Annotated in this window: 42 protein-coding genes (2 of these 42 cut by a window edge); 27 read left to right on the forward strand and 15 right to left on the reverse strand. The window is 42.9% G+C overall.

Annotation, left to right across the window (positions count from 1 at the left end):
* From MR764_RS14110 to mltG, 3 genes are all read right to left on the reverse strand, one after another.
* Positions 1 to 1,592 carry the 5' portion of a response regulator gene (locus tag MR764_RS14110; RefSeq protein WP_247980079.1) on the reverse strand. The gene continues 31 nt to the left of window position 1, outside the view, so 1,592 of the gene's 1,623 nt are visible here — the first part of the coding sequence; it begins with the start codon at positions 1,590 to 1,592; its stop codon lies off the left edge, out of view.
* A 19-nt stretch (positions 1,593 to 1,611) separates the two neighbouring features.
* Positions 1,612 to 5,370, reverse strand: a complete 3,759-nt coding sequence (locus tag MR764_RS14115) for a response regulator (RefSeq protein WP_247980080.1) — start codon at positions 5,368 to 5,370, stop codon at positions 1,612 to 1,614.
* A 201-nt stretch (positions 5,371 to 5,571) separates the two neighbouring features.
* Positions 5,572 to 6,633 carry an endolytic transglycosylase MltG gene (gene mltG / locus MR764_RS14120; protein WP_247980081.1) on the reverse strand — a complete coding sequence of 354 codons (1,062 nt, stop codon included), beginning with the start codon at positions 6,631 to 6,633 and terminating at the stop codon, positions 5,572 to 5,574.
* 171 nt (positions 6,634 to 6,804) lie between these two features.
* On the opposite strand from mltG, the gene MR764_RS14125 reads away from it, so the two are divergent.
* Entirely contained in the window at positions 6,805 to 8,010 is a 1,206-nt protein-coding gene (locus tag MR764_RS14125) for an FprA family A-type flavoprotein (protein ID WP_247980082.1), read from the forward strand.
* Positions 8,011 to 8,141: 131 nt separating this feature from the next.
* Here the strand turns inward: MR764_RS14125 and MR764_RS14130 are convergent, their stop codons facing one another.
* Entirely contained in the window at positions 8,142 to 8,951 is an 810-nt protein-coding gene (locus tag MR764_RS14130; RefSeq protein WP_247980083.1) for a glycoside hydrolase family 16 protein, read from the reverse strand.
* A 208-nt stretch (positions 8,952 to 9,159) separates the two neighbouring features.
* Between MR764_RS14130 and MR764_RS14135 the strand changes: the two genes are divergently transcribed.
* A complete protein-coding gene (locus MR764_RS14135) occupies positions 9,160 to 9,915 on the forward strand; it encodes a GDSL-type esterase/lipase family protein (RefSeq protein WP_282189227.1) in 756 nt (251 codons plus the stop codon).
* Here the strand turns inward: MR764_RS14135 and MR764_RS14140 are convergent.
* Positions 9,907 to 11,232, reverse strand: coding sequence for an MATE family efflux transporter (locus MR764_RS14140; protein ID WP_247980085.1), 1,326 nt, complete (start codon positions 11,230 to 11,232; stop codon positions 9,907 to 9,909). The two genes, MR764_RS14135 and MR764_RS14140, sit on opposite strands and share 9 nt — an antisense overlap.
* 260 nt (positions 11,233 to 11,492) lie before the next feature.
* Between MR764_RS14140 and MR764_RS14145 the strand changes: the two genes are divergently transcribed.
* Positions 11,493 to 12,092 (forward strand): superoxide dismutase, encoded by a 600-nt coding sequence (locus tag MR764_RS14145; protein ID WP_247980086.1) that lies wholly within the window; start codon positions 11,493 to 11,495, stop codon positions 12,090 to 12,092.
* 51 nt (positions 12,093 to 12,143) lie between these two features.
* Here the strand turns inward: MR764_RS14145 and MR764_RS14150 are convergent, their stop codons facing one another.
* The gene (locus MR764_RS14150) at positions 12,144 to 12,869 is read right to left on the reverse strand and encodes a hypothetical protein (protein ID WP_247980087.1); all 726 of its coding nucleotides are present in this window, start codon (positions 12,867 to 12,869) and stop codon (positions 12,144 to 12,146) included.
* 258 nt (positions 12,870 to 13,127) lie between these two features.
* On the opposite strand from MR764_RS14150, the gene MR764_RS14155 reads away from it, so the two are divergent.
* Positions 13,128 to 14,465 (forward strand): BamA/TamA family outer membrane protein, encoded by a 1,338-nt coding sequence (locus MR764_RS14155; protein ID WP_247980088.1) that lies wholly within the window; start codon positions 13,128 to 13,130, stop codon positions 14,463 to 14,465.
* A gap of 37 nt (positions 14,466 to 14,502) precedes the next feature.
* On the forward strand, positions 14,503 to 15,711 hold the full coding sequence (locus tag MR764_RS14160) for a serine hydrolase domain-containing protein (RefSeq protein ID WP_247980089.1): 1,209 nt from the start codon (positions 14,503 to 14,505) through the stop codon (positions 15,709 to 15,711).
* A gap of 464 nt (positions 15,712 to 16,175) precedes the next feature.
* Here MR764_RS14160 and MR764_RS14165 read toward each other — a convergent pair whose 3' ends face one another.
* A complete protein-coding gene (locus tag MR764_RS14165; RefSeq protein WP_247980090.1) occupies positions 16,176 to 18,977 on the reverse strand; it encodes a GEVED domain-containing protein in 2,802 nt (933 codons plus the stop codon).
* Positions 18,978 to 19,358: 381 nt separating this feature from the next.
* Between MR764_RS14165 and MR764_RS14170 the strand changes: the two genes are divergently transcribed.
* The 7 genes from MR764_RS14170 (at position 19,359) to MR764_RS14200 (ending at position 28,555) form a co-directional block, all read left to right on the forward strand.
* Positions 19,359 to 22,085 (forward strand): glycoside hydrolase family 78 protein, encoded by a 2,727-nt coding sequence (locus MR764_RS14170; RefSeq protein WP_247980091.1) that lies wholly within the window; start codon positions 19,359 to 19,361, stop codon positions 22,083 to 22,085.
* Positions 22,086 to 22,188: 103 nt separating this feature from the next.
* The gene (locus MR764_RS14175; RefSeq protein WP_247980092.1) at positions 22,189 to 23,532 is read left to right on the forward strand and encodes a Gfo/Idh/MocA family oxidoreductase; all 1,344 of its coding nucleotides are present in this window, start codon (positions 22,189 to 22,191) and stop codon (positions 23,530 to 23,532) included.
* Positions 23,533 to 23,671: 139 nt separating this feature from the next.
* Complete coding sequence (locus tag MR764_RS14180) at positions 23,672 to 24,610, forward strand: FAD:protein FMN transferase (protein ID WP_247980093.1); 939 nt, start codon at positions 23,672 to 23,674, stop codon at positions 24,608 to 24,610.
* Positions 24,603 to 25,535 (forward strand): PmoA family protein, encoded by a 933-nt coding sequence (locus MR764_RS14185; RefSeq protein ID WP_247980094.1) that lies wholly within the window; start codon positions 24,603 to 24,605, stop codon positions 25,533 to 25,535. Before MR764_RS14180 ends, MR764_RS14185 begins: the two co-directional genes overlap by 8 nt.
* A gap of 174 nt (positions 25,536 to 25,709) precedes the next feature.
* Positions 25,710 to 27,023 carry a Gfo/Idh/MocA family oxidoreductase gene (locus MR764_RS14190; protein WP_247980095.1) on the forward strand — a complete coding sequence of 438 codons (1,314 nt, stop codon included), beginning with the start codon at positions 25,710 to 25,712 and terminating at the stop codon, positions 27,021 to 27,023.
* Positions 27,024 to 27,217: 194 nt separating this feature from the next.
* The gene (locus MR764_RS14195) at positions 27,218 to 28,084 is read left to right on the forward strand and encodes an SRPBCC family protein (protein ID WP_247980096.1); all 867 of its coding nucleotides are present in this window, start codon (positions 27,218 to 27,220) and stop codon (positions 28,082 to 28,084) included.
* A gap of 27 nt (positions 28,085 to 28,111) precedes the next feature.
* Positions 28,112 to 28,555: a VOC family protein gene (locus MR764_RS14200; protein WP_247980097.1), complete on the forward strand. Its 444-nt coding sequence runs from the start codon at positions 28,112 to 28,114 to the stop codon at positions 28,553 to 28,555.
* 43 nt (positions 28,556 to 28,598) lie between these two features.
* Here MR764_RS14200 and MR764_RS14205 read toward each other — a convergent pair whose 3' ends face one another.
* On the reverse strand, positions 28,599 to 29,696 hold the full coding sequence (locus tag MR764_RS14205) for an acyltransferase (RefSeq protein WP_247980098.1): 1,098 nt from the start codon (positions 29,694 to 29,696) through the stop codon (positions 28,599 to 28,601).
* A 231-nt stretch (positions 29,697 to 29,927) separates the two neighbouring features.
* On the opposite strand from MR764_RS14205, the gene MR764_RS14210 reads away from it, so the two are divergent.
* Complete coding sequence (locus tag MR764_RS14210) at positions 29,928 to 30,203, forward strand: Lrp/AsnC ligand binding domain-containing protein (RefSeq protein ID WP_247980099.1); 276 nt, start codon at positions 29,928 to 29,930, stop codon at positions 30,201 to 30,203.
* 129 nt (positions 30,204 to 30,332) lie between these two features.
* Here the strand turns inward: MR764_RS14210 and MR764_RS14215 are convergent, their stop codons facing one another.
* A complete protein-coding gene (locus tag MR764_RS14215; RefSeq protein ID WP_247980100.1) occupies positions 30,333 to 31,052 on the reverse strand; it encodes a DUF6261 family protein in 720 nt (239 codons plus the stop codon).
* Between the two features lie 760 nt (positions 31,053 to 31,812).
* Here MR764_RS14215 and MR764_RS14220 point away from each other — a divergent pair.
* The 4 genes from MR764_RS14220 to MR764_RS14235 all read left to right on the forward strand — a co-directional run bounded on the left by MR764_RS14220 (position 31,813) and on the right by MR764_RS14235 (position 34,548).
* Positions 31,813 to 33,129: a hypothetical protein gene (locus MR764_RS14220; RefSeq protein ID WP_247980101.1), complete on the forward strand. Its 1,317-nt coding sequence runs from the start codon at positions 31,813 to 31,815 to the stop codon at positions 33,127 to 33,129.
* Between the two features lie 120 nt (positions 33,130 to 33,249).
* Positions 33,250 to 33,792: a hypothetical protein gene (locus tag MR764_RS14225; RefSeq protein WP_247980102.1), complete on the forward strand. Its 543-nt coding sequence runs from the start codon at positions 33,250 to 33,252 to the stop codon at positions 33,790 to 33,792.
* 32 nt (positions 33,793 to 33,824) lie between these two features.
* Positions 33,825 to 34,004, forward strand: coding sequence for a hypothetical protein (locus MR764_RS14230; RefSeq protein WP_247980103.1), 180 nt, complete (start codon positions 33,825 to 33,827; stop codon positions 34,002 to 34,004).
* 79 nt (positions 34,005 to 34,083) lie between these two features.
* A complete protein-coding gene (locus MR764_RS14235; RefSeq protein ID WP_247980104.1) occupies positions 34,084 to 34,548 on the forward strand; it encodes a hypothetical protein in 465 nt (154 codons plus the stop codon).
* On the opposite strand, the gene MR764_RS14240 is transcribed toward MR764_RS14235, so the two are convergent.
* Entirely contained in the window at positions 34,543 to 35,589 is a 1,047-nt protein-coding gene (locus tag MR764_RS14240) for a M20 family metallo-hydrolase (protein ID WP_247980105.1), read from the reverse strand. The genes MR764_RS14235 and MR764_RS14240 overlap by 6 nt on opposite strands.
* Before the next feature lie 175 nt (positions 35,590 to 35,764).
* Here MR764_RS14240 and MR764_RS14245 point away from each other — a divergent pair, with 175 nt between their 5' ends.
* The 4 genes from MR764_RS14245 to MR764_RS14260 all read left to right on the forward strand — a co-directional run bounded on the left by MR764_RS14245 (position 35,765) and on the right by MR764_RS14260 (position 42,846).
* The gene (locus MR764_RS14245; protein ID WP_247980106.1) at positions 35,765 to 37,003 is read left to right on the forward strand and encodes a M48 family metallopeptidase; all 1,239 of its coding nucleotides are present in this window, start codon (positions 35,765 to 35,767) and stop codon (positions 37,001 to 37,003) included.
* Positions 37,004 to 37,781: 778 nt separating this feature from the next.
* Positions 37,782 to 39,035 carry a competence/damage-inducible protein A gene (locus MR764_RS14250; protein ID WP_247980107.1) on the forward strand — a complete coding sequence of 418 codons (1,254 nt, stop codon included), beginning with the start codon at positions 37,782 to 37,784 and terminating at the stop codon, positions 39,033 to 39,035.
* A gap of 392 nt (positions 39,036 to 39,427) precedes the next feature.
* On the forward strand, positions 39,428 to 41,929 hold the full coding sequence (locus MR764_RS14255) for an AsmA-like C-terminal region-containing protein (protein ID WP_247980108.1): 2,502 nt from the start codon (positions 39,428 to 39,430) through the stop codon (positions 41,927 to 41,929).
* A 113-nt stretch (positions 41,930 to 42,042) separates the two neighbouring features.
* On the forward strand, positions 42,043 to 42,846 hold the full coding sequence (locus MR764_RS14260) for an SDR family oxidoreductase (protein WP_247980109.1): 804 nt from the start codon (positions 42,043 to 42,045) through the stop codon (positions 42,844 to 42,846).
* 38 nt (positions 42,847 to 42,884) lie between these two features.
* Here MR764_RS14260 and MR764_RS14265 read toward each other — a convergent pair whose 3' ends face one another.
* Positions 42,885 to 43,508, reverse strand: a complete 624-nt coding sequence (locus tag MR764_RS14265; RefSeq protein WP_247980110.1) for a LysE family transporter — start codon at positions 43,506 to 43,508, stop codon at positions 42,885 to 42,887.
* A gap of 186 nt (positions 43,509 to 43,694) precedes the next feature.
* On the opposite strand from MR764_RS14265, the gene MR764_RS14270 reads away from it, so the two are divergent.
* Positions 43,695 to 45,917, forward strand: coding sequence for a tetratricopeptide repeat protein (locus MR764_RS14270; RefSeq protein ID WP_247980111.1), 2,223 nt, complete (start codon positions 43,695 to 43,697; stop codon positions 45,915 to 45,917).
* Positions 45,918 to 46,199: 282 nt separating this feature from the next.
* On the opposite strand, the gene MR764_RS14275 is transcribed toward MR764_RS14270, so the two are convergent.
* From MR764_RS14275 to arcC, 3 genes are all read right to left on the reverse strand, one after another.
* Positions 46,200 to 46,790 carry a c-type cytochrome gene (locus MR764_RS14275; RefSeq protein WP_247980112.1) on the reverse strand — a complete coding sequence of 197 codons (591 nt, stop codon included), beginning with the start codon at positions 46,788 to 46,790 and terminating at the stop codon, positions 46,200 to 46,202.
* A gap of 265 nt (positions 46,791 to 47,055) precedes the next feature.
* Entirely contained in the window at positions 47,056 to 48,051 is a 996-nt protein-coding gene (gene argF, locus MR764_RS14280) for an ornithine carbamoyltransferase (protein WP_247980113.1), read from the reverse strand.
* A 29-nt stretch (positions 48,052 to 48,080) separates the two neighbouring features.
* On the reverse strand, positions 48,081 to 49,034 hold the full coding sequence (arcC, locus tag MR764_RS14285) for a carbamate kinase (RefSeq protein ID WP_247980114.1): 954 nt from the start codon (positions 49,032 to 49,034) through the stop codon (positions 48,081 to 48,083).
* A 336-nt stretch (positions 49,035 to 49,370) separates the two neighbouring features.
* Here arcC and MR764_RS14290 point away from each other — a divergent pair, with 336 nt between their 5' ends.
* Both MR764_RS14290 and MR764_RS14295 read left to right on the forward strand, forming a co-directional pair.
* Complete coding sequence (locus tag MR764_RS14290; protein WP_247980115.1) at positions 49,371 to 51,803, forward strand: DNA translocase FtsK; 2,433 nt, start codon at positions 49,371 to 49,373, stop codon at positions 51,801 to 51,803.
* Positions 51,804 to 51,822: 19 nt separating this feature from the next.
* The gene (locus MR764_RS14295) at positions 51,823 to 52,479 is read left to right on the forward strand and encodes an outer membrane lipoprotein carrier protein LolA (RefSeq protein WP_247980116.1); all 657 of its coding nucleotides are present in this window, start codon (positions 51,823 to 51,825) and stop codon (positions 52,477 to 52,479) included.
* Between the two features lie 33 nt (positions 52,480 to 52,512).
* On the opposite strand, the gene MR764_RS14300 is transcribed toward MR764_RS14295, so the two are convergent.
* A complete protein-coding gene (locus MR764_RS14300; protein ID WP_247980117.1) occupies positions 52,513 to 52,695 on the reverse strand; it encodes a hypothetical protein in 183 nt (60 codons plus the stop codon).
* 213 nt (positions 52,696 to 52,908) lie between these two features.
* Between MR764_RS14300 and secA the strand changes: the two genes are divergently transcribed.
* The 3 genes from secA to MR764_RS14315 form a co-directional block, all read left to right on the forward strand.
* The gene (secA, locus tag MR764_RS14305) at positions 52,909 to 56,229 is read left to right on the forward strand and encodes a preprotein translocase subunit SecA (protein ID WP_247980118.1); all 3,321 of its coding nucleotides are present in this window, start codon (positions 52,909 to 52,911) and stop codon (positions 56,227 to 56,229) included.
* A 23-nt stretch (positions 56,230 to 56,252) separates the two neighbouring features.
* Entirely contained in the window at positions 56,253 to 57,065 is an 813-nt protein-coding gene (lgt, locus tag MR764_RS14310) for a prolipoprotein diacylglyceryl transferase (RefSeq protein WP_247980132.1), read from the forward strand.
* A gap of 94 nt (positions 57,066 to 57,159) precedes the next feature.
* A protein-coding gene (locus MR764_RS14315; RefSeq protein WP_247980119.1) for an FKBP-type peptidyl-prolyl cis-trans isomerase crosses the window boundary here: on the forward strand, positions 57,160 to 57,671 show its 5' portion. 70 nt of this gene lie beyond the right edge of the window; only the first 512 of its 582 coding nucleotides appear in the window; it begins with the start codon at positions 57,160 to 57,162; its stop codon lies off the right edge, out of view.

Consider the following 57,671-nt stretch of genomic DNA (forward strand, 5'->3'; position numbering starts at 1 on the left):
TTTACCTTGAATCCTTCCTGCAATATATTTATCAGGTCTTTTTCAGAGAATGGTTTGCTTAAAAAGTTATTCATTCCCGCATCAATACAATTATTTTTATCCTCAGTCAGCGAATTGGCAGTGACAGCCGCAATATAAGTATGCGGAAAATTAACATTTTCCTTTTCATATTCGCGAATCATGGAGGTTGCTTCCAATCCGTCGAGTTCAGGCATTTGCATGTCCATGAAAATAATGTCGTATGGATCGGCGATGTGCATGTCGTAGGCTTCCCGGCCGTTTTGAGCGATATCGCTGTTGTATCCCAATTGTTTCAAAGATAGTTTAAATACCTTTTGATTGATCAGGTTATCTTCTGCTATCAAAATCCGGATATCCTCGGGAAGCTGATACTTTAATTCTTTTTCTCTTTCTTCAACCGTCGATTTTTTGAGCGGGAGTCTAAAATAAAATTCAGAACCCTTTCCTTCGTCGCTGATTACATTTATCTCGCCGTTCATCAGGTTCACAAGGTTTTTTGAGATGGCCAGACCCAAGCCGGTTCCCCCGTATTTTCTTGACATGGATGATTCGGTTTGCCTGAATTCTTTGAAAAGAACTTGCTTGCCTTCTTCTGAAATGCCAATCCCGGTATCAATCACCCTAAACAGGATGCGTGCCGACTGTTCGAATTCGTCGACCAATTCGATGCGAATTTCGACTTTGCCATGAGGCGTGAACTTGATCGCGTTGTTCACCAGGTTCATCAGTATCTGGTTGATGCGTAGAGGGTCGCCACAAAGCACCGAGGGAACATTTTGGTCAATAGTATAACTGAAGTCGATGCCTTTTTCTTCGGCTTTAAACCGCAACAACAGGTATACGTTGTTCACCATTTCTTTTAATTGGAAACTAATATTCTCGAACTGAATCTGTCCGGATTCAATCTTGGAGAAATCGAGAATATCGTTGATGATCAACATTAAATTTTCGCCTGATTTGGCGATAATATTTGTTAGGTCCTGTTGTTCCTCGTTCAAGCCCGATTTTTGCAAAAGCCGCGATATTCCAATTACTCCATTTAAGGGAGTGCGGATCTCGTGTGACATATTGGCCAGGAACATTGACTTTACCCGTGTGGCTTCTTCGGCTTTTTCTTTTGCAATTTTCAGGTTCATATTGGCGACTTCCATTTCCCGAAGCAAATGGTCGAGCCTGACGCGCTGATTGTACAAATCCAGGAAGATTTTTACTTTTCCCCGCAAGACGTCGGGAATAACAGGTTTGGGGATAAAATCTACCGCGCCCGTTTCAATTCCTTTGATGATGTGTAAATCGCTTTGATGAATGGCCGAGACAAAAATAACAGGTACATACCTGGTCTTTTTGCGTTGCCGCATCAATTCCAGGGTTTCGTATCCGTTCATTTCGGGCATCTGCACGTCGAGTATAACCAGCGCAAATTCATTTTTCATGGTAAGCTTTAACGCTTCCATACCCGAAGTGGCCCGTACAATATCGATATCAAAATCGTCAAGAATAGACTCAAGACTTATCAGGTTTTCAAGGAGGTCATCAACAATCAGTATTTGGGGTTTGTTGCTTTCAGTCATTTGTTTTTGATTTTCAATACTAATTTTTATACAGCCAGATCTTCAGCATCGAAAACAATTTTTCTTCGTCTAAAGGTTTGGCCAGATAGTCGTTTGCCCCGTTTTTCAGAGCATTTTCATGGTCTTCTTTCATCGCTTTGGCGGTTAAACAAATGATTGGGATGTTTTTAATCTCCTTGGTTTGGCGAATAATTTGCATGGCTTCATACCCATCCATTACCGGCATCATAACATCCATTAATATAAGATCAAAATCGTGGTTGTGTTTTAATATATCGAGTGCCGACTGTCCGTTGTCGGCTTCCGAAACGATAATTTCGCGTTCTTCCAGCATTTGTCCTAAGGCAAAAACATTTCGGATATCGTCGTCTACCACCAGTACTTTTTTGCCTTTGAAAATTAAGTCATCACTGGCCAGCGTGGTTTTCGATTTTATTTCGGGGATATTTTTGGATACCTGGTGTAAAAACAAGGTCACTTCGTCCATCAGGCGTTCGTCCGATTTTATCCCTTTCAGAATAATGGTATTGGTGTAGCTTTCAAGTTCTTTAATTTCCTGTTTGCTCATTTCCTTGCCCGTGTATACAATCACTTTTGGGATGGGAATGTGGTTTGATTTCAGCTTCTCCAACAGGTCTTTTCCTGAATAGTCGGGCAATCCGAGGTCGAGGATAATGCAATCGAAAGCGTCGTTACTCAACAATTGAAAGGCTTGTTCAGCCAACCCGGCTTCAACAATGGTTAAGTCGAAATCAAACAATAAGGTTTTGATCAGTTCCCGGGTTTGAAGGTTATCTTCGATGATTAACATCTTCTTTAATGAACTGTCAAAATGTTTTTCGAGCGATTTTAGTGCATCAGCAAATTCTATCGTTTCGAGCGTTTTTAATTCAGACTGTTCTTTTTCCAAATCATGCTCGATAGGACTTATGACATGAACCGGTAATTTGCCCAGTAATTTGTGGTTCTTTAATTTCAGATAATCCTGACGGTTACCGGTAGCCAGTTCAACAGCAAGCATAATGGCTTTGGGCCTGTATTTTTCGGCCAGGATCAGTCCGTCGCGGATGGTTGAAGCAACAATAACCTTGTATCTCTTCTCGCGGGCCTGCTGCATTAATTTTTGTGCCTGTTCTTTTGATGGATGAATAACCAAAACAGTTTGTCCGTCTCCGGTTTCGTTTCGGTCGTCGTCCAGGAAAGGAACTAAAGTTGGTTCTCCGGCGTCTGAAACAGTTTGTTTTTTATGAATTTTTATTTCAGTCTTAGGTTCTTTTGGGGCTGCTTCTGCGGTTAATGTTGGTTGGGATTTATCAACGGGCATAAAAATGTAGAACGTAGAACCCCGGTTAACGCGGCTTTCCAATTGAATCTCGCCCCCCAGCATTTTTATCAATTCACGTGAAATGGAAAGACCGAGACCGGTTCCTCCGAATTTTCGCGAGATGCTTCCATCTGCCTGCTGGAAGGCTTCAAAAATGAGCTCCAGCTTTTCTTCCGGTATACCAACGCCGGTATCCGATATTCTGATACAGCATGAATTTGCACGCGTCAGTTCCGCAGACCTGAATTTTGTTTGATCAGGTGTTGGGATGAAAGCAACTTCTACCTTTCCAGTATTGGTGAACTTTAGGGCATTCGATACCAGGTTTTTGATGATCTGCATTAACCGATAACGGTCGGTAAGCAGTTGGTGTGGGAAAGCAGCATCGATGTTTACGTCAAAAGCAAGCCCCTTATCTTCGGCCATTGCATTAAAACTCATCGATATTTCATCTTTCAAATCAGTCGTCAGAACTTGCATGAGTTCAATGTTCATTTTCCCTGATTCAATCTTTGACAGATCCAGAATTTCATTGATTAAATGAAGCAAATCGGAGCCGCTCTTGTAAATGATTTTTGCCGATCGAACCTGATCCTCGGTCAAATTTCCCTTTTTATTGCTGCTCAATAAATTTGATAAAATCAATAAACTATTAAGCGGTGTTCGCAGCTCATGCGACATATTCGCCAGAAATTCAGACTTGTACTGGCTGGCCTGCTGTAGTTCTTTGGCTTTATTTTCAAGTAGCTCGTGCGTTTCAATAAGTTCACGGTTTTTTACGCTAATGTCTTCCTTTTGCACTTCCAGTTGACGGGTTCGTTCTTCCAGTTCCTCGTTGGCCACACGTAATTCTTCTTGCTGCACCTGTAATTTCTTCTCATTTTCGGTGAGCACTTTGGCGTGTTCGGTTAATTCTTCGTTAGCCACCCGAAGTTCTTCCTGTTGTACTTGTAGCTCACTGGCCTGGTTCTGTGTTTCCTTCAGAAGTTCGTTTGTTTTTATCCGGCTTGCTGCCGAGTTGAGTTTAATGGCAATAATTTCAGAAACCGGATGAAGCAGTTCCAACTCGATTGAGGTGTATTCGTATAACGACGATAATTCAATTACCCCAAACAATGAATCATTAAAAATTAACGGGACGATCACGGTTTGTCGCGGCTTGTAATTGCCGGTTGCCGAAAAGGTGGAATACAAATCGTCAGGAATGTCAGCAAGAATTTTCATTTGTTTCGAATCGGCGACCTGGCCAACGATTCCTTCGTTCAGCTTTATTGTTTTGTTTGTTTTATTCTCTTCAATTCCCAGGTAATTCAGTAGTTCCAGACGTTGATTGTCTCTGTTGAAGTAATAAAAAGCAGCCAGTTGAGAATGCAATGTTTCGCTTAGAAAATGGATGGATTGCTGGGCTATTTCCTGGAGCGTATCGTTACTGTTGAGTTTTTCATTAATGATGTTGATGCCGGTTCGGTACCAGGTATCCTGCGTAATCTTTTCGTGAGATTCTTTTAGCTTTATTACCATCTGATTCAGTGCAATGGATAACTCATCTTCATCAGAAAGAGGAGTGATCTGATTGCTGTAATCGCCGCCGGCTACTTTCTTGGTATATTCGATTACTTCGCGAAAACCGCTTTGTAGTTGGCGGAACGACCGGGCCAGTTCCCCAATCTCGTTTTTAGAATCAATGGTAAGATCCGTCTTAAGTTTGCCTTTTGCGATAAGCGCAAATTGTTTAACCATTTCGTTAATCGGTACTCTTATCGATTGGGAAATATAAAAGGAAATAATTCCAACACTGAATACCAGTACTAAAACGATCAGGATGATGCCGAGATACAACAACCTGTTGACAAAACCGATTAAATCATTAATTGAACGGGCAAAATCAGTATGAAAAATCTGCATCTGATCCAGGTCCTTTTCTAAAAATGAATCAATGGCATTGTTGTCGTTTTGATGATTGACTATTTTATCGTGAATGCTTTTCCCCAATTTGTACCCTTCCATTGCAATTAATTGTGCCTGTTGTAACTCCCTGGGGTTGAATAATCGCATTAATTTGAGCCTGCCTGCCATCAAATCAGCATTTGAACGCTTATAATCATAAGCTTCCTGGTAGTAATAGTACAGGGTATCACTAAACTCTTTTTTCGAAAGTTTTGCTAACTGATCGAGGTTGCCAAAGGTGTACGACATTGCATTGGCTTGCCCAATTTTAGTCAAGGCTCGTTTACGCAATGCTTCATCCCTAAACATTTCATAACGATAGTAGTCTTCAATGCCTTTCTGAAAAGTAAGATTGTGAACTCTTTCGGCATTAATAACCAGACTTAGTGTTTTGCCGGTGTTGTAAAAATAGTTTGAGGTGATGCCAAGGAGGATTAAACTTAGAAACGGAAAAATACTTAAAATCCGAAGTTTGAGTCGGATCTTAAGATCACTAAATTTATACATGGGCTTGTAATTGATTTTCGGCCAAAAGTAATTAATGATTCTATATCAGAACGCATGTAATATGCGTTAGTTATAAATAATTTATTGTTGACAGGTCAAATCAAGTTTGAAGAGATACTTAATGCCAGCCGGAATAAAAATTCAGTTTTGAAGGAGTTTTTTGACAGGCCGTACAATGGTGAATCAGAAATATTTGCCGGGTTATTTGTAAATCCTGTTTTTATCGAGTGCCGCACGGTATTTGGCCGCATTTCGGTTATGTTGCGCCAATGTTTTGGCAAAATTGTGGTAGCCCGAAAAATCTTCTTTGGCACACATAAAAACAAAGTCGTGTTTTTCGTAATTCAAAACGGCATCAATCGCGCTCACCGAGGGGAAGCAGATTGGTCCCGGAGGTAATCCCGTATTTTTATAGGTATTGTACGGAGAATCAATCTCGAGGTGTTTGTTGATGATTCGGCGAAGCGAAAAGTCGCCAACGGCATATTTTATCGTAGGATCGGCCTGGAGCGGAATATTTCGATGCAGGCGGTTAACGTACAATCCTGCCACGCGTTGCAGTTCGTCCGATTTTGCGGTTTCTGATTCAACAATCGATGCAAGAATGGAAACCTGCACCGGCGATAATTCCATGGCTTCCGCCTTGCTTTTTCTGTCCTGGTTCCAGAAACGCTCGTACTCGCGGTACATGCGGGTGCCAAATTCCTCGGCATTGGTGGTCCAGTATATTTGGTAAGTATTCGGGATAAACATCGTACGGTACGTTTCCGCGTCAAATCCTCGTTCCTTAATCTCCTGTTCGTTCGAAAAAAGTTGCAGAATGGCCAACGAATCGGCCCAAATGTATTTGCTTACTTTTCCGGCCAGGTCTTCTTTAATCCGGACGTTGTTAAACGTTAGGTTTACCGGATCCTGACTGCCGCTTCTGAGTTTGTTGACCAAAGCATTGGTACTCATGTTTGTTTTCAACAGGTAGCGCCCCGGTTTTACATTCGAAGGATAATCTTTTTTGTCAGAAACCCACTTAAAAGCTTTGATGTTGTATAAAACCGAAGCTTTTTCCAATTCGTTGTAAACCGAATCAAAATCGTCATTCTCCTGAATCAGTAAAACGTAGTCGGTCTTAACGTTGGCATCAAAAGTATAATGGTAGAGTTTGTAGGCACGTGCCCCCACAAATACAAATGCTACGGCAAAGAAAATAATAATATACTTTCCGATTTTGGGGAATGCCATTGCTCTGCTCTTTTGTTCGATCGTCATAAATGTTGAATGTTTTCGGTTCAAAGATAAAATTTAATTCAGACGTGAATAGTATCGTAATGCTAACATACACTTAACTGTTTTTCTAAATAACGGTTCCGGTAGATTTTTTAATCGTCGATCAGCTTAAATTCATTAATTTTGGCCGAAAATTCTGAAAAACTGAAAATTATGTTACAAGTTAATCTTGCCGAGGATATTTATTACCTGGGTTTTAACGACCGTAGAACCCATCTTTTTGAAAACATTTGGCCCATTCCATACGGGGTTTCTTATAACAGTTATTTGATTGTTGATGAGAAAATTGCACTGGTTGATACCGTTGAACGTGCCTTTATTGATGATTACCTCGATTCGATTGAAGAAATTATTGGTGAACGCAATGTCGATTATCTGATCATCAATCACATGGAACCTGATCATTCGGGTGCTTTGAAAGCGATTGTTCACCGTTACCCGGAAATTACACTGGTGGGAAACAAGAAGACTTTTGACTATGTGGAAAGTTATTACCTGAAGCCGAATCATACGCTGATCGTTCATGATGATTCGGTACTCGATCTGGGAAAACACAAACTTCAGTTTCAGACCATTCCGATGGTTCACTGGCCCGAAACCATGGTAACTTACGAAGAAACCAACAAAATTTTGTTTTCGGGCGATGCCTTTGGTAGTTACGGCACTCTCGACGGCGGTATTTTCGACGACGAGATTAACCTCGAGTTTTACGAAGTGGAAGTAATGCGCTATTTCACCAATATTGTTGGAAAATACTGTGCTCACACGCAACGTGCGATTAAAAAACTGGCGCCGCTCGATATTAAAATGATTGCTGCCACCCACGGTCCGATCTGGCGCAGCGACCTGAACTGGATTTTGACCCGTTACAACAAGTGGAGTTCTTATGACCTCGACTGCGGGGTAGTGATCGTTTACGGTTCTATGTACGGAAATACAAAGAAAATGGCTGAAACCATCGCCCGTCAGTTGGCTGTCCGCGGTATCAAAAACATCCGTGTTTACGATGCTTCAAAAACACACTCGTCATACATTATCAACGACATATTTAAATACAAAGGTTTTATTGTTGGTAGCGCTGCATACAACAACGCGATGTTCCCGAACGTGGAAACGCTGTTGACAACGGTTGAACACATGGCTCCGAAAAATCATTACCTCGGAATTTTTGGAAACTATTCGTGGAACGGCGGTGGTGTGAAAAACCTGAAAACTTTTGCCGAGAACATTAAGTGGGATTTGGTGTACGATCCGATTGAAGAAAAAGGGAACATGAAGCCTAATACCAGCGAAGAACTGATCAAACTTGCCAATGCCATGGCGGATAAGTTGCTGGAACCAACGCAGGAGGAAAAATAGAAAGTCATTCGGTTAATGGCTGAAACGATATTGAAAGAGCTGTCCGTTTGGGCAGCTTTTTTTTTGAGTAACAATGATTCAATTTTCTATAATCGAGTGTCTTTATTTAGCTGGTCTGTTTTTTCGTAGCCTCACTTTTTGTAGACTTTTACATAATCAACCAGGAAAGTATCCGGGGCGCAGGCATTTTTTATTCCCTCAAGAGTTGACGGGATTTCCATGCTCAGAATCATGTATTGGTCGATGTGCGACAGACCTTCACTCAGTTCGTGAAATTTCAGCCCGTCGATGTAAAACGCATATTTTTCTGGAGTCCACTCAAGGGCAAAAGTATGAAAGCCTTCCGACAGCCCCGATAAGGTGCTGTTCCTCGCTCCCGAACTTTTCTGATTGGGGCCGTAAGCCCAGTGTATACAATGGGTGAGATGGTCGTCTCCCAATTCTTTGAAATATTCAAAAATATCGATTTCGGCACCAAAAGTTGCGGGATCTTCTCCCTGCGATATCAGCGGCGACTGCATCCAAAAAGCCGCCCACGGGCCGATGCCTTTTTGCAAACGGGCCCGGCACTCGAAATAACCGTAAGTGGTATTAAATGTCTCATAAGTACCTACTGCGCTACCCATAATACTGTCTTTTCTGATGTCGTACATCAGGTGCAGATACCCGTCTTTTACTTTTACCATCGATGGATCGTTGTAGCCAATACGACGTGGCCCGCTTCCTCTTATTTTCCATTTTGTTTCGTCCAGTTCCGAACCATTAAACTGATCTTCCCAAAATAAAGTATATCCTTCTTTTTCAGGATTAAAAACTTGCTGCGAAAGCGCGGAGTTGGACGGAGCTGCTTTTTCTTCTGCTTTTTTTACGGAAACCTGGCAGGCAGACAGTGCAACTGACGACAGTGCAAGAACTGTTAGTAAGCGGGCTACTTCTTTCATTATCATAATCTTATTTATTAGGTTGATTGCTCGTGGATAACTGCCTCAAACTTTCGTTCTAAATTAAAAGATTATAAGGTGTCTCAAAAACAAATTCAGGTTATAAATTCTAATTTGGTTGTGTTTGGAAGATCATTTTATGTTCAGTCTGATTAATGCCCGGAATTTTCTACTTTTATCGATCGAAAAATTATAAACTTTAACCAATATGAATCTGTCACGAAGAAATTTTCTGATGAAATCGACAGCAGGAGCAGCTGCCTTAGCTAGTATTCCCGGTATTGTATCTGCAGCAATCCCCGGAGAGAAGAAATCCAACCTGGTTAGTAAAGATGATGTTGTTTTATTTCAGGGAGATTCGATCACCGATGCAGGTCGCGAAAAAACAAAAGAGTTACCCAATAACAGCGGTTCTTTCGGAAGTGGTTACGCCTTTTTGGCCGCTTCGTTTTTATTAAACGCTTTGCCCGAAAACAATCTGACCATTTATAACCGGGGAATTAGCGGTAACAAAGTTTATCAGCTGGCTGACCGTTGGGATAAAGATTGCCTCAATTTAAAACCTGATGTATTAAGCATATTGATCGGTGTGAATGACTACTGGCATACACGCAATGGTAATTATGACGGAACGATAGAAGTGTACGAAAATGACTATCGAAAATTGCTGGAGCGGACAAAAGCGGCATTGCCGGGTGTGAAACTGGTGTTGTGCGAGCCCTTTTATGTGCTGGAAACATCTGCCGTTGATGAAACGTGGATAGAACCGATGAAACAATACCAGGCTGCGGCAAAACGTGTTTCTGACGCCTTTGATACCCTTTGGGTTCCTTTTCAGAAAGTTTTTGATGAAGCCATTAAACATGCTCCCGGAACCTACTGGACCGGCGATGGAGTGCATCCTTCGATGGCAGGTGCACAGCTAATGGCTGAAGCCTGGTTGAAAGCTGTCGGTTTAAAGTAGTCGATTCAAGATCGCTTTTTTGTATAAAATGGTTTGAATTAAACCACGGAAAAGCATAAACAGCAGCATTCCGAGCCATAATGCGTGGTTTCCCCATAAAGGAGCCAAAAAGTAATACACCGGCGCAAATACCGCAAAGGTTGAAAGAAGCAAAGTATTACGCATGGCACGGGATGCTGTTGCTCCAATATAAATTCCGTCCCAGATAAAAGAAGCAAAGCTGGCGATCGGAACTAACACTATCCAGGGGAGAAAAGGTCGGGCGCTTTCAATAACTTCTGTCTGTGAGGTTAAAATTCGCAAAATCAGACGTACCCCGGGCAGGTACAACAGCGTAAATCCTACGGCAAGTATGGCTCCCCAATAAAAAAGAAGCCGAACCACTTTTTTAAGTTCCGGTAATTTCTTTGCCCCAATGTATTTCCCGGTAAGTGCTTCACCGGCAAAGGCAAATCCATCAATAAAAAAGGAAAAGAACAGCAACAGCTGAATCAACAGCGAATTTACCGCCAGAATGGTGTTGTCTATGCTTGCCGATTTCGAGGTGAAAAAAGTGAATACTGCAATTATGCAGAAAGTACGGATGAAAATGTCGGTATTCACCCTGAAAAAGTTACCCAGCACTTTTAGGTTCATTATTCCTTTTCTTGAAACCAAAACCATAAGGTGGCGATAGTTTTTGAAAAAGAAGATCGCGGCAATCAGCAGTCCTGTGTACTGCGAAATGGCGGTTCCCAGTGCTACCCCGTTGGAATTCATGTGCAGCACAAACACAAAAAAGGCGCTGAGCAAAATATTTACGACATTCACCGAAATCGCTACGATCATGGGGATGCGTGCATTTTGCATCCCCAGAAACCAACCGTTAAAAACAAACAAGCTCAAAGCTGCGGGGGCTCCCCAAACGCGAATTCCGAAATACGATTTTGCCAGGCTTTCAACCTCAGGACTTCCGCCTATAATTTTAAAACTGGCCCAGGCAATAGGGGATTGAAGCGTTAGAATGAAAACACTGACGAATGCAACCAGCAAAAGCGCACGGGCGAGGATGGTTATGGTTTCCGTTGTATTTTTTTCGCCATAAGCCTGGGCGGTAAATCCGGTGGTGCTCATGCGTAAAAAACTAAATCCCCAGTAAATAAAGTTGAAAATCACACCGCCAAGGGCAATGGCGCCAATATATATTTCCGAATCGAGATGGCCCATCAATGCCAGATCGACCAGCCCCAGTAAAGGAACAGTAATGTTACTGACGATATTGGGAATGGCAAGCCTGAGAATTTTCTGGTTCATCCGGTGTTCTGTAATAAGCTGCAAAAGTAGAGGTTTTCGTTTGTAATTCTTGTTCTGGGAGGTGTTTGTTACGATTTAACTTAACAAACAAGATGGAATTTACGCATGGCTATAACTAACATAACGTTAAAAATCAGGAGGTTTGAGAAATTTATTTGTTGAGTCTATGAACAATAAAAGATTTCGATGTGTTTTATTTGGTGTTGTGTTTGGAATAATTCTAAATAGCCTTTACTTTTGTAAGCGAGAATTAAATATGTTTTAATCTTTTAAGAAAATACGACATGGCATTTGAATTAGGAAAATTAGGATACAGTTTTGATGCGTTGGAACCTCATATCGACGCCAGAACAATGGAAATTCACCATGATAAACATCATGCTGGATACACAACAAACTTAAATGCTGCAGTAGCAGGAACCGAACTGGAAGGTAAAAGCGTTGAAGAATTGCTTGCCGGAGTTTCAGGTTTGTCGGCAGCAGTAAGAAATAACGGGGGAGGTTTTTACAACCACAATTTGTACTGGGATATTATTGCTCCCGGTGGTGCTCCTGCTCCGGAAGGCGTTTTGCTTGATGCAATTAATGAGTCCTTCGAATCGATTGAAAAATTTCAGGAAGCCTTCACCAAGGCAGCTTTGACTCGCTTTGGGTCAGGTTGGGCATGGTTGGTTCTTCAAAATAATAAACTGGTGGTTTCGTCTACGCCCAATCAAGATAATCCATTGATGGATGTGGCCGAAGTTCAGGGAACTCCAATTTTGGGGATTGATGTATGGGAACATGCATATTACCTGAACTACCAAAACAGACGTCCGGATTATGTGAATGCATTCTGGAATCTCATCAACTGGGATGAAGTCGCCAGGCGGTTTAAAGGTTAGTTGATTTTTGGTTTTTTCCCCGGGGCAGAGGCTCCGGGGTTTTTATTTCCCTCAAGCTGAATAAAGCTTTTTCTCTCTTTTTACATCAAATAGTTTGTTGAATTGCTGCTGAATGCATTTCATCAATTCAAGGTCGATTCCTTCGGCAAAAACCCGAATAATTTCTTTCACTTTTCCATTCATTATAAATTTTCCCTGAACGGCATCGAATAGTTTGCATGAACTATTGTTGCGAATGGTATCCAGGACTGTTACGAATTTGTCGGCAGGTATTCGGGAATCGGTTAAAAAATATCCTTTGTTCATTTCGGTTTGGTCGAAATAGAACCCGGGCTTCGGTTCTTCCAGTGTAAATAACTTGTGAATGCGGGTGTGGACTTTCCCCGAAATGTTTGTGTCGCTTAAAAAGACCATGCCTTCGTTTTGAAGACAACTCTGCAGGTTTGCCAGTTGCTTGTAATCTGGGAAAAACTTAATTCGTACTGCAGGAATCTGTTTCCCGTTGACTTCGAGCAGTGCTGTAGCAAAGTTAATTTGTTCCAGCAGACATTTTTCCACACTTTGAGAGAAACTAAGGATCTCCTCCAGAAAATAGAACTTTTTCACCAATAAAAAGATGGAATTGGGTTGAGCGTTTTTCTGGGGCAGTTGTCCGTAATAATGGGCATACGGAAGTGATGCTTCCACAACACTGGTATTGGCGAGGATATGGCTTTTTAGCGGGCTCAACATTTCAGTTTTCGAGATGGAACCGCAGATGTTCAGTATTGTTTTCATGACAGGCAGGATTAGTATTGATTCTTTAGCAGAAGAACGTTAAATGGTGCGGGAAAGTTACGCGTGCTACAAGATTTATTGTTAACCAGCATTTGATTTGCCAGTGGGTGTTTTTCTTCCTGTTTATAAAATGAATGACGATTTGGAAATGTTGGATGGGTTGGCAATGTCAGCGGCGAAAATTTTTCGATGATGGTGTAATATATGTGCTAAAAAAATTTTATGTTCGTTTGATAAACTTTTCTAAAAAACAAACGGATGAAGAAAGTACTTTTCCTGTTGATTTCTGTTTTGGCCTTTTCCGGAGCTTTTTCTCAGGATGAACTTACGAAAACAGGCTGGAACTTTGGGGCACTGCCTACCATCACTTTCGACTCAGACCTGGGATTTCAATACGGTGGATTGATCAATCTCTTTCATTACGGCGATGGCAGTCGTTATCCGAAGTACGATCACTCGTTGTACCTCGAAGTTTCGCGCTATACCAAAGGAAGTGGCATTAATCGCCTGTATTACGATTCGGATCAGTTGATAAAAGGACTGCAAACTTCGCTTGATATCAGCTATTTGTCGGACCGCGCTTATGATTTTTACGGGTTTAACGGTTACGATGCGGTGGTAAATATGGATTGGTTTGATGATGAAACGACGGATTACCGCACTCGCATGTTTTATAAATACGACCGGAAATTGTTTCGGTTTAAAGTCGACCTGGTTGGAAATCTTTCAGGAGACAAACTAAAATGGGTGAGTGGCTTTAACCTGTTGAATTTTAAACTGGGCCTTGTCGATATCGATAAACTGAACAAAGGAAAAGATGGCGACGATAAACTGCCTTCACACAGCGAAGAACCGGGTTTGTACGAGAAATACCAGGAATGGGGAATTATTTCTTCGGAAGAGGCTAACGGAGGGTTTGTACCGACCGTAAAAGCGGGATTGGTCTACGACAGCCGCGATAACAAACCGAATCCAATGAAAGGTATCTGGACGGAGGCCGTGATTCTTGGTTCTCCCGAATTTTTAGGTGGCGAGCAGAGTTTTACAAAATTAAGCCTGATTCACCGTCAGTATTTTACGATTATCCCCAACGATTTATCTTTTGCGTACCGCCTCGATTATCAAACAACGCTGGGCGGAAATGTGCCGTTCTATTATCAAACCCAACTGATTACTTCGGTACTAAAGGGGGCAACCTCGGAAGGACTTGGTGGCGCCTCGTCGTTACGTGGTGTTTTACGTAACCGGGTGGTTGGCGACGGCGTTTTCCTGGGGAATATTGAAGCCCGCTGGAAATTTGCCCGTTTCCGGTTTATCAACAATAATTTTTATTTGGGCCTGAATGGATTTTTGGATTTTGGCCAGGTAACAAAAAAGATTGACGTTAATGCGGGCGGATTGATTAATGACGAAATCAACAATGAATTACCGGGGAACTATTTTGACAACGACGCAGAAAAAATGCACTATTCGTATGGCGCCGGGTTACGGGTGGTAATGAATGAAAACTTTATTATCCGCTGCGATTACGGAATGGCCGCCAACGAACGCGATGGTGATTCCGGTCTTTATATCGGATTAAATTATTTATTTTAGTTAACTGAACGATCTGAAACTTAATTAAAAACAAACGATGAAAAAGATATCTTATTTTTTTGGTGCGATATGCATTAGTGGATTTTTATTGTTTTCCTGTAACACCCAAAATCGGCAAGCTGGTTCCGAAAATCCCGGAATTTCAAAAGATTCGCTGGAAATAGCCTGCGGAAAATTACAAGGATATATCGACGAAGGTAAACTCGCGGGTATTTCTGCAATGGTAGTTAAAGACAATCAAACCGTATTAAAAAGAAATTTCGGATTGGCCGATATTGAAAATCAGAAACCAATAGAGGACAACACGATATTCAGAATATATTCGATGACAAAGCCAATAACGGCAGTTGCTCTAATGACCTTGTACGACGAAGGAAAATTTGAGCTGGATGACGAAGTCTCGAAATTTATTCCCGAGTTTGAAAATACACCGGTTTACAATCCGGAAACCAAAGAGCTGGAATCGCAGGTCAATAAAATGACCATCCGTCACTTGTTGACGCATACTTCGGGTTTAACATACGGTTGGGATCAGAAAGCATATGTCGATTCGCTGTACCGGGCAACCGGGGCGAGTGGCTGGGATGCTACACTCGGTGAGAAAGTAAGAATTCTGGCCGGAATTCCATTAAAATACCAGCCGGGAACAACCTGGGAATACGGCGTTTCCATCGACGTTGCAGGTTATATCTGCGAAGTTTTGTCGGGAATGCCATTGGATGAGTTCTTTAAAACACGGATTTTTGACCCGCTTAAAATGGATGACTCAGGTTTTTATGTTCCTGAAAGTAAACAGTCACGGTTTGCGGTGCTTTACAATAAAGGTGAAAACGGAGAACTAAAAGGTTCCGATAACCCGGATGATAATTTCAAAAGAAAACCGGTGCTGTTTTCCGGTGGCGGTGGCGGTGTTTCAACCATTGACGATTATTCAAGGTTTGGGCGCATGTTGATTAATGGCGGAGAACTGGATGGAGTCAGAGTTTTGCAGGAATCAACGGTGAAGATGATCATGTCGAACCAGTTACCTGAAGGAGTTGACTATAACAATGGCGGCCAGTACGGACTTGGCGGTTCAGTTGATTCAAAAACGGGCAGGTACGGTTGGAGCGGTGCCGCTTCAACGCACTTTGTAGCCGATCCCGAAAATAAAATGGTTATCCTGGCATTAACGCAACTTATGCCGTTCGATATCAGCTATGCCACTCAGTTTGTTGACGATGTTGAAAATGCGATCGAAAAATAGTTGAATTCAGTTAACCCCATTTTATTATTTCCTGAAATTCTCTTATTGAATAGAATATAGCATTGATTTGAAGTCGTAGGCGTTGTCTTTCAGTTGTTTACCGAAAGATGTATGCTTGCGACTTCTGATTTGCATGAATGTCCTCCAAAAAGAAAATAAGGTATTTTGATGTTTTTGCTCGGAATACTTGAACTTCAAATTCAGTCAATTGGTCTTTTGTTTCAGTTGTTGAACTTATGTAAAATACCTAAGGGCAATTATTTTTGTTTCTGAGACGCAAAGTTTCATTATTACAACAGTTCTTTTTACAACAATTGGGTCCAATTAATTTCAATAATGTGGTTGATTCCTTTGAAATAAGGGATTGTAAACGGCAATTTAATTGGCCTTTGGGTTATTTTTAAATTCTGTAAAAAAGGAGTGCCGGAAGCGGCACTCCTCATGTTTTTTTTACTATAAAAGAATCAGCGTTTTATCACCTTTCTTCGAATCTTTTCTTTCGCTGTTTTTATTTCAATAACATAGATGCCATTCGAAAGATTGCTAACATCCATTTGTATTGGATTGGCGATGTATTCTTTTTTCATGATCATAACACCGTTCGATTGATAAATTGATACTTCGCAAGGAGCTTGAATTTGTCGCTGGAGGATCAATAAAGAATGAGCCGGATTGGGATAAATCATCCACTCATTTTTGTTTTTCGGGCTATTTTCACCAATTAATCCGCTTTTGTTGGATACAATTGAAATGCTATAATCTTCCACTTCTCCACGGTCGAATGTTTCGCATGCAGAAGGAGAAGAATTGGCTTTCATAGCAACGCGCATCCGGGTGAGACCAATTACCGCATCATCAGGAATTGTGATGTTTCCTGAAAAACCGGTTTTTAAATTATCCGCAGATAAAACTTCTTCTCGGGCATCATCAAAATCCTGGTCGTTGTTAAAATCGATCCATACTTTCCAGTATTCCCGTTGACTTTTATTTTTGAAAGTCGGTGTCAGATAGATCGTCTCTGTACTGCCAATGGCTAAAGTGCTTTCTATCGCTGTGAAATCGGAATAATTTGATGAGCCGGAATTATTATTGATGGCTCCAAAAGCAACCGATGAAATCCATTCCAGATCAGCGGACAGGCTACCCGAGGAACAATACACATTTGTTAGTGGAGCAACATTTACGGTTATAAATTTTGACTGCAGCAGAGAATCAGCCCCGGAATCGTTGTTAACTTTTAAGTACACGTCATAAGTTCCTGCAGCGTTATATGTAATTAATGGATTTGGCTCGGTGCTGGATGCAGGCTCTCCGCCTTCAAAAATCCAGTAGCGGTTTATGGGACTATTCTTTGATTGATCAGAAAACAGAATACTTTCTCCCTCATTAATTTCAGTTTTATCGCTGGTAAACAATGCAACAGGTGGTTGCGGTTCAGCGTTGGAAATGATGAGTTTATAATCTTCCACTTCGCCGTTTCCAACCGAGCCACAGGCAGTGAGATTACCGCTTTCATTCATTGATATTCGCATCCTTGTTTCAGTGGTAAGTCCCGAAGGTATTGTTATCGATCCGCTAACTGCAGATCTTTTTCTGTCGGCCGATAACATCAACTCGTCTTCGTTAAATTCACCATCGTTGTTTAAATCTATCCAAACTCTCCAGTATACAAAAGTTGCTTTACCTGCAAAACCCGGCGTTAAAATAATTGAGTTCACGGAGCCGGCTTCGACCTGAAACTCGAAAGAATCCGAAAAGTCTTTATATCCATCTTGGTCAGAAGCGTTGGTCTGGTTCCCGATTGTTACTGATTTAATCCATCCGTTGACCGGATTGGCATATGATTCACAGTACGTCACCGGTTTGGGAAGAACGTTGAAGCTGGTGGAAGTTTCAACAGTATTCCCGCAAGAGTCGGTTAAAACCCATTGATAGCTTACTTCATAGCCCTTTTCATCTTCAGTGTAAGGCAAAACAGAGGTCGTTAATTCAGGTATGCCGCAATTATCAGTGTATTCCAGTGTCTCGAAAACAGGAAAGCTACTTCCGAATTCAATATCCGGGATTGCTTGTGGTGGTGTTAAGAAAACGGGAGGTTCATCGTCGTTAACCATAATGGTTTGTCGATGAGTACCAATGTTTCCGCAAAGATCAGAGACTTCATAAATTCGGGTGATAATTTGCGGACAGGTACCTTCTTTTGTTTCTTCCACCAATCGGAAAGTTGAATCCAAAACCGGTCCCAGAACTCCAACATGATCCAGAGCCAACTCTTCAAGGCTGGACGCCGCAGGTTTGACTTCCGAACTGCACTCAACTGTGTAATCGTTTGAATTATAAAATAATGGAGGAACGGTATCCAGGATGGTTGTAACATGATGAGCCAGCGTTATATTTCCACACCAGTCGAACACCGCATAAGTACGGGTTCTGACTTTCAGGCAAACTCCTTCAGTGTGGGTACCCACGTAGTTGAATCTTTCGGCATTGATGCCACAATTATCAGTGGCACTTCCTCCGGCATTCACAAATTCGTCAAAGGTTTCGAAAAGCAGAACATCATTTTCGTTGTAAACTACACTTGCTGAGGCATCTGTTACAACGGGTTTGTAGCTGTCGTTGAGTTCAATGTTTTGTGTAAATGTTCTATCATACGTATTATCGAAGTTGAACATGTGAAACGATCTCAGGTATTTTTTCGGGCATGTTTGTTCCGAGCTTAAATCCTGGTCGTAATATTCAATGATCGTCTGCTCATAAAAGAAAGGATCACAAACAATTCCCGTATCTCCGCCAATGGTGATAAACAAATCGATCGGAATATAAGATGGAGTATAACTTAAGGGTAAACCTGTTAACTCCATTACTGATTCAGAGTTACCACATCTGTCGCCTCTGAAAATATCTTCAGGTACCCTGTAAACCATTGGTTTCATCATGTCGAAAGAACAATTGGCAATATTTCCACAACTGTCTGAAATGGAAAAAACCTGAAGATAAACCACCATATCAGGATCGTCCATGTAGAAGCTGTCCTGAATTTCGACTAAAAAGCTTTCTTCTACAATGCCGCAATCGGAATAAATACTACCACCGGAATTGATGAAGTCGCTATACGATGTGATCAGGGGCGGTAGATCGATGCCACATTCACTGATATAAACAGAAGAAGGGCACTGCATTTCGATGGTGCCTGATTCCTGTGAAAATGAGAAACTGATTCCAAAAATCAGAAATGCGAAGGTTAACAGAAGCCTCGTTTTCATTATTGTCTCTTTTGGGTTTTTGTTTGAGCGTCGAAGATATCAGTAAATGTCTGGAAAAGAAAGAATATGCTGTCCCATTTTGAAATTAATATAACATAATTGAGATAGAATTATATTAACAATATATAATTTGGCTGCTATACTCGCACTTTCGATCTTGTTCCATTAAATACTGGTTTCAGCTTATTTAAAAAGTAAAACACGTTTTCACTCTCGGGAAGGAGAGGGAAATGGAGGATAACATAATTTCTGGGCAGCGGATCGGGTTTAGTGTGAGTTTTTCCGTCAAATCATAAAAAATATGATTGTTATTTGTTGGCTGTCCAAGCGATTAAAGATATATTTAGCATTCGAAATAATCTGAACCAAAAAACTAATAGTATGACTCAAAAATTTTTCATTCTAAAGAATTTTTTAATTCTTTTTCTGGGGTGTTTTTCACTACTGCTTTCAGCAAAAACAACGGTGGTTAAACCCACCTGCGAATACAAGCAAAATCCCATCGGAATAGACATTGCTCAGCCGCGTGTAAGCTGGCAGTTGCAATCAGACGAGCGTAATGTAATGCAGTCGGCCTATGAAATTAGGGTAGCTGCTTCGGAAAGCGCATTAAACAGCTCCGGTAAGCTGATTTGGACTTCGGGGAAGGTGAATTCCGATAAATCGGTGAACATTGCCTACGAAGGCCCGGCTCTTTCTTCCATGCAGCGCGTGTACTGGAAAGTTCGCGTTTGGGATCAAAACGGAAAAGCAAGTGCCTGGAGCGCCCCGGCATTTTGGGAAATGGGTATTCTTCAGCCTTCGGAATGGCAGGCAGAGTGGATTACTTTACCCAACGAACCCGAGAACAACAAGTCGTTGCCTGCACATTATTACCGGAAAGAGTTCGCGGTGTCGAAGAAAGTAAAAGCGGCCCGTATTTATGCCACTTCGCACGGATTGTACGAGCTTTACCTGAATGGACAAAAAGTGGGCGACGAGGTTTTTACTCCGGGATGGACCAGCTACAATAAAAGGTTGCAATATCAAAGCTACGACGTAACCGACAAGATCGGAAAAAGCAATTCCATTGGTGCACTTTTGGGTGATGGATGGTACCGCGGATACATCGGCTGGGGCAAACAACGAAGCTATTACGGCGACAAACTTTCACTGCTGGTGATGATGAAAATTGATTATACCGATGGAAGTAGCGATTTCGTTTCAACCGACAACAGCTGGAAGGTGACAAACGGCGCCATTCTTGAATCCGATATTTACAACGGGGAAACCTATGATGCCAATCTGGAAATGCCCGGATGGAAATCAAGTGGTTTTGACGATTCATCGTGGAAGCAGGCTTCAGTGCTTACACTTCCAAAAGATATTCTGGTTGCTTCCGAGGGTGTTCCGGTAAGGGTGGTGGAAACCCTTCAGGCAATTAAAAAGATAAATACGCCTGCCGGAGAACTGGTGTACGATATGGGCCAAAACATGGTGGGTGGTATCCGAATCAAACTAAAAGGTAACAAAGGCGATAAAGCAGTAATACAATATGCTGAAGTATTGGACAAAGAAGGAAACTTTTATACCGCCAATTTGCGTTCAGCCAAATGTACTGACACTTATATTTTTGCGAAAGACGGGGAAGTGGTTTTCGAACCCATTTTTACCTTTCACGGTTACCGTTTTGTGAAAGTTTCCGGAGTGAAAGAAGATCCCGCTTTGGAAGATATAACAGGCTTGGTGATTCATTCGGATATGCCGGCCACCGGAAGTTTTGAATGCAACAACGAGCTGATCAACCAATTGCAGCACAATATTCAGTGGGGACAAAAAGGGAATTTCCTGGATGTTCCGACCGACTGCCCGCAACGTGACGAACGCCTGGGGTGGACCGGCGATGCGCAGGTTTTCAGTATGACAGCCGGTTACAATTTTAATGTAGCTGCTTTTTATACCAAGTGGATGAAGGACGTGGAAAAGGACCAGCTCGATAACGGTAAGGTTCCTCATGTGATCCCCGATGTTCTTCGTGGTGGCGGCGGTGCTACAGGTTGGGCCGATGTGGTAGCCGTAATTCCGTGGACCGTATACAAAATTTATGGAGATACCCGCATCCTCGACCAAAGCTACCCGGCGATTACCAAGTGGGTAGGCTACATGCAGAATCGCGCCGGCGATGATTATCTGTGGACCGGCGATCCTCACTATGGCGACTGGCTGGCATTTGCCACTACCCGGTCCGATTATCCGGGTGCTACTACCGAAAAAGATCTGATCGCAACCGCGTATTTTTATTATACGACTACGCTGACGTCCAAAATTGCAGGAATCCTGGGTAAAAGCGATGATCAGAAAAAATACCAGCAGCTGGCCGCAAATATTAAGGATGCTTTTGTAAAGGAATTTGTGACACCTAACGGTAGATTGGTTTCTCACACGCAAACTGCCTATGTACTGGCTTTGTCGTTTGGTTTGATTCCGGATAACAATATTGAAAATGCGGCCCGTTATCTGGCTGATGATGTGAGCAAATTTAAACACCTGACCACCGGATTCCTTGGAACACCACTGTTGTGTCAAACCTTGTCTTCGATTGGTCGTGATGATTTGGGCTTTATGTTGCTGAACCGGAAAGAATATCCGTCGTGGCTGTATCCGGTTACTCAGGGTGCGACTACGATCTGGGAACGTTGGGACGGACAAAAAACCGACGGTACCTTCCAGGATGTTGGAATGAACAGTTTTAACCACTATGCCTATGGTGCGATTGGTGAATGGCTGTACAGCCGCGTGGCCGGTATTAGCATCGACGAAAATCATCCGGGCTACAAACACTTTGTGCTGGCTCCGCATCCCGGTGGTGAACTCACCCATGTGAATGCAACTTTTGAATCGGTTCACGGAACCATAGCGTCAAAATGGGCACTGGAAAACGGAAATTTGGTATACGACGTGGAAATTCCGGCCAATACCAGTGCAACGGTTATATTACCAGGTGCCGGAGTGGAAGCTGTTAATGCACAAATTAACGATCCGAAAATGGAAGCCAGGCAGGCAGGAAACGATGTAGTGATTGAACTTGGTTCGGGGAAATATCACTTTGATTATCCGGTGAAGAAATAGAAACAATCAAATAAATCTAAATTATAATGGTACTGATCGCTAATTATTAGTAGTTGATTTTTCCAGATGAAAAGGATTGCGATCAGGAAAAAAATTAAAACAAATGTCTGACAGAAGAGAGTTTTTAAAAAGAATGTCGGTAGGCGCAGCAGGAGTTGCAATTGGAGGTAGCGCTGTGGGAATGTCGGCCAAAAGTTATAGTCGGGTAATAGGGGCCAACGACCGCCTTAATCTTGCCATCCTCGGATTGGGACGCCGGTTGGGTGCATATCCTCAGCCCATTGCACGTAAAGAAAGCAATGTTGAATTGCTGTATTTGTGCGATGTAATGGAACATCAGCGTACCAGCGCGGCAGCACGCTTTGCAAAAGTGCTCGATTACAAACCAAAACAGGAAAACGATTTCAGAAAAATTCTGGAAGATTCGAAAGTCGATGCGATCATTAATGCCACGCCCGACCACTGGCATACTCCCGGATCGATTATGGCGATGCAGGCCGGCAAGCATGTTTATGTTGAAAAACCTTGCAGCCACAACATGAACGAAAACGAAATGATCGTTGCAGCTTCTAAAAAATACAACAAGGTGGTTCAGATGGGTAATCAGCAGCGTTCGTCGGGGCATACCATCGAGATTATTAAGGAAATTCATAATGGAGTGATTGGTGTACCTTATCGCGCTGTTGCTTTTTACCTGAATTCGAGAGGCGAAGTGCCCGTGCAAAAAAAAGCGCCGGTGCCCGCCGGACTGGATTGGGAAATCTGGCAGGGACCAGCTATTCACCGCGACTATACTTCGGAAACCTGGGATTACAACTGGCACTGGTACGGTTGGAACTACGGAACCGGTGAGCTTGGAAACAATGCTACACACGAGCTGGATGTGGCGCGTTGGGCGTTGCAGGTAGAGTACCCGAACAATGTTTTTGTGGAAGCCGGCAAACGTCACTTCTTCGAAGATGGCTGGGAAATGTACGATTCGATGTATGCTACTTTCAGGTTTGATAACGACAAAGTAATCAACTGGGATGGACGAAGCCGTTCGGGGCAGAATACCTACGGACTAGGTGACCGCGGAACCATTATTTATGGCAGCGAAGGAACCGTTTTTGTGGATCGTGGTAAATATATTCTCTATGATCGTGCAGGAAAGGTGATTCGCGAATCAAGAGGTTCGTCCAGTGAAGTAGGAACTGCGCTTGGAGGTGGAGGCGACACTTCAACCGATCACGTTGTAAACTGGCTGGAAGGAATCAGGGGAAATCAAACGCTTCATGCACCTATTGGCGATGCAACAGTCAGTCAGGCCATGGTGCATCATGCCAATGCAGCTTACCGCATCGGTCATGGGTTTGATATTTGCAGCAAAACCGGCTTAATGTATGACCGCGAGGCGATGAAGCTTTGGGGCAGGGAATACGATCCGGCCTGGGCGCCCAAGTTGTAATCATACTTTCAGAATATAGTGTAAGGAAAGGATCTTCTTCGGAAGGTCCTTTCTTTTTTGTTCGTTGTATTTTGATAGTTTTTGTCAGAGAGATTCTTAATTTTACCCGTGAATGTAATAAACCAGTAAAACTATACTCATGTCGGAGCCTACTATCCATAGCGAAACTTTTGTTATGTTCGGATTAAACACCGATATCGTGCTTGTTGGTGTTGACGATGAAAGAGCCGGAAGAATTATCGAAATGCTGAAAGACGAGCTGGCAAGGCTTGAACTCGAAATCAGCCGATCCAATCCTTCTTCCTTTGTGTTGAAAACAGATCATTCACCCAAAGGGAAATGGATCAAATGCTCACCCGATTTTTTTGATGTATTGTTATTGTGCTCCGATTTCTATGAAATGAGCAATGGCGCTTACGACATCACGATGGGGCCGCTTACAGAATGGTGGAGCATTACTGATGCCACATCGCCGAAAGAGCTGCAGGCCCGCATGCAACAATGTGGTTTTGACAAGGTGGAGCTGGATCCTGAACATCTGCGTTTTCGATTTATGGAAGAAGGCATGCAGTTCGATTTTTCAACGATCGAACTGGCTTATGCATTGGATCTGCTCAAATTGCTGTTGAGGGATGAAGCTGTGGAAAATGCCATCGTAAATTTCGAGGAAAGAGCGGTACTGGCGCTGGGGCATCATCCGGCGGGAGAGGCCTGGCCTATCGGCATACGGAATATGCAGGATACCCATGAATTTTTGCAATTTTTTGAGATGAAAGACACTGCCTGCATTACCGACGGAACTTATTTTCTGAGCGAGGAGGCGGCAGGCTTGCAGCCACGAGTGGTGGTAAGTCCTGAAAACGGAGAACCCGTTGAAGGCATTAAAACCGTTTCGGTAAAAACCGGTGCTGCCACCATGGGCGCTTTTCTGGCACGGGTATGGCTGATTCTTCCTGAAAATGATAAATCCATTCTCGCCGAACAATTGCAGGATATCGAGATATTTGAGGCAGAATACCTGGACGATGATATTCGAACCAAACTAACGATACTAAACCGAGAGGAAGAAGATGAATAAAACGTTTCTGTTTTTTACCGCATCTTTTTTGTTGTGGGCAACGGGCGCTTTTGCTCAGCTTTCGATGAAAAAGACCGATGAAGGAATACTGATCACCGAAAATAAGAAAGAGGTTTTTCTCTATCATATCCACCCCAAAGACCTGAACGGACAATACCGGCGTTGCAATTACATTCACCCCCTGTACGGTTTGAATGGGGAAGTGCTAACCGAAGATTTTCCTTCCGACCATTTGCATCATCGCGGAATATTTTGGGCCTGGCATCAGGTGTGGATCGGTGATAAAAGAGTTAGCGACGGCTGGGAGATCAAAGATTTTGATCAAACCGTTACCGAAATTGAATTTAAAAAAAATCCCTCAGGATTGGCCGTGATAAAAACGGAGGTGGACTGGACCTCCGGCAAATGGAAAAAGGAGGGGAAAAAAGTACCCTATCTGAATGAAAAAACGACCATAACTGTTCACCCAACCTCGCGGGATGTGCGAAAGATAGACTTTGAAATACAATTGCTGGCGCTTGAAGAAGGGCTGAAACTGGGTGGATCAGAAGACGAAAAGGCCTATGGTGGATTTTCGGTCCGTCTCGATTTACCCGACGATGTTACCTTCTCCGGCCCCGACGGGAAAATTGAGCCGGAGAATACTGCTGTGAAATCAAGCGGCTATGTGCAGGTTTCAGGAACGTTTGATAACGGAGCAAAAGAAAGCGGGGTGGTGATCGTGGATCATCCTCAAAATCCCGGGTATCCGCAAGACTGGATTCTTCGTGCTAAAAACAGTATGCAAAATGTAGTTTGGCCGGGTCGCGAACCGGTCATCGGTTCCACTACCGAACCGCTTGTACTGAAATACTCGCTTCTGGTGTACAGTGGCAAAATGAATAATAATAAAATGGAGAAGATAATCGGAGATGATCCGTTTTAGTTGATTCCCGTGGTGAATAAAATGTTATTCAACCAGATTTGGGATGTTGAAATGCTCCAATTTTTCAGATAAATCTTATTTTTAAAGCTAATATCCAATAAACCTTATAACGGTGATTGTTCATCCATACAGATATGTTACGGAGAGCTTGCCGGAATCAGAAAAATAATAATCATGAGTTCTAACAGAAGAGAATTTATCCGGAATTCGGCCATTGCAGCAGCGGCAGTAAGTGTTGCCCCGGCTGTTTTGAATGCCTGTGCTTCGCCGGCAGAAAAAATAAATGTTGCATTGATTGGTTGCCGCTCGATGGGTTTCAGCGATCTAAAGAGTTTTTTACGCAAGGAGAATAACGTAGAGTGTGTGGCCCTGTGTGATGTGGACGAGAAAGTGTTGGAAAGCAAGGCGGCAGAGGTGGAGAAAATGACCTCGAAACGTCCGGAAGTATACAGGGATTTCCGGCAGGTGCTCGAAAAACCGGAAGTGGATGTGGTGATCATTGGTACGCCCGATCACTGGCATGCCAATATGATGATGCAGGCCGTTCAGGCCGGGAAGCATGTGTACGTCGAAAAACCGATGGGACACAGCATCGAAGAGTGCAATGCCATGGTAGCAGCTCAGGCAAAATATCCCGACATGAAAGTTCAGGTGGGGATGTGGCAGCGGAGTTCGAAGCACTGGTTTGAAGCCTCCGAAATTGTGCAGTCGGGCGAATTGGGCAATGTACACCTGGTAAAAGCCTGGATCTACAAAGGCTACGACGAGCCGTATCCTTACATGGCTGATTCGGAAGCGCCCGAATATGTCGACTACGATATGTGGCTCGGTCCGGCGCCCAAGCGGCCGTTTAATATGAACCGCTTTCATTACAATTTCCGTTGGTGGTGGGATTATGCCGGTGGCGCTATGACCGACTGGGGCGTTCACCTGCTTGACTTTGCCTTGTATGCGATGAAAGCAGATATGCCAACTTCCATTTCTCCCGGTGGAGGAATTTTTTACCACGAAAAGGAAGCCATTGAAACACCCGATATTCAGCAGGCGATTTATGCCTACCCCGATCATACGCTGATCTGGGAATGTGGGTTAAATCCCGGAATTGGTCCGTATCAACGCGGACACGGTGTGGCTTATATCGGGCAAAAAGGTACACTGGTGGTGAGCCGCAATGGGTATGAACTAATCCCTGACCAAAGCAATCAACTCAAAGGTCCGTTTTTTGAAGGGCGCACGCAGCAGCATTATGGCGACGGACTGGATCAGCACGTCGAGAATTTCCTGGCAGCCATTCGTAAAGGCGACCCCCTGAATGCGCCGGTGGAAGTAGGGGCAAAAACAGCCATCGTATCCGAAATGGGGAACATTGCTTATCGCGTTGGTCAGCGTATTCACTGGGACGATGCTACTAAATCGTTCAAAGAAGATGCTGCCAATCAACTGGTAAAACTGAATTACAACCCCGAATGGCCCTTACCAAAAGTCTAGCCCTGGAAGTTTAAGGACTGATCTTATACTAAATTATCGTAGATCCCTCTTTTTTGGCACTTGCTGAAAAAGAGGGATTTTCTTTTTATTCGGTGGATGAAATACAAAACTCACATCGAATTTCTTTCACGATAAATATTAAAATACTAATTTGTCGCAAATTGCTTTCGGTTTTAAATTAATACAGAAGAAAAATGAAAACACGAGTTACGGTTGAAGCTCTCGTTCAGGCGCCGGTTGAAAAAGTATGGGATTTTTGGACACGATCTGAACACATTGTTAACTGGAACTTTGCATCCGACGACTGGCATTGCCCCTGGGCAAAGAATGATGCCCAGCCAGGAGGTAAGTTTGTTTGGCGCATGGAAGCAAAGGACGGAAGTTTTGGCTTTGATTTTAACGGAGAATACCAAACTGTTTCTCCTCACCAGTTAATTGAGTATGCGATAGAAGATGGCCGGAAAGTAAAAATAGTTTTTACACAGGAAGGCACTCAAACCCGCGTAACCGAAACCTTTGAAGCAGAAGATCAGAACCCGGTTGAACTGCAAAAAGGCGGTTGGCAGGCCATTCTTAACAATTTCAAAAAATATGTGGAAGCGTCGGGCAAATTTGAGCGACTGCAATTCGAGATTTTAATACAAGCCAGTCCCGAAAAAGTGTATGCATGCATGCTCGATGAAAAACTTTACAGCGAGTGGACAAAAGCATTTGATCCCAATTCCCGTTTTCTGGGGACCTGGGAAAAGGGCAGCGAAATACGATTTATGGGTACGGAAAAGGACGGAAATGCCGGGGGAATGATCAGCCTGGTGGAAGAAAACATTCCCAACAGCTATGTGAGTCTTTTGCACCTCGGAATGATCATGAATGGAAAAGACATTACAGATGGCCCTGAAATAGACGAGTGGGCGGGAGCTCATGAGAATTACACCTTTGAAAAACACGGTGATGATACCTTGTTAAAGATAGAGTTGGATTCTGTTCCGGCTTTTAAAAGTTACTTTGCGGAAACCTATCCCAAAGCATTAGACAGCCTGAAAACAATTTGCGAACAATAATAATCGATTCATTAAAAATACAGAATTATGGCAACAGTAAACATTTATCTCAATTTCCCGGGAAACACCGAAGAGGCTTTTCTTTTTTACAAATCGGTATTTGGTACCGAGTTTTACGGACAAGGCATAATGCGGTTTAAAGATGTTCCTCCATCTGACAAAATGCCGCCTCTGCCGGAGGGAGTAATGGACAAAGTGATGCACGTGGGATTACCCATACTCGGAGGATTTATGTTAATGGGGTCGGATGCTCCTCCGGAAATGGGATTTAACGTAAATAAAGGAAATAACATTTACATCAATTTACAGCCCGACACCCGCGAAGAAACCCGGAAACTTTTTGCTGCACTTTCCGAAGGAGGTAACGTAGAGCAGGAACTTCAGGAGATGTTCTGGGGCGATTATTATGGCGCCTGCGTGGATAAGTTTGGTATTATGTGGATGTTCAACTGCTCCGAAAAGGCCGGATAACCCAAACAAGCCACCTGCCCCGACACACAACATTTTTTTCGCATTAGTTCCGTTTCAACAACATTTTCTTTCGTTTCCGGCTGAGGAAATTGCGAAGTGGCATATCGTAGAATTTCATTACCAGCCAGGCAAAGAATACCAGTACAACCGTTCCGATTCCGACAATCCACGGAAGATACTCCTGCGGCGGATTTTTCGAAACGAAATAGTTGCCAAACCACCAGATGGCAAAGTAGTGAGTCATGTATAAAGGGTAGGAAATGTTACCCATAAACACACACACTTTTTGTGTAGAACCCGACAAAACCGAACCGGCGCCAAGCGATACCAGCAAGGGGAAATAAAACAATACCAGGAGCGGTTCAACAATTGCGCTGTTGCCCAGGCCCGAAGTCATAAAAGCTGTAGCCAGCAGGATTGAGAGCGCCACAAATCCCAGTTTGTTTTTAATGATCCACCCCGACCTGTACACCAGTAAACCGGCCAGGAAAGAATAGCTCATGCGAATTCCGCCGTCAAAAAACGTGGCTCCGTTCCAGCCGCCCAACAGGTTACCTGCACGGTAGCTTACCCACACAATGCCTCCGGCAGCCAGTACGAGTAACACTCCCAACACTTTCTTTGAAAGACGGACCAAAACAAAGGCATAAAGTATATTGGCAATGTATTCCCAAAACAACGACCACGAAGGGGCATTCAAACTAAAGAGGTTAAAAGCCCGCTCTTCCATGGTAGGCAGCGGAATCAGAAATAACGAGCAAAGAACCATTAGCGCCAGCGCTCCCATTGAATGGGCTGCTGCATGGTCGGCAAACGGATCGGCAAACAGCCCGATAACTCCAAGCACTGTTCCGGCAATAACCAGCGGGTGAAGACGGATCAGCCGCGAAGTAAAAAATGCCCGGATGCCCATTTGAGGAAGTCGCTTGTCGTAGGCATAGGCAATCACAAAACCCGAGAGGCAAAAGAAAAAATCAACAGCCAGAAAGCCATGGCCGATAAAGTTTTGGGTAAAGTCGGGATAGATCCACTCCATAAAATGAAAGACCACCACTGCCAAGGCAGCAATCCCTCTTAATCCGTCCAAAATATGAAAATGCTGTTTGCTTTGCAGCAACTTTTCTTCTGTAATATGCTTCATATAGGTTTCATTGCCGGGCATTCGCAATCATTCAAATGTACCGATGGGTAAAGCCTGCAAAACTAAACGAAAAACACCATATTCCTAAAAAGAGGAGCGGGGAAGCTACCGGAATACAAGTGGATATCCATCTGCTAAACGAAGTTTTTCCCGTTTTTGAGCTGGGCTATTGCTGAAATTTCTAAATTTCACCTGGATAAATTATGAATTGTTAAACATTAAATAAGTAAAATGATCACGACAATAGTTTTAATAAAAACCAAACACTCAAAGATTAATGAGGTGGGAGAGAAGATCTCGGCCATAAAAGGAGTGACCGAAGTTTATTCGGTAAGTGGAAGATACAACCTGTTGGCCATAATCCGGCATAAGGAAATGGATGATATTTCGGTGATTGTTACCGAGAAAATTAACGCGGTTGAAGGCATTAAGAAAACAGAATCGATGATTGCCTACCGGATGTTGTCGAAATATGATTTGGCCGGTGTGTTCGATCTTGGCGATTAAAAACCAACTTTAGTAAGGGCTTGAACGACCTCGGGATTCCGTCGTTAAGGAATAAATTCACACAGACCTTCAAGGTTTTCAAACCCTTGAAGGTCTGTGTACACTCGCAGTCATGGTATGGTTCCCCGGCTAATCCATTACCGGCTCCTCGTCTTTTTTGCGGCGTTTTTTTACCACTTCGTTGTTGGCGCTGATCAGTTCGGCCACCACCCGGGCAAAGGCGCCATAGGTGGGCTCGTCGAGCTGCGTCATTACATTCAGGTAAGGCACCAGCTGGTTGTTGATCCGGTTCACCACCTCTTGTTTAATTTTCGAGGCATTTTCAAGGGTGCCCTCTTCTGCCTGCGCCGACTCAAAAGCCAAACGGCTGGCCTCGAACGTATCCTGCGCCTGTTGCAAAGCCGCAATGTATTCGGCACACTGAGGCACCAGCGCAATGTCGGCCAGCGCTTTGGGTTTGTTTAAATCGGCCAGCAGCGAGTTGAGCAGCGAACTCTCGCGCGTAAAGCTTTCTTCTTTTATTTCGAGGCCGTAGTGGTTAAAAATATCGAGCAGGTTGAGCGCCGCCTGGCGGATCTGTGCATCGGGATGATGCGAAGAACTCACCAGCAGAAAATAAAAGCCGCTTATTTTCTCGTCGCGGATTTCGTCGTTGGTTTTTTGTTCGCTTTTCTCTTTCATCCGCTTAATGGCCGAGGCAAACATTACCGACTCGTCCTTTAGCGGGTTCATTATTTTCTCCAGGTTGGCATCGGTGTTGAGCGGGGTGCCATCGTAGCCCCGGATAAGTTGCGCCGCGGTGCCGTCAACTTCGGTGTTGCGGCTTGTAAGCATTAATAAAGGAATCATAGTAATAAATTTTAGTTTGACATTGGTTAACCAGTTGCTCCTGTTTGAATGAATTACATGTGGGCAGATGCTTGTGGTTTAATTCCCAACAATTTACGATAATTAGTGCAAAAAATCCAAATAAAAGAAGAACTAAGATTCATACTGCCAATGACTTGCCTTTTGGCTCGCGTCAGCCCGACAAAGGATGAAAGACTGATTTTTCACCTTGGGTCTATCAGACAAAGCATGAAAAACTGTTCGGTCAGCCCGTGTCTGTCAGACAAAGCATGAAAAAGTGATTTGTCACCTCTCGTCAGCCAGACAAACAGTGAAAAAATGATTTTTCACCTCGTGTCTGCTGGACAAAGTATGAAAAATGGTTCGGTGGCTTTTTTTGACCGTGTCAATGAGGAGTTGGGGCGAAAGCCCGGCTGCCAAGCTTCGGGTTTAGCCCCGGCATTGATGCCGGGGTTAGAGATGCCTCCGGAAGAGGGGCTTTAGCCCTTAATCTCTGTTTTACAAAAGTTTTACCCCGAGTGCAATCGATACAATTCTTTTGTTAAATTAGTACCTGAACTTTAAGGTGACACCCGAGACGAACTGCAGCGAGAGATTTGCCACCCTTACTTTGAATTCATAGACTGATAACGTTTATAAACGCTTGCAATTATTTAAAAACGGATACTTAGCTGAATACCTGCGCACAAAGCAAGTAAAGCTAATTGCGAAATAAGTGTAATACACATATACATACGTTAGACACTATTTTAAAAAAACCATGACAACTGACAAAAAGATAACAATAGAAAATAATACATGTATAATATCTTCCAATCTTTTGGATGAATTAGACTATGTAATTGGTGGTTATGGACAACCAACAATTGAATTTATGTTCAATTTTAATGCTTTTGTTGAGGCTTACATTTTATCAAGCAACTTTATTCTTACTCATCGTGAGATAGAACACATAAATATTACAAGAAGTGTTCTATTTCCAAATGGGAGACCAATATTTGACCTTATCGCTAAATCTAAAAATGTTTCCATATTTAGTGGATTTGGTGACAATATCATGCAATGTGTTTATGTTGATAAGGTTGAAAAAAGTGATAATGAAACGGCTTTGAAAGCTATTGAGACTTTCTGTCAAAGAGATTCAGAAAGAATAAAAAAGAACTTTATTCTTTCTGACCTCTCCAAACCAATAGAAACCGTTAAAACATATTCTGTTGGTTTTACAGGAAAAAAAGAAGCGTTTGGTGGAGTTAATCAGGTTTTAATTGGAGAGACCATAAATAGACCATTTGAAATTGTTAAATCATTTTTCAATACAATAACAAACTTTAATGTACAAGCAGCTTTACCTGTTTTTACATATCAACAGCAAATCCAGGAACTTGGAAAAAAGGCAATATCTAAAGAGATATATAAGACAATTTGCGATATTCAAGGTCAGAATATTGAAGACGCTGAAAATTATCTAGGAGCTGAATTGCAAACAGTACCACCATTGGTAAGTATTGTTTTATCAAAAGCAAAAAATCGAGAAAACATTCCAGTTATCCTTAATGGTATTCGTGAGGATTTTACGGACTTTAGGAGATGCTGTGAAGATTTTGAAAAAACCTTGAATGAAGCAAAAACGATAAAGCAACAAATCGAGGCAATTAAAGAATACAAAAACTTTTGGGCAACTTTAGTTAAAAAGTATACTGACAAAACATCTAGAATTATGTTTCGATTTATAGATATTGCTAAAGAATCTGACTATGAAAACGCTCTTGATAATGTTATTGATAGTCAATCGGCTGAAGAGCTTTTCAAGGACTTAAATATGGGTAAAGTTGCAGGTAAGGCGGGCATTTTGGCTTGGGGGAAAATTAAAGAAAAAAGAATATTAAATAAATTTAAGGGTGTAGTCAACTTATGGTCATTATTGGAAGAATCGCCTACTATTGACAGACAAATTAAAGATATAGAAAGAGTTTTTAATGCAACGATTGACAGAAATAGAATCCTCTATGCAAAAAAACATCTTGAAGAAATAAAAAAAACAGTGCCTAACATGCAATATAGCCGAAAAGGGGTTTAGAGGTATGCTAAGTGTATCACCCGCATCAATTTCATTGCATCTTGATAGTGACGTTCTCCGCATTCCCTTTAAGGCCATATTGCAACCGTTAGCCTTTGTACAAAAACAATACAGCACCATATGAAACAATTAGTAATAGTTATCTCCTTATTCTTGATTAGTGTAACTTCATTTGGTCAAAAATGGAACCCTGAAACCATTTGTTCTACAGACACCTTGACAATAGAACCCAATATTTCGATGAAATACAATCATGAAAATAAGGACAGTTCAAATCAGTATCCATATAAAATAGTACAATGCCGAACACGTTCTAAAGTCGGTTTTAGGATGGATGTTGCTTATTCTAGCTATTATTACGGTGAAAAAACAACAAGTTGGATTGGACAACATGGAGGACCGAATTTTAATTTGATTCTGGTTGTTGACAAGTTAAACTTTGGTTTTAGATTTAAACCTTGGACAATTGATCCTAAACAAGAAATGGATTTTAATGGACAAATACTTCCGACAACGGCCAGGCTCAATAACATAAAACTTGATTACTATGTTGGCTATTCTCTTGATTTTGATAAACTGATTTCGGTAGAGCCATATGTAGGATATAATAGAACAACTTTTCGTGTTATTAATGAAGATGAATTAAATCAAGAGTTTTTTTAAATAAAACTGGTGGACTAATTATAGGTACGACTTTGAATAAGTATTTCAAAATAAAAGAACATGAATACTTATCTGTATTTGGAACAGTTGGATACGGATTTGTAAATTATGAAAAAGTTCATCCTGATTTAGACAAAGGATATTTTGAGTGGAATCTAGGAATTGCTTATAAAGGATTTATAACTAAACGATTTAATAAAAGAGTTGAATAAGCTCCGCTCCCGCGCGAGTTCCCTCGCGTGGTTGTTTGGAAAACGGCATCGAACATTACGGCCAACAAGCCAATAAACTATGATAAAACTTAAAAGCCAGAAATATGAGCTGGATTTGCACGCTGCTCAACAGATAAAAGACAAGGTTACGGAAGAAACGTGCAAAACCAATGTAAACCCGCAGTTGATTTTTAAACAGAGTTACACCGGGTACACCCTAAAAACCTTTGTCGGAAACTGGACCCCCAATGGATTCTGGCTGTCGAAATACCGGAAACAGCTGTTTCAACTACGCCCCGACGTAATCGCAAAGTTCCGATTCGAACAAGAGGCGGATAAAATACACCTTTCAGTCAGGTATTCCATCGGGTTTTCGAGTGTGTTTACAGGGCTGGTAATAATCTTTTTATTTTCGACTGCATTTCTCTCGTTGGGAGCCACCGCATACCTGGTGGTACTTGTTGCCATGACCGCATTGTATGTGCTGCTTGCCTTTGTTGAACTGGGCAGGCTGGAACAGGCAGTAAAAGATAAAATCCTATAGCTTCAACTCTTCCAGCATATCAATATATTGCTGAATGCCTTTTAAAATTTCGCTTTTGTAAATGTATTCGTCGGCGGTGTGCGAACGGGCCGAGTCGCCGGGGCCCATTTTTACCGACGGGTTCGACATAATGGCCTGATCCGAAGTAGTAGGAGAGCCGTAAATCCGAATTCCCCTGCGTTTGGCAATCTGCGCAAAAGGATGCTCTTCGCTGATTCCCGAAGAGTTCAGCCGCACCGATCGGGGCTTCACTTCCGATTCGATCAGCTCGCTCACAATGCGGGCAGCTTCCTTGTTCGAGTAAAACTCGTTGGTACGCACATCGGCCACAAAATGACAAATGTCGGGTACCACATTGTGCTGGGTTCCGGCTTCGATCTGTGTCACCGACATTTTTACTTTTCCCAGTACATTGGAAACTTTCTCGAACTCGTAGTTTTGAAGTATCTGAATGTCCTTGATGGCTTTGTAAAGCGCGTTTTCGCCTTCTTCGCGGGCAGCATGCCCCGATCGTCCATGGGCATAACAGTCGAGTACCAACAGGCCTTTTTCAGCAATGGCCAGTTCCATGCGGGTAGGCTCGCCAACAATGGCAAAACGGATCGGCGCTATTTCGGGCAGCACGATCTCCAGTCCGCGGCGTCCCGAAATTTCTTCTTCGGCAGTGGCTGCGTAAATCAGGTTGAAAGGAAGGTCTTCACGTTCGTAAAAATGCACAAAGGCGGCCAACAATGCTACCAGCGGCCCTCCGGCATCGTTACTTCCCAGTCCGTACAAAATATCGCCATCTTCAATCGGAGCAAAAGGGTCTTTGGTATAGCCTTTGGCCGGACGTACCGTGTCGATGTGTGAATTAAGTAATACAGTTGGTTTGTGCTTATCGAAATACTTACAAAGCGCCCAGGTGTTGTTTTCCTTGGTCTGATACAGAACGCCCTCTTTATCAAGAAACGAGCGCATAATTTCTGCCGCGTTGGCTTCTTCTTTACTGAACGAAGGCGTTGCGATAAGTTTTATTAGTAAATCAATGTAACGATTCATATGAAAATTTCCATTCAGGGTGCAAATGTGATAAAAAAAACATTATCTGCATTCATTTCGCATCCGTTTTCATACCTCCGACTCTGCTTTAGGAAGGCAAACGGCGTTCGCGTGTATGTTTTATTTTTCAATGTCTGCTCTGCTGTTATCTTTGTTGTTTCAAAACTATAACAATATGCACGAATTTCTGTTTTGGCTCATCATTGCTATACTGGTTGTAGATTTTCTTTTTGAAAAGTATCTCGATTATCTGAATACGACCCAATGGAGTGATACCCTGCCCGAAGAAGTGAAGGGGATTTACGATGAGGAGAAATACCGCAAGCAACAGGCTTACGAACGCGAGAACCACCGGTTTGGGATGATCTCAGGAAGTTTTTCCATGGCCGTGACGCTGGCAATGTTCCTGTTTTTTGGTTTTGCGTTGGTTGACAGCTGGGCCTGGAGCCTGACGTCAAGTGCCATTGTCGCAGCGCTCATCTTCTTTGGAATTCTGATGTTTGCATCCGATTTAATCAATCTGCCGTTTTCGGTGTACGATGTTTTTAAGATCGAGGAGAAATACGGCTTTAACAAAACAACTCCCAAAATATTTGTACTCGATAAAATAAAAGGCTGGCTCGTTAGCGGACTCATTGGAGGTGGTTTGCTGGCACTGATCGTTTTTATTTACCAGAAAACAGGTGCTGCATTCTGGTTTTACGCATGGGTGGTGGTTTCTGTATTCTCCATTTTTATGGCGATGTTTTATTCCAACCTTATTGTGCCGCTGTTCAACAAGCAAACTCCGCTCGAAGACGGCGAACTGCGCGATGCCATTAGCGAATTCTCAAAAAAAGTAGGTTTTAAGCTCGATAATATTTTTGTGATCGACGGTTCGAAACGTTCCACCAAAGCCAATGCTTATTTTACCGGGCTGGGGGCTAAAAAGCGAATTGTTTTATATGATACGCTCATCAAGGATATGACCACCGAAGAGATTGTTTCGGTGCTGGCACATGAAATTGGCCACAACAAAAAGAAACACGTGGTTCAGGGACTGATCATCGGCCTGATCCAAACCGGAGTTGTGTTGTTTATTCTGGGGCTGCTGATCAACAATCCGCACCTGAGCCGTGCACTGGGAGTGGAAAAACCTAACTTTCACATCGGGCTGGTGGCTTTTGGTGTGCTTTATACGCCCATTTCGTTTTTTACCGGAATTTTTATGAACATCCTGTCGCGCCGCAACGAATACCAGGCCGACCGCTTTGCCGCTGAAAATTACAGTGCGGAAGCTTTGGCTTCGGCCTTGAAAAAGCTGTCGGTAAACAACCTCAGCAACCTGACACCACACAAAACGTATGTATTTTTTCATTATTCGCATCCAACGCTTTTGCAACGCCTCGATCATCTGAAACAGTTTGAGAAATAAGCAGAGAGCAAGTATTTTAATGCCATGCAGCATTATGTAATTATCTTTTAGAGGTATCACTAATAGTGATGATAGTCAGGATATTTACTTTCCTGCATGAGGAGCCCTCTATGCATACATATCTTTTTCCGGAATTTGAAGAGAATATGAACGATTTTTAATAAGAAGCATGAAATAAGGAATAAGAAAATGTTAGCTCAAGTAATTCAGCTCTCGATGCTTTTTTATTGGTTATTCCTTATTCCCTGGCTTTTGCAAATTCATATTTATGTGCAAAGAGTAGTTCATGAGGTGCCTCAAAAAGGAAATATTCACGCAAAGAACGCCAAGCTTTACACAGAGCGCGCAAAGACAGGAACTGATATTCTGTGTTTTGCGATCTTTGCGCTTCTTGTGCCCTTTGCGAGAACCTGATTTTAGCGACTTTCGGATAAAGCAGTGCCTGAAAAATTAGTTGTAACAGGGGGCGTTCAAAAACAAATTCCTTGCAAGTAACGCTGCGAGGCATAATTTGGTTTACTTACTGCTTGTTGGTCGTTTCGGTGAAGTTCTAAAAGAACTTTTCAGACAGAGAAGCAAAGAAGAATAAGATTCTTCCGTATTCAATTGAAGAAGGTGGAGTAAAGAATAGAAAGCTGATAACTCAGATTCTGCTGATTTTCGCTGTTCCGTCTTTCAAGATCAGTTTCATCAGCGTTTCATATCGGCCAAAGAATATTAATTTTGGCTTCAGAAAGAAAACTTGTGAGTTGCCTTAAAGAGCAACAATTATAAACGAATGAAAGCAGAGATCATTACCATAGGCGACGAAATTCTGATTGGTCAGATCGTCGATACCAATTCGGCCTGGATGGGCCAGCAGTTCAGTTTAAACGGCATTGAAATATACCAGATCACTTCGGTTCACGACGATCGGAAGCACATTCTGGAAGCCATTCGGAACGCAGAGGAAAAAGTGGACCTCGTAGTAATAACCGGAGGTTTGGGCCCCACCAAAGACGATATTACCAAAGGTGTGCTTTGTGAGTATTTCGATACACATCTCGTTTTTCACGAACCAACATTGGAAGCCATAAAAGTGCGTTTTGCCAACCGTGGAATCGATGTAAACCGTTTGAACCGGGATCAGGCGATGTTGCCCGAATCGTGCACGATTTTACCCAATAAAATGGGAACTGCTCCGGGAATGTGGTTTGAACGGAACGATACCATTTTTGTTTCGATGCCGGGTGTGCCTTTTGAAATGCAGTACTTAGTGGAGTTTGAACTGTTGCCTCGTTTGCGCGATACCGGCCGCACCAAAGCCATTTTTCACAAAACCGTTTTGACTCAAGGGGTGCCCGAATCGATGCTGGCCGACCGTATTTCAGACTGGGAAGATGCGCTGCCCAAACACATAAAACTGGCTTATTTGCCCAATCCAATGTCGGTACGTTTGCGCCTTTCTGCTTATGGCGACAACGAAGAGACACTAAAAAAAGAGGTGGAAGCTGAGATTGAAAAACTCAGACCGCTGATTTCAGAAAGCATTTTTGGCTACGATGAGGATACGCTGGCCAGTGTGATCGGACAAATGCTGGCAGCCAACGGAAAAACACTGGCAGTGGCCGAAAGCTGCACCGGAGGTTATATTTCGCATCTGATTACCTCTGTTTCGGGAAGCTCGGAGTATTACAAGGGCGGAGTTACTTCGTATGCCAACGAGGTAAAACAACAGGTGTTGGGAGTAAGCGCTGAATCGCTCGAAAGCTTTGGCGCAGTGAGCGAAGAGGTGGCGCTGCAAATGGCGGCGGGTGTCAAACGCCTGCTGAATGCAGATTATGCTGTGGCAACTACCGGTATTGCCGGCCCAACCGGCGGAACCGAAGAAAAACCCGTGGGTACGGTGTGGATTGCATTGACCGGACAGCATAAAACATTTGCCCGGAAATATGTTTTTGTGGGTGATCACCGCGAACGGAACATCGTTCGTTCTGCACAAACCGCCTTGCAGCTGTTGCGGCAACTGATTTTGGAAGAAACAAACCATTGATTTTAGTAGTTTATCAACGATATTCGTGTATTGTTCGCAAAATATTTCAACCGGTTTTAGATTGAACGATTGAATAATCTGCCATCAATCTTTTATAACTTGTTCAGCTTGGGAATTAACTCTGCACAGAAAGAATATTGCTTTACTGTCTTGAATCAGTTAAAGCATGAAAAGCTGCGGGTATGAGAGGCATCAGCTATCAATTATTAAAGCATTTCGGCATTATAGCATTCATGCATTCGGCACAATTGTCCTCCGACTGTTGCAGACGAGCTTGAAATATTCTGTGCTTTTGCCCGGGAACATCGCCTTAACACAGTTTTTATTCTTTTAACAACATCAATGCGCGTTCTGCGTTTCTATTATGTATTTTTGAAGAAAATAAAAGGTCCATGAAAAGAATTATAATCATCCTGTTAGTCATAATTTTTGTAATTGTTGGTGCTTTAGTCGCCATCCCGGTTTTCTTTAAGCAAAACCTGCTCGATTATGCCAAACGAACACTGAATAAGGAGTTAAATGCGAAAGTAGAACTGGCCGATCTTAAGATTTCGCTGTTTCGCAATTTTCCCAAAGCCAGTGTCGATCTGAAAGATATGCTGATTACCGGAACAGGCGCTTTTGAAAACGATACCTTGCTGAGCATTCCGTCGCTGCGTACTACCATTGATCTGGCATCGCTTTTTAATCCATCCGATATGGAAGTGGAGTCGATCGTGATTGATCAGGCATTTATCAATCTTTTGGTGAATGAAAACGGCGCCGCCAACTGGGACCTTGTCCCTGCCGGAGAAAATCAGGCGGAACAACAAGCTGAGTTAACTTCGGAAGATGACTTTCAGCTTAACCTGGATAAAATTGAAATCCTTCATTCCCATCTGAAATACACCGACAAATCACTGAATATGAATCTGGCCCTATCGGATGTAAACCTGGATGTTACAGGAAAAATGTACGGACAGGGAACCAGTTTGGAAACCGGAGGAAATGTAGGCGATTTTTCGTTGGAGTACGGAGGAATTCAGTACATCTCAAAAACTACACTGGCCGTAAAAACCTTGCTCGATGTGGATTTTGAATCGATGAATTTTACCATTACCGAGAACGAACTAATGGTAAACCGACTGCCGCTTGAATTGGGCGGATCGTTTAAAATGCCTTCTGATACAGTGTTTTTTGATTTGCAACTCAATACCAAGTCATCGGGCTTTGAAAACTTCCTGGCTTTGGTACCGCCGGTATACGAGTCGTACATGAAAGACATTCATGCGCAGGGTAATGCTGATATCAAAGGCGCTCTCAAAGGTTTTTATTTCGGGGAAGATTATCCGGAGTTTAGCCTGAATATTAACATTCAGAACGGTAACCTGCGCTATGCCGATATGCCCGAAGAAATCAAGAACATCAGGGCAGCCGTAAATATTGAAAAGCCGCAGGGCGATCTGGATCTGACCAAAATAAATGTAAACGAAGCACATGCTGAAATTCACCAGAATCCGGTAGATTTCACGCTGGCGGTGAGCACTCCGATGAGCGATCCTTATTTCGATGGTGCCTTAAAAGGAAAAGTGAACCTTTCGCATTTAAAGAATGCGCTGCCGATGGACAGTGTAAACATGTCGGGTGTGATTGATGCCAACCTGATGGCCCGTGGCAGTTATTCGGATGTGGAAGCGGAAAAATACGACAAGATCCGTTCTGATGGCACTGTTTCGTTGCAGAACTTTGTATATGAAACTCCCGAACTGACACAGCCGGTGCTGGTTCCCAAAGGAAACCTGAGTTTCTCTCCCGATAAGATCACATTGAGTGAATTTTTGATGCAGTTGGGCGAAAGCGATTTCCGTTTGTCGGGAACCGTTAGCAATTACCTGAATTATTTTCTGAAAGAAGGTGTGCTGAATGCCAATCTTCAGTTGAATTCGAAACGGGTCAATCTGAATGAACTGCTGCGTTTACAGGCCGAAGATGTGGCTGTTTCTGATACAAAAGCTGAAAAATCAGCGGCAAATGAAGAGGAAGACAATGTATTGGCGTTTGATGTGCCGGATAAAATCAATGTAACTTTCCGTTCAGACATCGATAACGCTGTTTTCAACCGGATTCCGATCCGGAATATCACCGGTGTGATAAAGGCGGCTGATCAGAAACTTACCCTGCAAAACCTGACTATGGATATGCTGGAGGGAAAAATGAACATGAACGGTTCGTATAAAAATACACCCGATAACAAACCGATTTTCGATTTTGGCTTCGATATCAGCAGTTTTGACATACCGACGATGTTTCGCACCTTATCCGGATTCAAGAACATGCTTCCGGGAGCAGGAAACAGCACGGGTAAATTGAGTTCAAAATTTGCCTTGAAAGGACAACTGGGTGAAAAACTAAGTTTGATTCCGGCGTCGGCCAACGGCAGCGGAACGTTTAGCACGCAGAATCTTGAAATCGTAAATTCGCCTGTTTTTAACCAGTTGAACGGTATCATCAAAGCGGAAAAGTTAAAAGATATTCGCGTGGCTGACTTTGTGGCCAATCTGAATGTGGAGAACGGGAACCTTCTTCTGAAACCTTTCAAAACCAAAGTGATCGGGCAGGAGACAACCGTGGCCGGTACATTGAGCGTGGAGAACCTGATTGATATGCGGCTCGATTTTAATGTGGAACGCGATGCCTTTGGCCCGGATATTCAGAAGATTCTGGCTGTAATTCCTGGAAATGAAAAGATCAAAATGCTTCCGGCGGGAGTGGTGATCAACGGTCCGGTCGGAAATCCAAAAGTAAGTCCCGATTTGTCGAAAACGACCAAAGCGGTGACCGATGCCACAAAAGATGATGTGAAAAATTCGCTGGATAAACTGGGGAAAGGCCTGTTAAAATTAATTGAGAAATAATTAACACGAGCGAGAAGAATCCCACTAATATATTTCTGAAACCGCCGAGAATCTAGAAAAATGTGTAATTTCGGGTTTTATTAGAACTACAGCAGTCTTCAGATCCATTATTTATGCAAAAAAAAGTAGTCGTTATAACCGGCGCTTCTTCGGGAATCGGAAAAGCGCTGGCGGAAAAATTTGCCGAAAAAGGTTTTAACCTTGTTTTAGCTGCCCGACGAATTGACCGTCTCGAAACACTCAGGGAACAACTCTCCAATGTAGAAGTTTTACCGGTAAAGACCGATGTGACATCACCTGAAGACTGTAAAAATCTGATCGATCAGGCTGTAGCCAAGTTTGGAAAAATTGATATCCTGATTAACAATGCCGGCATTTCGATGCGTGCTATTTTTGAGGATGTGGAACTGGATGTTTTGCACCGCTTGATGAACGTTAACTACTGGGGAACGGTTTACTGCACCAAGTATGCATTACCGCATATCCTGAAGCAAAAAGGCTCTGTTGTCGGCGTAATCTCTACGGGCGGCTACATCGGGTTACCCGGTCGTACGGGATATTCGGCTTCCAAATTTGCGGTTCGCGGATTTTTGGATACGGTCAGGATCGAGTACCTGCGTTCGGGCTTGCATGTTTTGGTTGCTGCGCCAGGTTTTACAGCCTCCGAGATTAGGAAAACAGCTTTGGTCAGCGATGGCCGTCAGCAGGGTGAAACACCCCGGAACGAAGCCCGAATGATGTCGGCAGAACGATGTGCGAGTATTATGTATCGTGCCATCAAAAACCGACGGCGCAAAATGATAATTTCTCTGTGGGATGGGAAAGTGATTGTTTTGATTGCCAAATTGTGGGCCTGGATTGTTGATCAGATCATTTACCAGGTGTTCAAAAACGAGCCTGATTCTCCATTAAAATAACGAAACGATTTTTTGTAGATATTTGCAAAGCTTTGTTGTTAAACAAGGCTTTTTAGCATATAGATAATCACAAAAACGATAATGGCGACACCTGCAATCCGGTTGAACCATAATAGTATTTTTACGCTGAAACGGGCTCGGAAGAGATCGATCAGCCAGGAAAGGCTAAACCACCACAAAAGACATCCCATTGTAACTCCCAGAAGTACAAAGAATACCTCGTCGAGGTTTTTATGCGAGAAAACAATTCCAAAACCGGAGAACATAGCTACATGGAACAACATAATATGCGGGTTGGAGATTCCGATCGCAAAGGTTCCTGCAATATGTTTGAATGGATTTATTCGCTGATTTAGTTTTTTAACGGCCTGTCGTTCGGGGTGAGAGAAAAAGATAAAGATTCCGAGCAGAACCAAAATAATGGCGCCCGCCAATTTTACCCATACTTCGTGTTGTTTGATAATTCCGACGATCAGCGCCATTCCAAAACCGGCAAATGCTGCGTAAACAAGATCGGAAAGCGCAGCGCCAAGTCCGGAATAGAAACCTGTGGTGCGGCCGTGATTTAACGTACGCTGTATTACCAGTATCCCGATTGGACCCAGCGGTGCCGAGGCCAGCACTCCAATTAGTATTCCTTCTAACCAAAATTTTAACAACATCACGCAAAGATAACCCAATGTTTTAAACAAAAAATATGATGCAGTTTAACAAAATATGAAACTTTAATGCTTCTTATCTCGCAATATTGTCAGTAGTGCGGCGATGTATTTCCGCCAAAACAACCGATTCCGATTTTTGGAGTGTTTTTTGACTGTTTTTCCTTATTGCCTTAAATATAACAGACAATGAACAACCAGGAACTAAAAATACAATACAATGCCATTTGTGATGATCTGGCGAAGCGCCAATTAAAGCCTGCTTTCGATCGTTTGGAAAAACTGATCAACGAAAGCAACCAGTTGCTTTTTCTGGATGAATGGCGCAACCTGGATCAAACCTACCATTTCATGTTAAAATATACGGTGGAGGGAATTCAGGACCCGGAACGGCAGCAGGTGTATCGCAAACTGATTGTTTCGGTGTATGAACTGGCCGATAAAGTATACGATGCAGCGCGCTTTCGTTTTTCTTCGGCTCTGGAATATGAAAAGAAACGAAGCTTTACCGATAATATCGATTTTCCGAATCTTTTAAATGATCTGGAATCGTATGCCCTGCACGACGAATTACGTTCGCTGGTTGACGACGTAGATTTGAAACGAGAGAGCGGAACTTCTGATACTTCCGATTTGCAGGATAAGATTGTAAAGCTTTTTTATCATCTCTGGTTTCAGAACGAGTTGAAAAAAGAGGAGACCGAGTTTGTCGCAGCATTTTTGAAAAGCGAACTTATTGATGTACCGTATAAAGCATTTGTGATAACGGGTGTTTTTCTGAGCTTGTTGCGGTATTTCGATAAGCGTAAGTTCGATCTTCTGTTTGAAGCATACGGTGAAGAGAATCCTGAAATTAATCAGCGGGCGCTGGTAGGAATAGTGCTGGCTTTCTATCGTTACGACCGTCGTCTGGCCAATTATCCGGCAATAACGGCCCGCCTGCATTTTCTGGATGAAAATCCGGCATTCAAAACCAATCTCGAAACGGTAATTGTTCAGTTGATCAGAAGCAAGGAAACCGAAAAAATTCAAAAGAAGATCACCGACGAGATTATTCCGGAGATGATTCGCATCAGTCCGAATCTGAAGGATAAAATCAATCTCGACAGTCTGATGGACGAGAGCATGGGAGAAGATAAAAATCCGGAGTGGGAGAAAATATTTGAAGATTCGCCAGGCCTGATGAATAAAATGGAGGAATTTTCGGAAATGCAGATGGAAGGAGCCGATGTGTTTATGAGTTCGTTTGCAATGCTGAAAATGTTCCCGTTTTTTAGTGAGTTGTCGAACTGGTTTATGCCTTTCTTTTCATCCAATCCCGAAATTGATATGGGATTGACCCGGCACGACGATTTTACGGATCGTTTTATCCGGGTGATTGATTCTGCGCCTATTTTATGCAACTCCGATAAATATTCGTTTTGTTTCAGCCTGCGCAATCTGCCCGCCGAAAACCGCGAATTTATGGCCGAAGCCATGAAAGCGGAGATGGATCAGTTTAACGAATTGCAGAACGAGGAAGAACTGACTGATCCGGGGAAAAAAGCTGGTTTTATTTCCAATCAGTTTATTCAGGACCTCTACCGTTTTTTCAAACTTCATCCTCGAAAAAGCGATTTTGAAGATGTTTTCAACTGGCGTTTCGATTTTCACAATAAACCTTCGTTGGGAAGTATTCTGAAGGAGGACGAAAAAATCCTGCGCAATGTGGCGGAGTTCTACTTTCAGAAAAATTATTTTGAGGAAGCCGCCGAAGTGTTTACTTATCTTTTGAACATCGGTAAAAATGCTGAAATGTACCAGAAACTGGGCTTTTGTTACCAGAAAATGAATGATTTCAGAAAGGCGCTTGAAACGTATCAAATGGCGGAGTTATACGAGTTGAACAAAAAGTGGAACCTCAATAAAATAGCCTTGTGTTATCGTAACCTGAAACAACCGGATAAAGCGCTGGAATATTATCGGGAAGCCGAAAAGCTTGACGAAGAAAATCTTTCGATTCAACTAAATATAGGGCATTGTTTGCTCGAACTTGGCGAGTACGAAGAGGCTTTGAAATGCTATTTTAAAGTCGAATACCTTGAGCCGGGGAACAAAAAAGTGTGGCGTCCGATAGGGTGGTGTTCGTTTGTGGTTGGGAAAAAGGAACAGGCCGGAAAGTATTTCCAAATGCTGGTGGACGACGAGCCTAACAAACACGACCTCATGAATATGGGACACGTGCAGTGGAGTATGGGAAACCGGAAACAGGCGCTGGATTTCTACAAACGTTCGATCGACCGCAGCGATTTTACCGAACAGGAATTTTTTGAAGTGTTCGAAGAAGACCTGCATCATTTACTGGCTCAGGGTGTCAATCGTGATGACGTGCCCATCATGTTGGATCAATTGCGTTACTTTGTGGAGGAATAGAAAATCCTTATTTTAGGGAATAATCAGTGAGAATGAAAGTTAATCTATGGTAGAGGACTTACCCTTTCTCCTGTCTTTTCCTTAATGAAGGGAAAGACGATCGGTCTCCAAAGGAAACGACTGACAAAATACTCGATTTTAATCTGCTTTGAACCACCTGACAATCGTCCTTCCATTCTTGAAGGGAACGATGAGAGGATGGGTATAAATTAAAATGACTGTTAGACTTTCATAAAAAAAGCCACCCGAATAACGGATGACTTTTCAAAATTCAATTAAGTGTTACATTTCGTTTGGCGGAACAGGTGCCGGTACAACATTGCGCACCGGTGGTATGCTTTTTAAATAGGCAAACATTGCTTTTACATCCTGGTCTGTCAACTGGGTAAGGTTAAGCCAGGGCATGGGAGGAAGCAGTGTACGGGTTCCGTCAAGCCCTTTAAATATTCCTTGGGTAATTGCTTTTTTAAACTGTTCTTCGGTCCAGGTTCCGATTCCGGTTACGTCGGGCGTAAGGTTCGCCGCATACGATATTCCCCAGGGGCCGGCTGCTGCGGTAAGGTCGGGGTAAAAAACCGAAAACCCTTTGTTCGTCAGTGAAGTATCAGTCATCATGGGCGGGTTTTCTGCCTGAAAACCTGAGAGCAACAACTCCGGGATCAGTTCCAAGCCATTGGGCCCCGGTTTTTTGGGTGAATGACAATCATTACAACCCATGCTGGTGACCAGGTATTCACCCCGTTTTACCAGCTCATCGCCGGTTGGCATATGGGCAGCGGCAGCTTCTTCAGTCGTTTTTGGTGCGTTGGAACACGATACTGCCGAAACTGCGAGGCAAAACGCTCCAAGGAAAAAAGGGATTAAATTTCTCATTTTCATAGTTTGATTTTTATGTTTAAAACAATTCAACAACATTCTTGCATTACTATAAAAAGTGAGTTGATTTTGGTGGCATGAGAGCAACATACCCTCATTGACAAGTGAAAATTTACGACATAATTATCTTAAATCAAAAGCATGTTTAAAATAGATTGAATACAATCAAACTTTAGAGGTGGCATTGATTTGTTCAGGGGTATTCATAAAACAAAAAAGCACCCCAAAGAAACTGGAGTGCTTTTCGGTATAGTGTGACGACTTATCCGAGTGTAGCAACCATTACCGCTTTTATGGTGTGCATTCTGTTTTCAGCTTCGTCGAACACGAGCGAGGCCGGACTTTCAAATACATCTTCGGTAACTTCCATGGCTTCCAGTCCGAATTTTTGGTAGATTTCTTCACCAACTTTTGTTTCACGGTTATGAAATGCCGGCAGGCAATGTAAGAACTTTACTTTCGGGTTTCCGGTAAGTTCCATCGTTTGTTGGTTGATCTGGTAGGGGAGCAGCAGTTTTATACGCTCAACCCACACTTCGTCGGGTTCGCCCATCGATACCCAAACATCAGTGTAAAGAAAATCACAGTCTTTCACTGCTTCTTCCACCTTGTCGGTGACTAATATCTTTGCACCGGTTTGCCTGGCAATTTCTTTACATTCTTCCTGAAGTTCAGCAGCAGGCTGGCAAGCAATGGGGGCCGCAGCCCTGAAATCCATCCCCAGTTTGGCGGCGCCTACCATTAGCGAATTTCCCATGTTGTTTCGGGCATCACCGAGATAGCAGAATTTTATTTCCGACAGCGGTTTTTCTGAATGTTCTTTCATCGTCAGAAAATCAGCAAGTATTTGAGTGGGGTGAAACTCGTTGGTAAGTCCGTTCCACACAGGAACTCCCGCATATTTCCCCAGTTCTTCCACAATGTTTTGTCCGTAGCCGCGGTATTCAATACCATCGTACATGCGGCCCAAAACACGTGCAGTATCTTTCATCGATTCCTTGTTGCCAATTTGTGAGCCGGAAGGTCCCAGGTAGGTAACATTTGCTCCCTGATCATAGGCAGCCACTTCAAAGGCACAGCGGGTGCGTGTCGATGATTTTTCAAAGATCAGTGCAATGTTTTTCCCTTTTAAATTTTGTTGTTCCTTACCCGAATATTTGTCCTTTTTTAGTTGAGCGGAAAGGTCGATCAGGTAACGAATCTCGCCGGGGGTAAAGTCGAGTAATTTTAAAAAATTACGGTTTTTCAGATTATTCATGGTATGCTTCTTTTTGTTGTTTCAGCTTTTTAATCGTATTCCATTGTGATCTTGGAGCCGTAGGAACGGTCTTCGAGTTTGGTGGCTTCGGTAATCACGCTTTTGCTGCCGCCGTTTTCAATAAAATGAAGACAAGCCCGTATTTTAGGTTCCATACTACCTTCAGCAAAAGTACCATTTTCAAGATGCTTTACAGTGTCGGCATAGTCCAAAAATTCCAGCTTTTCCTGGGTTGGCAGGCCGTAATCCTTGTAAATAAAAGACACGTCAGTCAGGATGTAGAGTTCGTCGGCGTTGATATTAACCGCCAGAAGACTTGAAGCCATATCTTTGTCGACAACGGCATCCAGCGTGCGAACATCTTTTTTTTCGTCGAAATAAATGGGGATTCCTCCACCTCCCGCAGCAATAACAATGTTACCGGCCCGGGTTAGCATCTCGATCATTTCTTTGTTGACAATGTCGACCGGCATGGGCGACGGAACCACTCTGCGGTAGCCACCTGCTACTTTATCGGTCGACTTGAAAATCCAGCCCTTTTCCCTGGCCAGTTTATCGGCTTCCTCTTTTGGATAGATTTTGCCAATTCGCTTGGATGGATTTTTAAACGCCGGATCATCCGGATGTACCTCCACCAGGGTCACCAGGGTTACTACATTTTTGCTGATGCCGTGCTTGTTGAGGATATTCCGAAGCATTCGTTCCAGCATGTATCCGATTCCGCCTTGTGAGTCGGCCACGCATACATCCAAGGGCATGGGAGCAATCTTATAGAGCTGTTCCCCGGCATCGTTTCGCATCAGAATATTTCCTACCTGCGGCCCGTTACCGTGCGTAATCACCAGGTCATATCCGTCGTTGATCAGGTAAACCAGGTTTTCAAGCGTGTCGGTAGAGTTCTTTTCCTGCTGCTCAATCGTGCCTTCTTCAGAACCTCTCAGGAGAGCATTGCCGCCGAGGGCAACCACTGCCAGTTTATTCATCTTGTTTACGGTTTTAGTTTTAACAATGCCTGTTTCTCTCAGGATTATAACTGAAAGTAACCCATTTATCGTTACAGGTAAACTTAAACAATCAAATGCGAAATAAATCTGTCGGATGCTACGTTTTTTGCTAGAATTCATGTATTATACAACAGCCGATCGCGCTGTCGGATTTAAATTTGAATAACAGGTATTTATCCCGCTTATAAATTAAAATTCTCGGGGGTTATTTTGTTAACAGATTGATCTTAATATGATTTCTTTTTTGAGGAAAAAAGAGAAGGGGATGGCTGATATATTTTATTTAAATTTGCACACAATTGAAAAAAGGACTCCATGGCATTTAGACAAAAAAAGTCTTCAAAATCAAAAACTAAAACCAAATCTACCGGTAAAAAGAAATTTTGGTTCAGGAACGAAAAATTTCAGTTTATACTCGGAATATTTCTGTTGGCTTTTTCAGCCTTCCTGTTAATTTCATTTGTTTCGTTTCTGTTTTACGGCGCCGCTGATCAAAGTATTATGGATGCTCCGTGGAAAGAGTTTTTATTCGACTCTTCCAAGAATGTAAAAAACAGCGGGATGAAGATTGGTGCACTTCTTTCGGAGAAAATCATCAATGGGGGATTTGGCTTGGCTTCGTTCCTTTTTATCTATATGACCGCGCTAACCGGGCTAAAAATTCTTGGACGAAACATTACACGCTATCGTCGCAATATGTTCGATAGTTTGCTCATTATTATATGGCTTTCGCTAACTCTCGGATTTATTTTCAACAAGACAAGCGCCGATACTTTTATATACCCGGGAGGGCATTACGGTTTTATTCTGAGCAACTGGGTCCGTTCGCTGGTCGGTATCATCGGAATGGCTCTTATTTTGCTGATCGCCGGGCTGGTTTATGTGGTGGTGCGCTTCGATAAGGCCTACGAATATCTTAAAAACCTGTTGAAGCAAAACCCAAAAGAAACGCCTTCGGTTGATTCGGAAGAAGAGGAAGATGATCTGGAACCTTTCGAGGAAGAAAAGGAGGATGAAATTGCAGGGCACGAAGATATTTCAACGGTTATCGGAGAAGACGATGTGGTTCGGGCGATTTTTGAACCGGATGGTGACGATGATTTTGAAATAGAACAGGAAACCGCTGAAGAGGTTGAAGATGAAACAATCGAAGCTATTGAAGAAGAAAAAGAGGAAAATTTAAGTCTGCAAATTGAACCAAAGATAGAGGAAGAAGAAGCCGACGAAATTGAGCCGGAAGACATGGAGGATTATGACCCGACACTTGATTTGGCCAGTTACAAGTTTCCCACCCTCGATTTGTTGGAAGACCACAAATTTGATAATGCTGAAGTGAAGCAGGAAGAATTGGTGGCCAACAAAAACAAGATTGTTGAAACCCTTCGTCATTACAAGATTGAAATTACCAAGATACGTGCAACCATTGGCCCAACCATTACGCTTTACGAAATTGTTCCGGCGCCGGGAGTACGGATTTCCAAAATTAAAAATCTGGAAGACGATATCGCACTGAGTTTGTCGGCGCTTGGTATTCGTATTATCGCTCCGATACCGGGACGGGGAACAATTGGTATTGAAGTGCCAAATCAGTATCCCGAAGCAGTTTCAATGCACTCCATTATCCGTTCAAGGAAATTTCAGGAAAGCACAGCGGAATTGCCCATTGCGTTGGGGAAAACCATTTCGAACGAAACCTATATGTTCGACCTGGTAAAAATGCCGCACATTTTGGTTGCAGGTGCTACCGGACAGGGTAAATCGGTGGGGGTAAACGTGATCATTACCTCGCTGTTGTATAAAAAACATCCGGCACAGCTCAAGTTTGTTTTTATCGATCCGAAAAAAGTAGAGTTAAATATCTACTCGGTTATCGAGAAACACTACCTGGCTAAACTCCCGGATGCTGAAGAACCCGTGATTACTGATATTCAGAAAGTAAAAAATACGCTGAATTCGGTGAATATTGAAATGGATACCCGATATGATTTGCTGAAAGCAGCGCATGCCCGAAACATAAAGGAATACAACAAGAAATTTATCAGCCGGCGACTGAATCCGGAAAAAGGACATAAATTCATGCCTTACATTGTGGTAATCATCGACGAGTTTGCCGACCTGATCATGACTGCGGGTAAGGAGATTGAATTGCCGATCGCTCGTATCGCCCAGTTGGCGCGCGCGGTGGGTATTCACATGATTATTGCCACTCAGCGCCCGTCTACCAACATTATTACCGGTGTGATCAAAGCTAACTTCCCGGCGAGGATCGCTTTTAAAGTGGCTTCAATGATCGACTCCCGAACAATTCTGGATACTCCCGGAGCCAATCAGCTGATTGGAAAAGGAGATATGCTGATTGCTTCGGGCAGCGAGATCACGCGCGTTCAGTGTGCTTTTGTTGATACACCTGAAGTAGAAAAAATATGTGCATTTATCGGTGATCAGCGTGGTTATCCTACGGCATTCCTGTTGCCGGAGTATGTTGGAGACGATGACCCAGGACCGGGAGCAGTGGACCTTGGTAACCGCGACGACTTGTTTGACGATGCCGCCCGTGTGGTGGTGATGAACCAGATGGGATCAACTTCTATGATTCAACGCCGCTTCTCGATTGGATATAACCGTGCCGGGCGTTTGATGGATCAGCTGGAAGCTGCCGGTGTTGTGGGGCCAAGCGAAGGAAGTAAAGCCCGTCAGGTGCTGATTTCAGACGAATACAGTTTGGAACAATTATTGAATAACTTATAGACAAAATTATATACAAGAGATGAAGAAAAGATTGGGGATGGCATTTGCCATCGTTTTTGCAACTGCGGTTTCAGTATGTGCCCAAACCGACATAAAAGCAAAAGAAATACTTGACCAGGTAAGCGCCAAAACCAAGACCTTTACCAGCATGTCGGCCGAATTCGTTTTTTCGATGGTGAATAAGGAAATGGACATCAACGAACAGAATAACGGCACAATTAAAGTAAAGGGTCAGAAATACAAGGTGAGTTTGCCGGGTGCCGGGCTGGAAATTTATTCTAATGGTGAAACCATCTGGAATTATATGAAAGAGGGCAATCAGGTAACCATTACAAATGTAGAAGATGCCGGAAGCGAACTGATGGATCCGTCTTCTATTTTCAGCATTTACGAACGAGGCTTTCGCTCTAAATTTATTGCAGAAAAGAAAGAGGGGAGTAAAACACTTTACCAGATTGAACTTTATCCGGATTCGGAAGAGTTTCAGGTAGATAAAATTGATGTTAACATCGATAAAGCTACCATGTTCCTTGACTCTGCTACTTTATATGGTACCGATGAAAATTTGTACGGAATTGTGGTAAATAAGATGGAAACCAACAAGAGCTATGCAGACTCGGACTTTGTTTTCGACAAGAGCAAACACGTAGATGTGGAAGTAATTGACCTTAGATAGAAGCTGTGATTTCACAGCTTTTTTTTGTTTTTATCAGATGCATCCGCAAACAAAACCATCGGCCAGGCTGTCGAGCACCGCTTTTTCTTCTTGCTGTTCGGCTTCGGTTCCAATGCATTTCTGACAAACGGGCAGATTTACTACCGGGTTGATGGTAGAAGTTTCAGAAGTAACCGCTTTCTGGCAAACAAAACAAGTTCTGTTTAATGGTTTCATCGTATCAATTTGTGACAACAAAAATAGAAAACGCTACGAAACTTTACCCGTTATGGCAGATAATTTGAATTATATCGGTAATCTTGTCGGGGAAATGGCAGTAAATGCTTGTGGCATGATTATTAATAGGATTAAGTTTAACAATAGTTTTTTTAGCCTGTACATTTATTTAAATTTGCGGAGCTTTATTTTTAAAGATCAATAAGAAAGAACATGGCATTTGTAACTAAAATTCTGGGGAAAATACTCGGAAATAAATCAGAACGAGATATAAAAGAGATCACTCCGATCATCAATCAAATCAAGGAAGAATTTGAGCGGATTTCAAAGCTTAGCCACGACGGGTTAAGGGAAGAGTCGGCAAAACTGAAAAGAATTATTGCCGAGCGAGTGAAGCCTGAAGAAGATGAAATTGCAGCTTTGAAGATTGAGGTTGAGGAAGTGGATATTCAGGACAGCGAGAAAATTTACGAACGTATTGACAAGCTGGAAGAAAAAATAGATGAGAAACTCGAAGAAGTTTTAAATGAAATTCTTCCGACAGCTTTTGCCGTTGTCAAAGATACCGCACGTCGTTTCGCTGAGAATACACAACTCGAAGTTACTGCCAATGATTTTGACAAGGATCTCGCGACGAAACGGGAAAGCATCAAAATAAAAGGAGAGAAAGCAATCTGGGACAATACCTGGCTGGCCGGTGGAAATCCAACGACCTGGAACATGATTCACTATGATGTCCAGTTAATTGGTGGGGTAGTGCTGCATCAGGGGAATATTGCAGAGATGGCAACCGGTGAAGGTAAAACACTGGTGGCTACTTTACCTGTATTTTTGAATGCGCTAACCGGAAAAGGTGTTCACGTGGTTACGGTGAACGATTACCTGTCGAAACGTGACGCCGAGTGGATGGGCCCGATTTATGAGTTTCATGGTTTGTCGGTAGATTGTATTGATAAGCACCAGCCCAACTCCGAATCGAGAAGAAAAGCTTACAACGCTGATATTACCTTTGGAACCAATAACGAATTTGGGTTCGATTACCTGCGCGATAACATGGCCATTAATCCGGAAGATTTGGTTCAGCGCAAGCACCAGTACGCGATTGTCGACGAGGTCGACTCGGTATTGGTAGATGATGCCCGTACTCCGTTGATCATTTCAGGTCCGGTGCCAAAAGGCGAAAACCAACAGTTTGAAGAGCTGAAGGGATATGTTGAAAAGCTTTATAAAGCTCAACGTGACCTGGTAAATAAGATCTTCATCGATGCAAAAAGATTGCTGACTAAACCGGATGCAACCAACGACGAGAAGAAAGAAGGCGGATTGTTGCTGCTCCGTGCACATAAAGGGCTGCCCAAAAATAAATCGCTGATCAAATTCCTGAGTGAAGAAGGAATGAAAGGTGTTCTTCAGAAAACGGAGAACTTCTATATGCAGGAGAACAGCAAGAACATGCACATTGTAACCGATCCGTTGTATTTCATTATTGATGAAAAACAGAATTCGGTGGAATTGACTGACATTGGTATCGATCTGATTTCGCAGGGGATGGAAGATGCCGAGTTCTTTATCTTGCCCGACATGGGAAGCCGAATGGCGGAACTCGACAGTAAGGGACTTTCACCTGACGCTTTGCAAGAAGAAAAAGACAAGCTGTTGCAGGATTATGCAATAAAATCGGAACGTGTTCACACCATCAACCAGTTGTTCAAGGCATACACCATGTTTGAACGCGATGTGGAATACGTGGTGATCGATAATAAAGTAAAAATCGTTGACGAGCAAACCGGTCGTATTATGGAAGGCCGTCGTTATTCTGACGGGTTGCACCAGGCAATTGAAGCCAAAGAACGGGTGAAAGTGGAAGCTGCAACCCAGACCTTCGCTACGATTACTCTTCAGAATTATTTCAGAATGTACCATAAGCTGGCCGGTATGACAGGTACTGCCGAAACCGAAGCAGGTGAATTCTGGGATATCTACAAATTGGAGGTAGTGGTAATTCCTACCAACCGTCCGATCGTTCGGAAAGATTACCAGGATCTGGTTTACAAAACAAAACGGGAAAAATACAATGCGGTAACCGACGAAATCGTAAAACTGCACAATGCAGGAAGACCTGTGCTGGTGGGTACAACTTCGGTTGAGATTTCGGAATTGCTTAGCCGTATGTTAAAAATAAAAGGTATTCAGCACAATGTTTTGAACGCGAAATTGCATGCGCGTGAAGCAGATATTGTAGCGGAAGCCGGTAAAAAAGGAACTGTGACCATTGCAACCAACATGGCTGGTCGTGGTACCGACATTAAGCTGACAGATGAAGTAAAAGCTGCCGGAGGTTTGGCCATCATTGGTACTGAGCGTCACGATTCACGTCGTGTCGACCGCCAGTTACGTGGTCGTGCCGGTCGTCAGGGAGACCCGGGATCATCCCAGTTTTATGTTTCGCTGGAAGACGATTTGATGCGTTTGTTTGGATCTGACCGAATTTCAGGCGTTATGGACCGTCTTGGTTTGGAAGAAGGCGAAGTGATTCAGCATTCAATGATCTCCAAATCAATCGAGCGTGCCCAGAAGAAAGTGGAAGAAAACAACTTTGGTATTCGTAAACGACTGCTCGAATACGACGATGTAATGAACTCGCAACGTGAAGTGGTTTACAAGAAACGCAGGCACGCGTTGTTCGGCGAACGTCTGGAAGTGGATGTGTTGAACATGATGTACGATTCGGTAGAAGAAATTGTCGCTCAGTATCATGGTTCCGATCTTTTCGATGATTATAATATGGAACTCATGCGGTTACTGTCGATGGAATCGCCGGTGAACCAGGAAGAGTTTAAAAAACTCAGTGCCGCCGAAGTGACGGATCGCATTTACGAAAAGATGATCACCAGCTACAACCGAAAAGTAGAGGGAATCTCCAAGCAGGCATATCCGGTAATTAAAAATGTATACGAAACCAAAAAAGAGGTTTACAAGAATATTGTCGTTCCGATTACCGATGGAAAACGTATTTTCCAGATTATCTGTAACCTTGAAAAAGCGTACAATAATAAAGGTAAGGAGCTGGTAAAATCGTATCAGAAACAGATTGTGCTGAATACCATCGACGAAGGCTGGAAAGAGCAGCTGAGAGAAATGGACGACCTGAAACAATCGGTTCAGAATGCCACCTACGAACAAAAAGATCCCCTGTTGATCTATAAATTTGAATCGTTTAACCTTTTCAAAGAATTGATCACTAAGGTAAACAAGCAGGTGGTTTCAACACTGATGAAAGGACAAATTCCAATTCAGAGTCCGGATCAGGTGAGAGAAGCAGAAGTCAGAAAACGTACGGATATGAGCCGCTACAGAACTCAAAAATCTGAACTTCCCGGAGCAGAGAATCCAATGGAAAGAGCCAATACTCAAACACAGGAAAGGTCGAAACCTCAGCCTGTATCTGTTGAAAAACGCGTGGGACGAAACGATCCTTGCCCTTGTGGTAGCGGAAAGAAATACAAACAATGCCACGGTAAGGGGCTGGAATAAAACGATGAACTGATTGTGAAATGATGTACATTTTGAATTTTATACATTGGAATGTTAATCCCGAAATATTCCATTTGGGATCTTTGTCGGTGCGGTGGTACGGACTGTTGTTCGCCGGAGGTTTTCTGCTTGGATATTCCATCGGTGAGCGAATGCTGAAATCGGAAAATGTCAATCAGAAATGGATTGACAGCCTGTTTTTCTATATTATAATTGCCACCGTTGTGGGCGCCCGTTTAGGCCATGTATTCTTTTACGGATGGGAATATTATTCGCAACATCCGGGCGAGATTTTTAAAGTCTGGCACGGAGGATTGGCCAGTCACGGAGGCGCCATCGGGATACTGATCGCTTTGTACATTCATTCACACAAAGTTACCAAACGTACCATGCTTTGGACACTGGACCGGATAGTGGTTCCCACTGCATTGGTGGCAGCATTTATTCGTACCGGAAACCTGATGAACTCAGAGATATACGGAATTCAGACTTCTTTGCCCTGGGGATTTATTTTTGAACGCAACGGCGAGGAATTCGCCAAACATCCGACGCAGATATACGAAGCGCTGGCTTATCTCGTATCGTTTGGAATATTGATGCTTTTGTACAAGAAAACCAGTGCGAAAAACAGGCCCGGCTTGTTGCTCGGAGCATTCTTTATTTTAATATTCTCGGCAAGGTTCTTCATCGAATTTATAAAAGAAGATCAGGAAGCCTTTGAAGCAGGTATGATGCTAAACATGGGGCAGTGGCTCAGTGTTCCGTTTGTTTTGACCGGAATTGCCCTGGTTATCAGGGCTCTGAAAAAACCGGAGGTCGTGTTTAACAATCGGTGATAATTATTTGTTAATATTGAATAAAATACTGTAAGGTGTTTTGTTGCAACTGATAAAAAGACTTAATTTGCACAACATTCAGAAAAATCAGAATATGTTAGAGATAGGAAAATATAAAATGGTTACGTTGACATACGATCTGCGTATTGACGACGAAAACGGTGAATTGGTTGAAAGCGCCACTGTAGAAAATCCTTTGCAGTTTCTATACGGAGCTGGTGTTATGTTACCAAAATTCGAAACCGGATTGGCCGGTTTGAAACAGGATGATCCGTTTAATATTAAACTGGGAAGCACTGACGCTTACGGTGAGGTTAACAACGATGCAATTGTTGAACTCCCCAGAAGTGTATTTTTAGTAAATGGAGAGTTCGATGCTGAATTGATTCAGGAAGGTAATACCGTTCCGATGATGAGCAGCAACGGACAGCGCCTGAATGGTTTGGTGCTGGAAGTAACCGACGAAACCGTTCAAATGGATTTTAACCATCCGCTTGCCGGAGAAGATCTTTTCTTCACAGGTAAAGTAGTTGAGGTACGCGAAGCTTCTGACGAGGAAGTTGCACAGATCCTTTCAGGAGGCGGAAGCTGTGGCTGCGGAAGCAA

Source organism: Maribellus sp. YY47 (assembly GCF_023111095.1).
GTDB lineage: Bacteria > Bacteroidota > Bacteroidia > Bacteroidales > Prolixibacteraceae > Draconibacterium.

Coding starts and splice junctions, on each gene's coding strand:
- argF (WP_247980113.1), bottom strand. CDS start 48,051: ATGAATAATCTGAAAAACCGTAATTTTTTAAAATTACTCGACTTTACC.
- MR764_RS14130 (WP_247980083.1), bottom strand. CDS start 8,951: ATGAAAGAAGTAGCCCGCTTACTAACAGTTCTTGCACTGTCGTCAGTT.
- MR764_RS14255 (WP_247980108.1), top strand. CDS start 39,428: ATGAAAAGAATTATAATCATCCTGTTAGTCATAATTTTTGTAATTGTT.
- lgt (WP_247980132.1), top strand. CDS start 56,253: ATGTACATTTTGAATTTTATACATTGGAATGTTAATCCCGAAATATTC.
- MR764_RS14265 (WP_247980110.1), bottom strand. CDS start 43,508: ATGTTGTTAAAATTTTGGTTAGAAGGAATACTAATTGGAGTGCTGGCC.
- MR764_RS14210 (WP_247980099.1), top strand. CDS start 29,928: ATGATCACGACAATAGTTTTAATAAAAACCAAACACTCAAAGATTAAT.
- arcC (WP_247980114.1), bottom strand. CDS start 49,034: ATGAATAAACTGGCAGTGGTTGCCCTCGGCGGCAATGCTCTCCTGAGA.
- MR764_RS14175 (WP_247980092.1), top strand. CDS start 22,189: ATGTCTGACAGAAGAGAGTTTTTAAAAAGAATGTCGGTAGGCGCAGCA.
- MR764_RS14235 (WP_247980104.1), top strand. CDS start 34,084: ATGATAAAACTTAAAAGCCAGAAATATGAGCTGGATTTGCACGCTGCT.
- MR764_RS14215 (WP_247980100.1), bottom strand. CDS start 31,052: ATGATTCCTTTATTAATGCTTACAAGCCGCAACACCGAAGTTGACGGC.
- MR764_RS14245 (WP_247980106.1), top strand. CDS start 35,765: ATGCACGAATTTCTGTTTTGGCTCATCATTGCTATACTGGTTGTAGAT.
- MR764_RS14160 (WP_247980089.1), top strand. CDS start 14,503: ATGAAAAAGATATCTTATTTTTTTGGTGCGATATGCATTAGTGGATTT.
- MR764_RS14190 (WP_247980095.1), top strand. CDS start 25,710: ATGAGTTCTAACAGAAGAGAATTTATCCGGAATTCGGCCATTGCAGCA.
- MR764_RS14150 (WP_247980087.1), bottom strand. CDS start 12,869: ATGAAAACAATACTGAACATCTGCGGTTCCATCTCGAAAACTGAAATG.
- MR764_RS14290 (WP_247980115.1), top strand. CDS start 49,371: ATGGCATTTAGACAAAAAAAGTCTTCAAAATCAAAAACTAAAACCAAA.
- MR764_RS14260 (WP_247980109.1), top strand. CDS start 42,043: ATGCAAAAAAAAGTAGTCGTTATAACCGGCGCTTCTTCGGGAATCGGA.
- MR764_RS14250 (WP_247980107.1), top strand. CDS start 37,782: ATGAAAGCAGAGATCATTACCATAGGCGACGAAATTCTGATTGGTCAG.
- MR764_RS14240 (WP_247980105.1), bottom strand. CDS start 35,589: ATGAATCGTTACATTGATTTACTAATAAAACTTATCGCAACGCCTTCG.
- MR764_RS14205 (WP_247980098.1), bottom strand. CDS start 29,696: ATGAAGCATATTACAGAAGAAAAGTTGCTGCAAAGCAAACAGCATTTT.
- MR764_RS14155 (WP_247980088.1), top strand. CDS start 13,128: ATGAAGAAAGTACTTTTCCTGTTGATTTCTGTTTTGGCCTTTTCCGGA.
- MR764_RS14270 (WP_247980111.1), top strand. CDS start 43,695: ATGAACAACCAGGAACTAAAAATACAATACAATGCCATTTGTGATGAT.
- MR764_RS14300 (WP_247980117.1), bottom strand. CDS start 52,695: ATGAAACCATTAAACAGAACTTGTTTTGTTTGCCAGAAAGCGGTTACT.
- MR764_RS14295 (WP_247980116.1), top strand. CDS start 51,823: ATGAAGAAAAGATTGGGGATGGCATTTGCCATCGTTTTTGCAACTGCG.
- MR764_RS14220 (WP_247980101.1), top strand. CDS start 31,813: ATGACAACTGACAAAAAGATAACAATAGAAAATAATACATGTATAATA.
- MR764_RS14135 (WP_282189227.1), top strand. CDS start 9,160: ATGAATCTGTCACGAAGAAATTTTCTGATGAAATCGACAGCAGGAGCA.
- MR764_RS14225 (WP_247980102.1), top strand. CDS start 33,250: ATGAAACAATTAGTAATAGTTATCTCCTTATTCTTGATTAGTGTAACT.
- MR764_RS14125 (WP_247980082.1), top strand. CDS start 6,805: ATGTTACAAGTTAATCTTGCCGAGGATATTTATTACCTGGGTTTTAAC.
- MR764_RS14115 (WP_247980080.1), bottom strand. CDS start 5,370: ATGTATAAATTTAGTGATCTTAAGATCCGACTCAAACTTCGGATTTTA.
- MR764_RS14200 (WP_247980097.1), top strand. CDS start 28,112: ATGGCAACAGTAAACATTTATCTCAATTTCCCGGGAAACACCGAAGAG.
- MR764_RS14170 (WP_247980091.1), top strand. CDS start 19,359: ATGACTCAAAAATTTTTCATTCTAAAGAATTTTTTAATTCTTTTTCTG.
- MR764_RS14195 (WP_247980096.1), top strand. CDS start 27,218: ATGAAAACACGAGTTACGGTTGAAGCTCTCGTTCAGGCGCCGGTTGAA.
- MR764_RS14275 (WP_247980112.1), bottom strand. CDS start 46,790: ATGAGAAATTTAATCCCTTTTTTCCTTGGAGCGTTTTGCCTCGCAGTT.
- MR764_RS14185 (WP_247980094.1), top strand. CDS start 24,603: ATGAATAAAACGTTTCTGTTTTTTACCGCATCTTTTTTGTTGTGGGCA.
- MR764_RS14145 (WP_247980086.1), top strand. CDS start 11,493: ATGGCATTTGAATTAGGAAAATTAGGATACAGTTTTGATGCGTTGGAA.
- mltG (WP_247980081.1), bottom strand. CDS start 6,633: ATGACGATCGAACAAAAGAGCAGAGCAATGGCATTCCCCAAAATCGGA.
- MR764_RS14180 (WP_247980093.1), top strand. CDS start 23,672: ATGTCGGAGCCTACTATCCATAGCGAAACTTTTGTTATGTTCGGATTA.
- MR764_RS14165 (WP_247980090.1), bottom strand. CDS start 18,977: ATGAAAACGAGGCTTCTGTTAACCTTCGCATTTCTGATTTTTGGAATC.
- secA (WP_247980118.1), top strand. CDS start 52,909: ATGGCATTTGTAACTAAAATTCTGGGGAAAATACTCGGAAATAAATCA.